General features: G+C 42.5%; 48 protein-coding genes and 1 pseudogene. 21 read left to right on the forward strand and 28 right to left on the reverse strand.

The window, feature by feature from the left end; translation table 11 throughout:
• Nucleotides 1–94: 94 nt before the first annotated feature.
• From V7K56_RS27390 to V7K56_RS27445, 12 genes are all read left to right on the forward strand, one after another.
• Nucleotides 95–316: a DUF302 domain-containing protein gene (locus tag V7K56_RS27390; RefSeq protein ID WP_334915588.1), complete on the forward strand. Its 222-nt coding sequence runs from the start codon at nt 95–97 to the stop codon at nt 314–316.
• A gap of 195 nt (nt 317–511) precedes the next feature.
• Nucleotides 512–1,162: an MOSC domain-containing protein gene (locus tag V7K56_RS27395; RefSeq protein WP_334915590.1), complete on the forward strand. Its 651-nt coding sequence runs from the start codon at nt 512–514 to the stop codon at nt 1,160–1,162.
• Nucleotides 1,163–1,210: 48 nt separating this feature from the next.
• Nucleotides 1,211–2,410, forward strand: coding sequence for a permease (locus V7K56_RS27400; RefSeq protein WP_334915593.1), 1,200 nt, complete (start codon nt 1,211–1,213; stop codon nt 2,408–2,410).
• A 243-nt stretch (nt 2,411–2,653) separates the two neighbouring features.
• Nucleotides 2,654–3,523, forward strand: coding sequence for an alpha/beta fold hydrolase (locus V7K56_RS27405; protein WP_334915595.1), 870 nt, complete (start codon nt 2,654–2,656; stop codon nt 3,521–3,523).
• Between the two features lie 116 nt (nt 3,524–3,639).
• A complete protein-coding gene (locus V7K56_RS27410) occupies nt 3,640–4,527 on the forward strand; it encodes an alpha/beta fold hydrolase (RefSeq protein WP_334915597.1) in 888 nt (295 codons plus the stop codon).
• A 136-nt stretch (nt 4,528–4,663) separates the two neighbouring features.
• Nucleotides 4,664–5,659 carry an alpha/beta hydrolase gene (locus V7K56_RS27415; RefSeq protein WP_334915599.1) on the forward strand — a complete coding sequence of 332 codons (996 nt, stop codon included), beginning with the start codon at nt 4,664–4,666 and terminating at the stop codon, nt 5,657–5,659.
• 226 nt (nt 5,660–5,885) lie between these two features.
• A complete protein-coding gene (locus tag V7K56_RS27420; RefSeq protein WP_334915602.1) occupies nt 5,886–6,914 on the forward strand; it encodes an alpha/beta fold hydrolase in 1,029 nt (342 codons plus the stop codon).
• A gap of 310 nt (nt 6,915–7,224) precedes the next feature.
• Nucleotides 7,225–7,620 (forward strand): DUF6130 family protein, encoded by a 396-nt coding sequence (locus tag V7K56_RS27425; protein ID WP_334915604.1) that lies wholly within the window; start codon nt 7,225–7,227, stop codon nt 7,618–7,620.
• On the forward strand, nt 7,617–7,751 hold the full coding sequence (locus V7K56_RS27430; RefSeq protein ID WP_334915607.1) for a hypothetical protein: 135 nt from the start codon (nt 7,617–7,619) through the stop codon (nt 7,749–7,751). The genes V7K56_RS27425 and V7K56_RS27430 overlap by 4 nt, the downstream gene beginning before the upstream one ends.
• Nucleotides 7,752–7,779: 28 nt before the next feature.
• On the forward strand, nt 7,780–8,145 hold the full coding sequence (locus V7K56_RS27435; protein ID WP_334915609.1) for a hypothetical protein: 366 nt from the start codon (nt 7,780–7,782) through the stop codon (nt 8,143–8,145).
• A gap of 257 nt (nt 8,146–8,402) precedes the next feature.
• Nucleotides 8,403–9,797 carry a mercuric reductase gene (locus V7K56_RS27440; protein ID WP_334915611.1) on the forward strand — a complete coding sequence of 465 codons (1,395 nt, stop codon included), beginning with the start codon at nt 8,403–8,405 and terminating at the stop codon, nt 9,795–9,797.
• Between the two features lie 656 nt (nt 9,798–10,453).
• Nucleotides 10,454–12,052, forward strand: a complete 1,599-nt coding sequence (locus V7K56_RS27445) for an Hsp70 family protein (RefSeq protein WP_334915613.1) — start codon at nt 10,454–10,456, stop codon at nt 12,050–12,052.
• Nucleotides 12,053–12,200: 148 nt separating this feature from the next.
• Here V7K56_RS27445 and V7K56_RS27450 read toward each other — a convergent pair whose 3' ends face one another.
• From V7K56_RS27450 to V7K56_RS27465, 4 genes are all read right to left on the reverse strand, one after another.
• Entirely contained in the window at nt 12,201–12,350 is a 150-nt protein-coding gene (locus V7K56_RS27450; RefSeq protein WP_334915615.1) for a type II toxin-antitoxin system VapC family toxin, read from the reverse strand.
• 82 nt (nt 12,351–12,432) lie between these two features.
• Entirely contained in the window at nt 12,433–12,711 is a 279-nt protein-coding gene (locus V7K56_RS27455) for a type II toxin-antitoxin system Phd/YefM family antitoxin (RefSeq protein ID WP_334915700.1), read from the reverse strand.
• A 440-nt stretch (nt 12,712–13,151) separates the two neighbouring features.
• Nucleotides 13,152–14,264, reverse strand: coding sequence for a DUF1822 family protein (locus tag V7K56_RS27460; protein WP_334915617.1), 1,113 nt, complete (start codon nt 14,262–14,264; stop codon nt 13,152–13,154).
• Between the two features lie 57 nt (nt 14,265–14,321).
• Nucleotides 14,322–15,605, reverse strand: a complete 1,284-nt coding sequence (locus tag V7K56_RS27465) for a hypothetical protein (protein WP_334915619.1) — start codon at nt 15,603–15,605, stop codon at nt 14,322–14,324.
• 759 nt (nt 15,606–16,364) lie between these two features.
• Here V7K56_RS27465 and V7K56_RS27470 point away from each other — a divergent pair.
• Complete coding sequence (locus V7K56_RS27470) at nt 16,365–16,664, forward strand: hypothetical protein (RefSeq protein ID WP_334915621.1); 300 nt, start codon at nt 16,365–16,367, stop codon at nt 16,662–16,664.
• Nucleotides 16,665–16,988: 324 nt separating this feature from the next.
• Nucleotides 16,989–18,119, forward strand: a complete 1,131-nt coding sequence (locus V7K56_RS27475; protein ID WP_334915623.1) for a pentapeptide repeat-containing protein — start codon at nt 16,989–16,991, stop codon at nt 18,117–18,119.
• A gap of 1 nt (nt 18,120) precedes the next feature.
• On the opposite strand, the gene V7K56_RS27480 is transcribed toward V7K56_RS27475, so the two are convergent.
• From V7K56_RS27480 to V7K56_RS27500, 5 genes are all read right to left on the reverse strand, one after another.
• On the reverse strand, nt 18,121–22,854 hold the full coding sequence (locus tag V7K56_RS27480) for an nSTAND1 domain-containing NTPase (RefSeq protein ID WP_334915625.1): 4,734 nt from the start codon (nt 22,852–22,854) through the stop codon (nt 18,121–18,123).
• Between the two features lie 533 nt (nt 22,855–23,387).
• Nucleotides 23,388–23,951 carry a Uma2 family endonuclease gene (locus V7K56_RS27485; protein ID WP_334915628.1) on the reverse strand — a complete coding sequence of 188 codons (564 nt, stop codon included), beginning with the start codon at nt 23,949–23,951 and terminating at the stop codon, nt 23,388–23,390.
• Nucleotides 23,952–24,172: 221 nt separating this feature from the next.
• On the reverse strand, nt 24,173–24,697 hold the full coding sequence (locus V7K56_RS27490; RefSeq protein WP_334915630.1) for a L,D-transpeptidase: 525 nt from the start codon (nt 24,695–24,697) through the stop codon (nt 24,173–24,175).
• A 492-nt stretch (nt 24,698–25,189) separates the two neighbouring features.
• On the reverse strand, nt 25,190–25,705 hold the full coding sequence (locus tag V7K56_RS27495; RefSeq protein WP_334915632.1) for a L,D-transpeptidase: 516 nt from the start codon (nt 25,703–25,705) through the stop codon (nt 25,190–25,192).
• Between the two features lie 112 nt (nt 25,706–25,817).
• Entirely contained in the window at nt 25,818–26,450 is a 633-nt protein-coding gene (locus V7K56_RS27500) for a bifunctional 4-hydroxy-2-oxoglutarate aldolase/2-dehydro-3-deoxy-phosphogluconate aldolase (RefSeq protein WP_334915634.1), read from the reverse strand.
• A gap of 1,069 nt (nt 26,451–27,519) precedes the next feature.
• Here V7K56_RS27500 and V7K56_RS27505 point away from each other — a divergent pair.
• Nucleotides 27,520–27,792: a GlsB/YeaQ/YmgE family stress response membrane protein gene (locus V7K56_RS27505; protein ID WP_334915636.1), complete on the forward strand. Its 273-nt coding sequence runs from the start codon at nt 27,520–27,522 to the stop codon at nt 27,790–27,792.
• A gap of 292 nt (nt 27,793–28,084) precedes the next feature.
• Here V7K56_RS27505 and V7K56_RS27510 read toward each other — a convergent pair whose 3' ends face one another.
• Together V7K56_RS27510 and V7K56_RS27515 are read right to left on the reverse strand one after the other, a co-directional pair.
• On the reverse strand, nt 28,085–29,905 hold the full coding sequence (locus tag V7K56_RS27510; RefSeq protein WP_334915638.1) for an ABC transporter ATP-binding protein: 1,821 nt from the start codon (nt 29,903–29,905) through the stop codon (nt 28,085–28,087).
• 87 nt (nt 29,906–29,992) lie between these two features.
• Entirely contained in the window at nt 29,993–30,793 is an 801-nt protein-coding gene (locus tag V7K56_RS27515; RefSeq protein WP_334915640.1) for a DUF6816 family protein, read from the reverse strand.
• A gap of 119 nt (nt 30,794–30,912) precedes the next feature.
• Here V7K56_RS27515 and V7K56_RS27520 point away from each other — a divergent pair, with 119 nt between their 5' ends.
• Together V7K56_RS27520 and V7K56_RS27525 are read left to right on the forward strand one after the other, a co-directional pair.
• The gene (locus V7K56_RS27520) at nt 30,913–31,251 is read left to right on the forward strand and encodes a carbon dioxide-concentrating mechanism protein CcmK (protein WP_334915643.1); all 339 of its coding nucleotides are present in this window, start codon (nt 30,913–30,915) and stop codon (nt 31,249–31,251) included.
• Between the two features lie 96 nt (nt 31,252–31,347).
• Nucleotides 31,348–31,962: a PDZ domain-containing protein gene (locus V7K56_RS27525; RefSeq protein WP_334915645.1), complete on the forward strand. Its 615-nt coding sequence runs from the start codon at nt 31,348–31,350 to the stop codon at nt 31,960–31,962.
• A 64-nt stretch (nt 31,963–32,026) separates the two neighbouring features.
• On the opposite strand, the pseudogene V7K56_RS37270 reads toward V7K56_RS27525, so the two are convergent.
• From V7K56_RS37270 to ffh, 5 genes and pseudogenes are all read right to left on the reverse strand, one after another.
• Nucleotides 32,027–33,129 (reverse strand): annotated as a pseudogene (locus V7K56_RS37270) (ISAs1 family transposase).
• A 137-nt stretch (nt 33,130–33,266) separates the two neighbouring features.
• On the reverse strand, nt 33,267–34,220 hold the full coding sequence (locus V7K56_RS27540; protein WP_334915652.1) for a PhoH family protein: 954 nt from the start codon (nt 34,218–34,220) through the stop codon (nt 33,267–33,269).
• A gap of 402 nt (nt 34,221–34,622) precedes the next feature.
• The gene (locus V7K56_RS27545; protein ID WP_334915654.1) at nt 34,623–35,057 is read right to left on the reverse strand and encodes a KH domain-containing protein; all 435 of its coding nucleotides are present in this window, start codon (nt 35,055–35,057) and stop codon (nt 34,623–34,625) included.
• A complete protein-coding gene (gene rpsP, locus V7K56_RS27550; RefSeq protein ID WP_251955408.1) occupies nt 35,020–35,280 on the reverse strand; it encodes a 30S ribosomal protein S16 in 261 nt (86 codons plus the stop codon). The genes V7K56_RS27545 and rpsP overlap by 38 nt, the downstream gene beginning before the upstream one ends.
• Before the next feature lie 315 nt (nt 35,281–35,595).
• Entirely contained in the window at nt 35,596–37,059 is a 1,464-nt protein-coding gene (ffh, locus tag V7K56_RS27555) for a signal recognition particle protein (RefSeq protein WP_334915657.1), read from the reverse strand.
• Nucleotides 37,060–37,424: 365 nt separating this feature from the next.
• Here ffh and V7K56_RS27560 point away from each other — a divergent pair, with 365 nt between their 5' ends.
• The gene (locus V7K56_RS27560) at nt 37,425–38,087 is read left to right on the forward strand and encodes a DsbA family protein (protein ID WP_334915660.1); all 663 of its coding nucleotides are present in this window, start codon (nt 37,425–37,427) and stop codon (nt 38,085–38,087) included.
• Nucleotides 38,088–38,141: 54 nt separating this feature from the next.
• Here V7K56_RS27560 and V7K56_RS27565 read toward each other — a convergent pair whose 3' ends face one another.
• The 11 genes from V7K56_RS27565 to V7K56_RS27615 all read right to left on the reverse strand — a co-directional run bounded on the left by V7K56_RS27565 (nt 38,142) and on the right by V7K56_RS27615 (nt 52,474).
• Complete coding sequence (locus V7K56_RS27565) at nt 38,142–41,345, reverse strand: GAF domain-containing sensor histidine kinase (protein ID WP_334915662.1); 3,204 nt, start codon at nt 41,343–41,345, stop codon at nt 38,142–38,144.
• A 678-nt stretch (nt 41,346–42,023) separates the two neighbouring features.
• Nucleotides 42,024–42,260: a 50S ribosomal protein L28 gene (rpmB, locus tag V7K56_RS27570; protein WP_292870003.1), complete on the reverse strand. Its 237-nt coding sequence runs from the start codon at nt 42,258–42,260 to the stop codon at nt 42,024–42,026.
• Between the two features lie 185 nt (nt 42,261–42,445).
• A complete protein-coding gene (gene htpG / locus V7K56_RS27575) occupies nt 42,446–44,434 on the reverse strand; it encodes a molecular chaperone HtpG (protein ID WP_334915668.1) in 1,989 nt (662 codons plus the stop codon).
• A gap of 222 nt (nt 44,435–44,656) precedes the next feature.
• Entirely contained in the window at nt 44,657–45,298 is a 642-nt protein-coding gene (locus V7K56_RS27580) for a class I SAM-dependent methyltransferase (RefSeq protein ID WP_334915670.1), read from the reverse strand.
• Between the two features lie 255 nt (nt 45,299–45,553).
• The gene (gene metH / locus V7K56_RS27585; RefSeq protein WP_334915672.1) at nt 45,554–49,081 is read right to left on the reverse strand and encodes a methionine synthase; all 3,528 of its coding nucleotides are present in this window, start codon (nt 49,079–49,081) and stop codon (nt 45,554–45,556) included.
• A gap of 242 nt (nt 49,082–49,323) precedes the next feature.
• Nucleotides 49,324–49,482: a hypothetical protein gene (locus tag V7K56_RS27590; RefSeq protein WP_334915674.1), complete on the reverse strand. Its 159-nt coding sequence runs from the start codon at nt 49,480–49,482 to the stop codon at nt 49,324–49,326.
• 33 nt (nt 49,483–49,515) lie between these two features.
• Complete coding sequence (locus tag V7K56_RS27595) at nt 49,516–50,247, reverse strand: SDR family oxidoreductase (protein ID WP_334915676.1); 732 nt, start codon at nt 50,245–50,247, stop codon at nt 49,516–49,518.
• A gap of 50 nt (nt 50,248–50,297) precedes the next feature.
• Nucleotides 50,298–50,531 carry an alpha/beta fold hydrolase gene (locus V7K56_RS27600; RefSeq protein WP_334915678.1) on the reverse strand — a complete coding sequence of 78 codons (234 nt, stop codon included), beginning with the start codon at nt 50,529–50,531 and terminating at the stop codon, nt 50,298–50,300.
• 174 nt (nt 50,532–50,705) lie between these two features.
• On the reverse strand, nt 50,706–51,491 hold the full coding sequence (locus V7K56_RS27605) for a DUF3598 family protein (RefSeq protein ID WP_334915680.1): 786 nt from the start codon (nt 51,489–51,491) through the stop codon (nt 50,706–50,708).
• A gap of 508 nt (nt 51,492–51,999) precedes the next feature.
• Nucleotides 52,000–52,173: a hypothetical protein gene (locus V7K56_RS27610; protein WP_334915682.1), complete on the reverse strand. Its 174-nt coding sequence runs from the start codon at nt 52,171–52,173 to the stop codon at nt 52,000–52,002.
• Nucleotides 52,174–52,204: 31 nt separating this feature from the next.
• Nucleotides 52,205–52,474, reverse strand: a complete 270-nt coding sequence (locus V7K56_RS27615) for an SDR family NAD(P)-dependent oxidoreductase (RefSeq protein WP_334915684.1) — start codon at nt 52,472–52,474, stop codon at nt 52,205–52,207.
• 278 nt (nt 52,475–52,752) lie between these two features.
• On the opposite strand from V7K56_RS27615, the gene V7K56_RS27620 reads away from it, so the two are divergent.
• Both V7K56_RS27620 and V7K56_RS27625 read left to right on the forward strand, forming a co-directional pair.
• Nucleotides 52,753–53,631, forward strand: coding sequence for an N-acetylmuramoyl-L-alanine amidase (locus V7K56_RS27620; RefSeq protein WP_334915686.1), 879 nt, complete (start codon nt 52,753–52,755; stop codon nt 53,629–53,631).
• 141 nt (nt 53,632–53,772) lie between these two features.
• Nucleotides 53,773–55,029: an FAD-dependent hydroxylase gene (locus V7K56_RS27625; protein WP_334915688.1), complete on the forward strand. Its 1,257-nt coding sequence runs from the start codon at nt 53,773–53,775 to the stop codon at nt 55,027–55,029.
• A 35-nt stretch (nt 55,030–55,064) separates the two neighbouring features.
• Here the strand turns inward: V7K56_RS27625 and V7K56_RS27630 are convergent, their stop codons facing one another.
• Nucleotides 55,065–56,585, reverse strand: coding sequence for a site-2 protease family protein (locus V7K56_RS27630; protein WP_334915702.1), 1,521 nt, complete (start codon nt 56,583–56,585; stop codon nt 55,065–55,067).
• Nucleotides 56,586–56,778: 193 nt separating this feature from the next.
• Between V7K56_RS27630 and V7K56_RS27635 the strand changes: the two genes are divergently transcribed.
• Nucleotides 56,779–57,480, forward strand: coding sequence for an MBL fold metallo-hydrolase (locus tag V7K56_RS27635; protein WP_334915690.1), 702 nt, complete (start codon nt 56,779–56,781; stop codon nt 57,478–57,480).
• Nucleotides 57,481–57,671: the final 191 nt, after the last annotated feature.

Here is a 57,671-nt window from a genome sequence, read left to right on the forward strand (position 1 = left end):
AGGATTATGGAACTTCTACTTGATGGCTGCTTAAGAAAATCCCAATTACAAGACCAGCATTGCCTCACTTATCTTTTATTTCCCGACAACTCTATTGTTATTTGGCAACCCTGAAGCCGGAACACCGCTCAGGGTGGCAGAATCGATGATCGCTCTGGATTTACCCTTGAAAGTACTGGCATGGGAAGCGGCTGACGGCAAGGTGTGGCTCAGTTACAACGATCCTGATTACTTAAAACAGCGGTTCTCTCTCTTTGATGAGTTGGTCAAAAACATCGCGGTCATTAAACCTTTAATCAATCAAGCACTCCAATAAACAACTTATTCATTTTTTCGATGTTCCATGTTGGGGAACTCCAAAAAATAAATTATCCAATTTGTCTACTCAACTAGACTTCTTTCTTCCTTGTTCCCCTTGTCCCCAAGTCGTCCCTCTGCGATTGAATATTTTTTTACTTGGAAGTCCCTTGGCTGCCGTAATTGAATGCAATCCAAAACTTTGGAGCTAAAGATGAAACTTATCTCTGTCAACGTAGGACTTCCGCGTGAAGTGACCTGGAAAGGAAAAACAGTTAGCACTGGAATTTTTAAAGAGCCAGTCAGCGAACGGGTGAGAGTGCGATCGCTCAATTTAGACGGCGATCAACAAGCGGATCTCACCGTTCATGGCGGAGTTGACAAAGCCGTGTATGTCTATTCATTCGAGCATTACGATTACTGGCGTAGTGAATTGCCTGACACGGAGTTAACACCAGGCATCTTTGGTGAAAATTTCACAGTTACGGGATTTAAAGAAGAAGAATTGAACATTGGCGATCGCTTCAAAATCGGCAGTGTGGAACTAATGGTGACTCAACCGCGCTTACCCTGCTACAAACTAGGAATTCGCTTTGGGCGAGCGGATATGGTGAAACGATTTCTCGCCAGTCGTCGCAGCGGATTTTACTTTCGGGTTTTGCAAGAGGGCGAAGTTGGAGTCGGAGACACTTTAGAGTTAGTGAGCCGGGATGACAACAATGTTACTGTTGCTAATATCATTCAGCTTTATATGCGTGAGCAAAACAACCCAGAGTTACTGCACCGTGCCGCACAATTAGAAGCGTTACCCGCAAGTTGGCGAGACTATTTCCAGGAGCAGATCCGCCGTTCGGATGTGATATAGATCAACCTAAATGAACAATCGCATTTCACTATCATCAACCGACCAACTATGGACACTATTAATCTATTTACAGAGCCGATCGGTGCGATCGCTCATGCTCTCTGGATGGCGTTCAACATGTTTTGGAAGATTTTGTGGGCATTAATTCTGGGATTCACCCTATCTGCGATCATTCAGGCTGTGGTATCAAAGTCTGAAATGGTACGCCTCATGCCCGATGATACGACTGCCTCGATCGCAAGAGCCTGTGGTTTGGGTGCGGCCTCGTCATCTTGCTCCTATGCAGCGGTTGCGATCGCCCGATCTATTGTTCGTAAGGGTGGCAATTTTACTGCTGCGATGGTCTTTCAATTTGCCTCGACCAATCTAGTGATTGAGCTTGGTATCCTTCTCGCATTGCTGATGGGTTGGCAATTCACCCTGGCTGAGTTTATTGGTGGATGTTTGATGATTGCAATTCTTGTCTGGCTATTTCGCCTCTTTTTAAAGCCAAAGCTGGTACAGAAAGCAGTACGACGGGCAGAGCAAGGATTGCAAGGCAGGATGGAAGGTCATGCTGATATGGATATGTCAGTCACAGAGGGTTCACTTTGGCAGCGAATCTTCTCCCATCAGGGATTCACCGCTATCAGTCAATACTTCGTGATGGATTGGGCTTCGGTCTGGCAAGACATTCTGCTTGGATTGCTGATTGCTGGAGCATTAGATGTTTGGGTGCCAAAAGATTTTTGGAAAGCTTTTTTCTTGTCTGACCATCCAGTCTTAGCCGCAATTTGGGGAGCGATTGTTGGTCCAATTGTGGCGATCGTGTCATTTGTTTGTTCAGTCGGTAACGTGCCTTTAGCAGCAGTGCTGTGGAACGGTGGCATTAGCTTTGGTGGGGTAGTAGCATTTATCTTTGCTGACCTGATTGTGCTGCCGATTCTTAACATTTACCGTAAATACTACGGGATGAAAATGAGTGTGTTTTTGCTAGCAACTTTTTATGCTGCAATGGCAAGCGCCGCCATCATCATCGAATTGCTTTTTCAAACGTTACATTTGATCCCGTCGCAACGAAATGCACAAGTGTTAGAGACTAGCATTCACTTCAACTACACAACGGTACTGAACATTCTATTTCTGATCTGGACAGCAATTTTGTTGCGACGTTTTCTTCAGACTGGTGGACCTAATATGCTGCGAATGATGAATCATCCTGAACGTGCAATGGCGCACTCTCATCACCATCACCACGATCATATGTGAGGTTTTACACAAACGTCTTCACCTGTTTCTAATTCGGCTGGACGAGTAATCATTGATTTTCAATTTAGAAATATCGCTCAATGCCCGGTTTTATAAAGTGACAATTTGACCTGGTGTCATAACGTATAGCAGGAGGCAGGAGGTAAAACTATTGCTAACTTTAGCATTCACCCTTTCCAAATGTAATGTCCTAACCTGTGTGACTACGGCTGTACAACTTCATTCTGAACAAGGAGTAATCCCATGACTACATATCGCACCGTTTCTATTGATGGTTTAGACATCTTTTACCGTGAAGCGGGTTCCCGTGATAATCCAACGATTCTGCTATTGCACGGCTTCCCAACGTCGTCTCACATGTTCCGTAATCTCATACCAGCACTTGCTGATAAATTCCATCTTGTTGCGCCTGACTATCCAGGTTACGGCAACAGTTCGATGCCAACTGTAAATGATTTTGACTACACGTTTGATCGCTTAGCTGAGATTGTAGAGAAATTCATTGCCGCCATCGATCTCAAAAAGTACAGCCTTTATGTGATGGATTATGGTGCACCGATTGGCTATCGCATTGCAGCTAAATATCCAGAACGAGTGCAATCTCTGATTGTTCAAAATGGTAATGCTTACGAGGAAGGTCTGCGCGAATTCTGGGAACCAATTAAGGCATACTGGCAAGAGCGATCGCCTGAGAATGCCCAAAAGCTCAAACATCTTTTCACTCTAGAAGCAACGAAGTGGCAATATACTAACGGTGTTCATAATTTAGAATCAATTAGTCCCGATACCTGGACGGTGGATCAACATTTCCTGGATCGCCCCGGAAACGAAGAGATTCAACTGGCGCTGTTTTATAGCTATGGCACCAATCCACCGCTCTATCCCCAATGGCAAGAGTATTTCCGCAACTATCAACCTCCGACCCTGATTGTTTGGGGCAAGAACGACTACATCTTTCCTGCTGACGGTGCTTATCCTTACCAGCGTGACTTGAAAGACGTTGACTTCCATCTACTCGATACCGGACATTTTGCCCTGGAAGAGGATGGGGATGCGATCACAAACTATATCGAGCAATTTCTCACATCACGACTGCAATCCGTTCTCACTTGATCGGTGGAAATGATGGATTATCCCAGCATGGCTTATGCTCAGATATAAACCTTTGAATAAACAAGATCGACTATTTCTGATTCTGTTGAACGATTTGAATTCAAAAGAGTAAACGCATGACCACTTATCGCACAGTATCGATCAATGGTTTAGATATCTTTTATCGCGAAGCTGGTTCTCGCGATCGTCCGACGATTCTGCTATTGCACGGCTTTCCAACCTCGTCCCACATGTTCCGCAATCTAATCCCAGTGTTGGCGGATCAATTCCATCTGATTGCACCTGATTATCCTGGTTTTGGCTATAGTTCCATGCCAACGGTGGATGAGTTTGATTACACCTTTGATCGCCTTGCCGAAGTGATGGCAGGCTTTATCGATACGATCGGATTGAAACGCTATAGCCTTTATTTAATGGATTATGGCGCTCCGATTGGCTATCGATTGGCAACACAGCATCCAGAGCAGATTGAGACGCTAATTGTGCAAAATGGCAATGCCTACGAAGAGGGACTCGGTGATTTTTGGAAGCCCATGCGCGCTTTTTGGCAGAATAAGACACCGGAAAATGCCGATCGCATGCGACAGGCTCTGGCAAGCAAGGGCACGAAATGGCATTACGTCACTGGAGCCAGGAATTTAGAAAACCTCAGTCCCGATACCTGGACTCTAGATCAAGCACTCCTCGATCGCCCTGGCAATATAGATATTCAATTGGCATTAACATATGACTACCAGTCCAATGTGCGGTTATATCCACAATGGCAAGCTTACCTGCGCCAATATCAACCACCGACGCTAATTGTATGGGGCAAAAATGACCAGGGCTTTTTAGTCGAGGGAGCTTATGCCTACAAACGCGACTTAAAAAACTTTGAGTTTCATTTGTTTGATACGGGACACTTTGCTCTAGAAGAAGATGGAGAGGCGATCACAGACCATATTCGTCGCTTTCTGACCACTCACGTTGTAGAGAATACCAAGCTAACCACTAGTAATAAATAGTTTTGGCTAGGAAATGATGTCGATAAAGAGTAATTGTCATTTTACAATTACTACTGATCGAGTAGCAGTGTTAAATCAATTAACTTAACAGTTGCCATCTCAACAGATTGTTTACAATTCATTAAAGGAGAATGTCATGGTTTCTCAAGCAAACTCGCAAGCAGCAAAAATTCTGGAAGTTGCAGACGATCCACGTCTTTCCAAAGGAACGAAGGAATTTTTGAAAGAGCTAAATTCAGCGGGTGTGGCACTGGAGAAACTTACTCCAGTCGAAGCACGTCAAATTCTTGTGGATGCACAGGCTTCCGTTTCAGTTGACCTTTCAGGCATTGAAGAGTCTGAAAAGACAATTACTGCTGAGGATTATTCAATTACCCTTAATATTGTACGACCTGAAGGGGTCAAAAGCACATTGCCTGTTTTCATCTTTATTCATGGTGGTGGTTGGGTGCTAGGTGATTACCCAACACACAAGCGCATGGTTCGCGATCTGGTTGTGCTTTCAGGGTTTGCAGGTGTCTTTGTCAACTACACTCGCACGCCAGATGCTCAATACCCACAGGCAATCAATGAGATTTATGCTGCGACCAAATGGGTTGCGGAGCATGGTGAGGAGATTGAGGTGGATGGCAAGAATCTGGCAGTCGTTGGCAACAGTGTCGGCGGTAACATGACAGCAGTAACCGCTTTGAAGGCGAAAGAAAAAGGAGAACCACACATTAAGCTACAAATCATGATGTGGCCGATCGTCGATGCGGATTTTGAAACGAATTCTTATCATCAATTCGGCGACAAGCGATTCTTGACTACACCAACGATGAAGTGGATGTATGACATGTACATCGCTGACCCAGAAAAGCGCAAAGACATTTATGCTTCTCCCCTACAGGCGACGGTTGAGCAACTCAAAGGCTTGCCTCCAGCGTTAATTGCGGTTGCAGAGAGCGATATCTTGCATGACGAGGGTACAGCCTATGGACGCAAGCTCGATGAAGCTGGGGTCGAGGTGACAACTGTGCAGTACAACGGTATGATTCATGACTTCGGACTACTGAATGGTTTAGCTGAGTTGCCAGAAACCCGTTCTCTGTTTGTTCAAGCTGCTGCCCAATTGAAGAAATATCTGCAATAGGATGCGATCGATGTTTTTGGGGAAGGGAAAAGACGCTCTCCTAAGAAACAAGGCAGGAGGCAGGAGGAAAGAGGATTTGACTTGTTTCTTCCATCTATAACGGAAGCGAGTGCGTCCGTAAACAGCTTTTATCGCTTTGCTGCTTACCGAGTTAGCGTAGGGGAAAAGGGTAAAGCGACTGTGCTTTGTGCAATCGCCTGATTAATCAATCCAAAGAGTCAACCCTATGCTCAAAGCAATTAAACACAACCGCCGCCGCTTTCTGGGAACGGCGGCAGCAAGTATTTTCACAGAAATGGCACTTATGGGTACCGCACAAGCAAGCTTCGACAAGCCTAAACGATCTGAATTTAGGTTTACTCCCATCAAGCAGATCAAAGCGGGTGTCCTCGACATTGGTTACTACGAAGCAGGACCGAGCGATGGATCTCCGGTGTTGCTGCTGCATGGGTTCCCGTATTCCATCGATAGCTACATTGACGTTGCACCAATGCTTGCTGCACGCGGATGTCGGGTGATTGTTCCCTACCTGCGGGGACATGGATCAACCCGTTTTCTCGACAGCGCCACACCACGCTCCGGGCAGCAAGCTGCAATCGGTGTCGATGCGATCGCCTTGATGGATGCATTGCAGCTAAACCGTGCTGTGCTTGCTGGCTATGACTGGGGTGGACGAGCCGCTTGCGTTGTTGCGGCTCTCTGGCCTGAACGATGCACAGGTCTGGTGTCTGTCAATAGCTACCTGATCCAGGATATTGCCAAGGCAGGGGCGCCACTTTCACCTGCGATCGAATCCGGGATCTGGTACCAATACTATTTCCAGACTGAGCGCGGACGCGCCGGACTGACGGCTAACAGACGTGAAATTGCAAGGATTCTCTGGACTCGCAATTCGCCGAATTGGCACTTTGACGAGGCAACGCTCGATCAATACGCCAGCGCCTTTGACAACCCCGATTATGTGGAGGTCGTCATTCATTCCTACCGCCATCGCCTTGGACTTGCTGTCGGCTATCCCATGTATGAGGAGCTTGAGCAGCGACTCGCCGCGCAACCGACCATTACGGTGCCGACGATCACGCTGGACGGGGACGCAGATGGTGTCGTGCCAGCAACCGATGGGAAATCGACGGCAGCGAAGTTTAGCGGCGAACGTCAGCATCGGGTCATTCCAAAAGTCGGTCATAATCTGCCCCAGGAAAATCCGAAAGCATTCGCAACTGCGGTCTGGGAACTCGCATCAAAGAAACGTTAATGGCTTCTCTGGAGCGATGACTCTGCGCCGCTTCATCTTCAAATGGATCGTTATCTGCCCTTCAGGCAAGGCAGAAGACAGAGGGCAGAAGGCAGAAGGAAAAAAAAGTTTTAAGGTATGCCTTTTGCCTTGACTAAATTGGGTTTAAGACCCCCACAAAATCGTACCCCTTCGGGGAAGCAAGCTACGCGCAGCGTCTCGAAGAGAAGATTTGGTGGTCTACAATTACGCTTGGGTTAGAATCCCCCTGTAATTGAACCTCCTGCCTCCTGCCTTCTTCAAATAAACTACTCTCAGGTACTTACCTGCTATGAACACCCACACACCAAGCGCTAAAGACATTATCGGACCATCACCGTTGATTGTGATCGAAAACGAAGCACCACCCAAGCTGATTGTTGATCCACCGCTTCCCGAACCGTTAGCACAGGGACGCGTCTTCATCCAGTATCGGACGGAGAATTTGCGTGTGTTGCCAGTGTTTGGCAAAGGTGCCCTCGACGTATCGCCGCGCATTGGGCATATCCACATCACCGTTGACGACGCGCCGTGGCACTTTGTCGATTCCAGTGGCGAAACGATTATCCTGGTTGGACTGGAACCTGGTCTGCACAAGGTGCTGATCGAACTAGCTGATCCCATGCACAAAGTAATAACCAGTGAAACTGTGAAGTTCACGCTGCCCGATCCTAAGAAATCATCATGAAAAAACTAGACGGAAAAACCGCAATTGTGACGGAGGCATCTGGGGACAGCTATAAGGCAGCACTGATCAACTTTGGGTATATCGCTAATACAGTCCTTTTTACAGATGAAGTTGTAGCAGCAATGAACTAATGTCAAACTCATCGATTTTACAACACTCATGAAAACATCCGCGTTACTTCTTGCTCTGCCAATCAGTATCTTAGCTAATTTTTCCTTAAGAGCTTCTGCTGATTCTACTGCTGGTATCCTCCTAAGTACGAAATGCCGGGGCGGCTACAACGTAAATATTTGGCAGAATCATACTTCAGGTGAACTGCTTTATCGCGCCACTAGTCCCAACGGTAATTTAAGTTTGGGCAAAGGAACTAGCCAAGCGACAGAAGGTGTTCGAGTGTATAAGTTTCGGAATGGAATTTATGAATACTGGGTGTGGGATGGCACGTTAGATAATCCGCAGTCTGGAACTTTAGAGGTGTATAAAAACAACCGTATCTTCATGAAGCAAGCTTGTAAAAAAAGTTGAATCTTCTAGTGGGTGTTGTGTACTTTTTGTCAACCCAGCTAGGGCAAGGATCTTGAGTTACGCTCGCCAAATACGTTATCGCTAAAACCCTCTTACTCAGCCAGTTTTTTCTGAAATTCATAACACCTTCTAAAAATTAGACATCTCCAGAAATTAAATATGCGTTCGCCAAAACCCTTTGTAGGGGCGAACGGTTGTTCGCCGTTCCTTCATTTTCGGAGATGTCTATTGTATTCACCTGATCAAACTCAAAGGATATGGAAGTGAACGCTCAACACTATGACGACATTATTATCGGCGGCGGCAAAGCGGGTAAAACACTTGCACCGACGTTAGTCGCTGACGGACGTAAAACCGCTCTGGTTGAACGCAGTTTAAATATGATTGGTGGCGGGTGCATTAATATTGCTTGCATTCCTACTAAAACTATGGTGGCGAGTGCCAATGTGGCAAACACAGTGCGAAACAGTGCCGCTTATGGGGTTAAAGCTAATACACCCATCGTTGAGCTAGCAGAGGTAATCAAACGAAAACGAACGGTTGTACAATCTGCACGTGAAATGAACTTGCACAATTTAGAAACGGCTCTGGATAACAACTTGCTCATTGGCACAGCAAGGTTTGTTGCTCCCAAAACAATTGAAGTGACGACGGCTGAGGGGAACACTCGCGTACTTACCGCCGAACGATTGTTTGTTAATACAGGCACACGACCGTTAATTCCATCTGTACCCGGACTCACAGAAGCTGGATTTTTGACAAGTGAGTCGATTATGGAGCTAGAACACCTGCCTGAACACCTGATCGTTCTCGGTAGTGGCTATATTGGTTTGGAGTTTGCCCAGATGTTTCGGCGCTTTGGCTCTCGTGTTACTGTCATTGGGCAAAGTGAGCAAATCCTGTCACAGCAAGATCCAGATATAGCGATCGCAGTTCAAACATTGCTGGAACAAGATGGTATTGAATTCTTGCTGAAGGCGAAGGTATTGAAGGTTGATCGCACTGGTAATCAAACCATCCTGCAAATCCAAGTTGCTGATCGTGAAATCACCCTCCAGGGGTCACATTTGCTCGTCGCCGTTGGTCGTACGCCCAATACCGATAGCTTAAATTTAGCTGCGGCTGGTGTGGCAACTGATACACGCGGATTTATTCAAGTTGACGATCGCTTAGAGACGAACATTCCGGGGATTTGGGCGTTAGGCGACATCAACGGCGGCCCGCAGTACACTCATATATCGCTCGATGATTATCGCATTATCAAAACTAATTTAATTGATGGGGGCAACCGTAGTACACGGGATCGATTGGTTCCATCTTGTCTGTTCATCGATCCAGAACTAGCTCATGTGGGTTTGACTGAAACTGAAGCACAGCAACAAGGATATGCTATCCGCGTGGCGAAGGTGGATGCGTCAGCCGTTCCGAGAGCGAAAACACTCGGTCAAACCGAGGGACTTCTGAAGGCGATCGTGGATACAGATACAGGTCGTATTCTAGGGTGTTCCCTGTTGTGTCATGAAGCAGGTGAAGTGATTTCAACGGTGCAGATGGTGATGCAAGCTCAGATGCCCTACACCATTCTGCGCGATGGTATTTTGACTCATCCCACAATGACTGAGGGGTTAAATATATTGTTTTCCAAGTTGTAAAGAGACAGCAATTGCAGACCCAAGGACTTATCAAATAAACTACATTCAACCGCTTTTAAAAATCTATGCAAATCTAGATTAACTCAGCGGTGTAAGTTTTAAACGCTCTTTTCTAATGCAATGCTTCCTCATTGTTGGGGTTGGTCAGAAAATCCCAGTTAGAGGCAGCAAAATAATCATGTCTACGATTAATCTTACCGGAACGTTTGATCTGTTTATTTAGTTGTGACTACCAGTACCACACGTGCTTCTCACCATTCACTGACAAGTAGGCGGTTATGGCACTGGGTAATCTTTCAGATAGTTTCGTGCCACGACGGGCAATTACTAAGGCCGCAGCTTTAGAACTGGACAGGGCGTACATTCTCATGTACTTAACTAATCCAATCAAACTGGAATAAGCTGGATTGACTGTTATCAGTTCAATACCTCGATTGCATAGAATTGATTGAAGTAGCTCACAAAACCTAGCTATAACAGGTTTAAGACATGCTATCCGTTGGAACTAACACTTCAGTGCAACAGACTAAATCGATATCTGGGTTGGGATGCAAAGAAGCAAGCGTCTGGGCGCATTTGCATTCTTGGTGCCTTATAGAGAATAATCACAAATAAAGTAACTTTGGCGTCTTCGTGCAAGATAATAAATATAAAATATGGCGATCGCAATCGATTTTGGTACTAGCAACACAGTCATTGCTCGTTGGAACCCTGTAACCCAGCAGCCAGAAACCCTGACTCTACCAGGTTTATCAATTAAACAAAGTCTCAATCCGCCACTGATTCCTAGTTTGGTTTATGTTGAAGACGCAAGTCAAAATCAAGTCTTAGTCGGGCAACAAGTACGCGATCGCGGTTTTGACCTGAAAGGCGAAACGCGATTTTTCCGCAGCTTCAAACGCGGTATTGGTGCAGATATTCAAGGTTTTTTACCCGAACTAGATGGGCAAATTGTCACCTTTGAACAAGTAGGGCAATGGTTTCTTACTCAAGTCATTGAAGAACTAGCGCCCCTAGAAGGAGGGTTAGATTCTCTGGTGTTAACCGTACCTGTAGACAGTTTTGAAGCTTATCGTCACTGGTTGGGAAAAGTTTGTCAAGCCCTTCCTATCGAACAGGTGCGGATGCTGGATGAACCCACAGCCGCCGCCTTGGGTTATGGCTTGGCAAATCAAGAAATTCTCTTGGTTATTGACTTTGGGGGTGGAACTTTAGATTTGTCCCTTGTTCGGTTAGATCAAAGTGTGCAAACAACCACCAAGCCGCTGGGATTTCTCCTCAAGTGGGGTAATAAGTCTTTAGCTGAAGATTCAAAACAAAAAGTCAAAACTGCCCGTGTCCTGGCGAAAGCTGGGCAAAATTTGGGCGGTACTGATATTGATAACTGGTTAGTAGATTACTTTGCCAAAACTCAAGAGTTGGTGGTAAGTCCCTTGACAACAAGATTGGCAGAACGGGTAAAAATTCAGCTATCAACTCAAAATCAAGCTAGTGAAGTTTATTTTGATGATGAGACATTTGAAAGTTATGAGTTGGAACTAAACCGCGATACTTTTGAAAATATTCTCAAAGAACACGCGTTTTTTGAGTTACTAGATGAGTCGATGACAACACTGTTGCAGCAAGCAAGACGGCAAGGGATAGAACTTCCAGATATTAATGCAGTTTTGTTAGTTGGTGGGACAGTGCAACTGCCAGCAGTGCAGACATGGATTAAACAGTATTTTGAGCCAGAAAAAATCCGTTGCGAACGCCCCTTTGAAGCGATCGCTCAAGGTGCATTACAGTTAGCACAAGGGATACAAATCAAAGACTTTCTCTACCATAGTTATGGTATCCGCTACTGGGATCGCCGCAACCAGCGTCATAAATGGCATTCTTTAATTAAAGCTGGACAAGCATATCCAATGAGTCAACCAGTAGAATTAGTCTTAGGCGCTTCTGTAGAAAATCAGTCCAGTATTGAACTAATTATGGGAGAATTGGGAGCAGATACAGGTAGTACCGAAGTTTATTTTGATGGCGATCGCTTAATTACTCGCCGTATGGACAATAGTGAAACCAACGTCAAACCCCTCAACGATCGAGAAGGCGCAAAGACAATTGCCCAACTGACACCAGCCGGATATCCTGGAAGCGATCGCATCAAAATCCACTTTCAAGTTGATGAACAACGCTTTTTACGAATCACCGTTGAAGATTTGTTAACAAATGATACACTTTTGGAGAATCAACTTGTGGCACAGTTGAGTTAATTAACTAAAAAGATTTAAAAGTGGGGTACCGCAACCGTTGAAATCTCGGATGTTGCGCGGTTACTAAGGTCAATTGGAGAATTTGAGCAGTAGCAGCAATCATCATATCTGTTTGGGTATGTGTTTTCCCACTTAATCTTAGTTGACCTCACAATTCACCAGAGCGCTTGGCAATTTCAATGGTGATGGACAATACTTGACAGTTATTTTCCAAAAAGCTCTCAAACCATATTTGAATTCTAGGGTTGGGCTTATATGTCAGTCCGTAAAATATTTCTTCAACTGCGATCGCACTCACAACTATTGAGTAAGCTCTTTGTGCCCATTTAAGTACACCAGAGTTAGGTTGGAGTCATGCTAATTCGCTGATAATGTTAGTGTCACACAGAAAAGTCATCGATGGCATCAGCGAAGGTGTTAGGACGGTCTTGGCGGGAGAGTACTTCGAGGATATAGTCTTCCTCAGCAGCTATCTGGCGTAATTCTTTGAAGGCATCAGCTAAAGACATCTTTTCGTGCTGCTTGCGCCAAACTAAGAATTCCTCGAACATTTCAGCTTTCACAACAACCGCTACTAATTGATTCGGGTTGTAGATGCGTTGTGGTTCTTTGGTTACGGCATTAATCAGTTCGGAGAACCTCTGTTTGGCTTCGGCAATTCTCTAGTTCATTGGGCTACCTTTTTTAGTTGATGATTAATGTCTATAATTTTTATGAAAAAGCGATCGCTCCTTCTGATTCCAGCCTAATTATTTCTATTTGCCCATCTTTAACCATCCAAAAACTTGATTACAGTTAGTGCAATTTCAATTTCTGATAATACAGGTGTTGCTATTGGCTTATCTTTGAAATTTAAATCTCTACACGCTGATGATTTTGGAGAAAATCGATGTCAATTTATGTAGGTAACCTCTCTTACCAAGTTATATCAAGTCCGCTCAATTACCCATAATAAAACTACCTCACCCGCCCTATCGGGCACCCTCCCCTTGCCAAGGGGAGGGTTGGGGAGGGGTAACGCGAGAACTATAAGCAATTTACCGGACATCATATTACGGAAGATGTTAATAATAATTCCTGTTAAATTTATATCTCATTTTTACAAGATAAATTCCTCAGTAAATACAGCACCCTTATAACTCACTTCAACCTGGAATTGTTTATCCAGTGCTTCGCTAAATTCTAACTGAATAGCATTATCAGTTTGCCTCGCAGTGACTTCTTGACTTATAAAATCAGAGGTATTGGGATTAAGAGTAATTTTCAAGTTCAAGCCAGAAGGTAAATATTCTTCCTGAGGAGGAAGAATTTGTACAAGCACACCTTGTTCTCCATTTTCTTCTTTTTTAAGATTGACAATTAAAGCTAAGGCTTGATTTTGCAGCAATAGTCCAAAATTAAATAATTTAGTTTGTGAAATAGGAAAATTATTTAACTCCTTCCGGCTTCTAACATAACCCCACGTTAAATTATTTGGAATTCTACTCCCAATAAAATCTGTAGATTGCCAACCTTCTTCAAATACTCTATCCCACCATTTACCCAGATTGACTAATGCTTTACCTACTTGAGTTGTTACCTGAGTTAGATTTTCTCTAACTGTGTTATTACTTGTTACTACTACAGGTAATTTAATCGCAGATGGTTCTAGGAAACGAGTGTATAGTAAGAGATTATTTAACTCCGTGTCAAACAAAGACAGGGGTAATAGATAACTACCATCTAGCTGAAATTTAAAATTTGGTGTTTGAGAATATTTAAATAGTTCATCATAACGTAAAAAACCATGAATATTTAATTGTTCTTCTTCTTCTAACACCTCCAGCAAGATATAGAAATGAGCAGCCGTTTTGGCTGAGGTCACAAGTTTTGCTGGTACGATAACAAAATCATCAATCAGGTTATCTACGGTAATTAAGCAGAGGCGAAATTCATTTACACTCAGATAACAGACATCATCAATTGCATTAGCACTCTTGTCTGGTTTAATTTTGATATTTGGATTTCGTTCTTTCAGACACTTTTCAAAACCAAGTTGTGCTAGTGCATTTAAATATATTTTCCATGCGCCGAACTCACCGAACTGGCTAAAATGATTCTCACTGATTACTCGCGCTTCGTCAAAATCTTCTGGTTCTAGCCAAACAATTTTTGGTGACAAGTTTATTTTTATGTTTTGTGTACCAATTATGTAAATGTGCGAGTTAACCATATTTCCTCCGTGATTCCTTCTATGATAGAATAGCTATATATGTTGGTTCATAAATTATTATTTATTCAGGTAAATGCGGATTATTTGAGCAAATAAGCTGTTTTTTATCTGTTTTTTACTAGCAGCTAATTCGGCTTTTGCTTCTTTAAATGTTTTCTCATAGGCAAATTCTCTAATTTCAGCAGCAATATTTTTTAGATAATCAGTTTCATGATAAATTCTAGTTAACTGATATTTATTAACTGATTGTAGAAGTTTCTCTAAAAAAATCTCTTCGGTTCGATACTGCACAATTTCCAAAAAATTTTCTATTTGAAAAATTCGTCTAGCTTTACTCCATTCGATTTCCCAAAGTTTACCAATTTCACTCAAAGACTTATTTTCTTGGTAATAAAGTCGTAACCCTTCTGGGAATCGTTGAGCAAAGTTTTTGTAACCTTTACTTTTTTTCAAATCTTCAATTCGCTGGTGAATTACTTCTGCTATGATTTTGTATAACACTTTTTCAAACAAATTCTTCCAGATTTCTTGTAATTTTTCTAATTCTATATCTTCCGGTTCGCGGTCTGTATAATAAGGTAAATCTGGGTTAGGAAGATAATCATTTGTTGAATTATCATATACTTCTGTGGGTAGAGTTTTGGTAGTGCCTGTTTTTTTAAAAAGCCAGTCTTGTCGCAAGATTTCTGCGATACGTTTAAGATTATAAATTAATTGTTGTGGAGAAAAAGTAATATTTATTTGCTGCAACAAATTTAACATTTCTTGCAATTGGCTTGGTGTTGGTTCAGAACAGCGTCCTTTTTGGCGTGTTTTTAGTCTATCTCGTTGGTAAACTGTTTGAAAAGCTTTGACAATTTCATAGTCTTCTTCTGTTAAAAGAAGCCCAGACAGAGAACGAGGAACAGATTTACATAATAGCCCCCAATCACTGGGAGTGGCCAACCCAAACTCCCACAAAAATGACTTGATTTCTTGATTCTGGCGGGTGAGTCTGCTAGTCCAATTATCTAAGCTTTCGTTAGAACCTAAGTTGGGATTAAATCTTTGCAAAATGTCAACGCTAAAAAATTCTCCGCCTTTAAGAATGGGTCGAGTAGTACTATCATGATGGTTTAAGATATGTTGAGTTTTACCTTCACTATCTACAATCACCAGTGCTGTACCATCATCGTTTAAAACGAAGGGAAGTAAATCGGTGTACCTGAAAAGGTTTTCTGCACTGACGTTATAGATGTGAGGGATGGTTTTGCAGGTGATGAGAATTCTGTGTGAGACATAGCAGCGCAAACAAAGCCCTGCAAGAGCACGTTGGTAAATGTCGTCTGTTGAACGAAACATTTCCCACAGAACTGATTGAACTTGCTTATTTTCTTCTGTCGATAGTGTGGGTTTGTTGCTTAAGTGAGGGAATTGTATTTTAAAAAACTCCTTAGTCCTAACGATTTCTCTATGTTTTTTTAGCTGAACGTTTACCCCTATAGGAAGTATCTGCATTTGCCAATATTTTGACGGTGACACCATAGTAATTTTAGTTACCTCACGTCTCTTGAAAACATGACATTAACAGCGAAGCTCTAGCACCAGAGACGATTTTTGATTAATCTTCTGGGGCTACATCATATATATAGGTTTGCTTTTTTCAGCTTATACACTTTTGGGAGTTATGAACTATAGCAATCCTATATGATTTGTGAAAATTGAGAGCAAAGCGGTATGTAACTGTCGTGCGATTTGTAATCATTGAGGTTTGATGCAAAATGTGAGTCTATTGCGTCCCGTTATACTGTTTCACCTTAATCGCGTCTCTCCCGAATGTTATTTTTATCATGAATTTTGTGAAATGGTGTTACATTTGAAAAAAACACAATTTCTTGTAAACCTTGATATATAAGGATTAGAGAATGTGTTTATTGAAAGTAAACTTCTATTTGCCTCACACAAGTGTATAGGTCGATTGGACTTGAACTTATATAAAAGTAGAAGCAGGATAAACAAGTAAATACCTTCTGAGCAATATCAATATCATTTATTGCTTGTTTTCTCCTTGTTTCTATTACTTCTTTCTAACCAATTATCAATAAACAAAGGTTCAAAAGTATGAAACGTTTCGTTGCTAGCGCTTTATTGGCTCTACCATTTGCTGCTGCGTCCCTACCAACACAGGTATTCGCAGCGAATCTAATTGATAGAACTCCTGTACAAACGCAGGTATCTGGAAGAGAAGGAACTTTGAAAACTCCTGTAAGTGCGCCTTATTCAGTTGGAAGACGAATATGGATTCGTCCTGTTTACCGAACCTTGAGGAACGGTAGAAGAATCAGAATTCGAGCAGGGCGCTGGGTTCAGGTATACATACCCGATGGTCATAAGCACTCGACTAAAGATCAAGAGGCATAAGTCTAATAGATTAAGAGAGTCGAGTCGTAAGCAAGCGAAAGTTAACGCTAACAAATCTGAATCCTCGTGCAGTATATCTACGCGGAGTTCTCATTATACTAGAGTTTAGTTCATGACCAACTAAACTCTAGTTTTTAGCTTGATGATAGTTATATCTGGTATCCATGCATGAAGAAGAGAAATACCTTAGTACCTGTAGTTTTTGCTATTATTTTCCTGCTTTTAGCTCTTTTTTTACTTGATCATTTAAAAGGTGTATCACAAAAGGTTAGTACTCTACAGAAACAAAGTCAATTATTAGAAAACGAAATTAAAGCTCTAAAAGTGAATTTAAATTTAAATAATAAGATTAACTTAAAAGATAAGATTGAAATAGAAAAAGAGCGAATTGCACTAGATAAAGACTTACTTGGATTAGAAAAAGATATTAACGGGATTTTGATTCAAGCTCTTGTTGGCTTTGCTGCCCTACTCAGTATCTTTTTCACATGGCGAAGTCTTAAGGTTTCCGAAGAGGGACAAATTACAGAACGCTTCACCAAAGCCATTAACCAACTCGGAGATGATAAGCTTGAGGTTCGACTAGGGGGAATTTATGCACTGGAGCGAGTTGCAAAAGATTCAGAAAAAGACCACTGGACAATTATGGAGGTTCTTACTTCCTTTATTCTGGAAAAATCTTCTTTAAAGGAAATCAAGAATAATCCAAAAAAGCAACACAATAATCTAGCAGAATACTATATCAATCAACAGGGCGATTTCAGTAATCAAGAAAGAGAATTAGGAAAAGTTACTACGGATGTTCAAGCAGCTCTCACTGTTATTGGACGGCGGGATTCTAGCAAAGACCCAGATACTGGAGCAATTGATTTAATGTATGCCAACCTTGAACAAGCCGACCTTTTTAAAGCCAACTTTGAACAAGCCAAACTAATATCAGCTAACTTTGAACAAGCCAACCTCTCTGAAGCCAAACTTAGCAAAGCCGACCTCTGTTTCGCTAGATTCACTCATGCCAATCTCTATAAAGCCGACTTCACTGAAGCTATCCTCAATGGAGTCGCACTTAATGAAGCTAAACTTCAAGGAGCCATCCTCAGAAAAGCTAAACTTAATTATATTGAGGTAAACAGATCCAGTAGGGTTTTATACAAGGGAGCCGAATTCTTGAGAGATGATCTCAATGAAGCCAATTTTAAGGAACAAGAACCCACTGGAGACTATGATCGTATTTGCGCTATTCTCATTGAAGCCGACCTCCGTGGAGCCGACCTTAGTCAAGCTGACCTCAGTGGAGCCGACCTTAGTCAAGCTGACCTCAGTGGAGCCGACCTCAGAGAAGCTAAAAATTTAAAACCAGAGCAAGTGTATGCTGCCAAGAATTGGCGACAAGCCAAATATGACCCAGATTTTCAGGTTTTATTGCAAAAATATTGCAAACATCAGGAAGAGTAGTTCACTTTTGAGTGTCGATACCGTTACACAAAGTGCGATCGCTTTTACTTACATTCGGGTTATTCTTCAGATAATCACGCACCCAACCGCAACCCCGCTTCAACAATTCCTCAAACGTTTCAATTTGCCATAACTTAGCAGTGCCATCAACTCCTACGGTAACTAATCGTTGACCATCTGGAGTAAAAATAACGTTCCGAGAATTTGCTGGAAATTCTGCCAACTGCTGACCCTGGAAATTCCATAAACGAACTGTGCCATCATCTCCAGCAGTAGCCAGTTGTTGACCATTTGGGCTTAAACTGAGACTTGTAGCCCAACCTCGATGGGCAGGAAATTTGGATAACAGCTTACCTTGCAAATCCCACAAGCGGACAGTACCATCATTTCCTACGGTAGCCAAATGTTGGCTATTTGAGTAAAAAATGACACCCTTAGTTCCACCTGAATGTCCAAACAATCTTGTTTTTTCACTATTCTTATCACTTTGCAAGTCCCACACACTGACCCATCTGCTATTTTCTACGGCTGCTAACAGACGACTATTTGGGCTAAAGATAAGACGAAAAAAGTGAGAGTTTGGATTTGCTGAAATTGGAGACTGAACTAATTTTTGACCCCGTAAGTTCCACACACTGACTGACCCTTCATTTGTTATAGCTGCCAACAAGGAAGCATCTGGGCTAAAGCTAAGACTTTTAAAGTTAAAGTTTGTATCTGCTAAAACTGGGGATTGAAATAATTTCTGACCCTGCAAGTTCCACAAACGGATAATACGATCATCTCCTACTGTAGCCAGTCGCTGACTATCTGAGCTAAAACTGACTTCTCTAACTCGACCTTGATGAGCAGTAAATTTAAATAACTGCTTGCTTTGAAAATCCCACAAGCTAACAGTACCATCATCTCCTGTAGTAGCTATTTGCTTACCATCTTGGCTAAAACTAACTAAATGCCCTTTAATTGCTTTTAGTTCTTGACCCTGCAAATTCCACCAACCGATAGTACGATCATCTCCTACTGTAGCTAGTCGCTGACCATCTGAGCTAAAACTGACTTTTTTGACATGACCTTGATGCTGAACAAATTCTGACAGCTGCTTACCCTGCAAGTCCCATAGGTAAACAGTGTTGTCAATTCCTGCTGTCGCTAGTCTTTTACCATCTAAGCTAAAATTCATATTGCCGATTCGACCTTTATGGTGAGTAAATTCTGACAGATGCTTACCCTGCAAGTCCCATAAACCAGATGTGCCAGGTCCGACAATAGCTAATTTTTGACCATCTGGACTAAAACTAACAAACGAAACTCCGCGCTCATCTCTTTGCCATTGATTTAACTGCTTACCCTGTAAATTCCACAAACGAACTGTACCATCATCTCCAGCAGTAGCCAATTTTTGACCATCTGGGCTAAAGCTAACACTTCTGACTGGTCGGACATGACCAGTTAATTTTGCCAACTCCTGACCCTGTAAATTCCATAAGCGAATAGTGCCGTCATATCCTCCGGAAGCTAACAACTGTCCGTTTGGGCTGAAACGAACACTCCAAACCCAACCTCGATCGCTTTTTAATTTTGCCAGCTGCTGACCTTGCAAATTCCACAAGCGAGTGCCTTCTTCTCCTCCTGTAGCCAGCAACTGTCCGTTTGGACTAAAACTGATACTTCTAATCCAGCCTTGATTGCCTTTCCAAGTAGATAATTGCTGACCCTTTAAGTTCCACAGGGTGATAATACCATCTTCTCCAGCAGTGGCCAGTCTTTGACTGTCTCGGCTAATACTAATATCATTTCTCGGTATTTTTTTTTGCCAAGTCAACAACTGTTGACCCTGAAAGTTCCATAGCTTGATAGTATCATCGTCTCCAGCAGTCACTAAATGTTGATTATCTGAGATGAAACTGACCTGAAAGCCATTGACATTTTGATACCCGTTAAGACGGTTACGTTCTTGCACTTGGTAAACAACTTTTTGCAGAGTTCTTTTAACTTTATCCTTGAGATCAGTTGTGGGCGGAAATATTTGTAAAAGTGGTTGATTAAGTTTTTTTCCTGCGTGCAAGCTGCTAATTAACGCATCTAACTTTTGATTAGAGACTAATAGTGCTTCAGAAGATTCCGTCAAAGCGTGAATTTGATTAATTTCTGAGTTTCTCCATTGAAAACCAGAAAAGATGGCGAATCCGGCAAAAAATATAGTTGTTATTGACGCTGCTAAGAGTTGTTGCTTTCTGCGTTCATTGTCTTGCTTAATTAGACGTTCACGTAGTTCAATACTCTGCTTGATGTAGTCTTGCTCATCTTGATTTAGGTCATCTAGACGTTCTTCTAGCCTTTCTTTGGCCTCTACCAACGCCGCACCACGCAACAAAGCACCTTCGTCATTACTAATTTTCCATTGTTGCATTGCTCCTCGCAGGCGCTCTTGCCAAGTGCGAAACTCCCGGTTATCTTGAATCCATTGGCGGAAAGTTCCCCATTCTCTAATTAACGCTTCGTGAATTATCTCTATCGTCTCTTCCTTGTTTTCGCTAGTCTCATCACAACCAGTCACTAGCAAACGCGCATCAGCTAATTTTTGCACCAAATCCCAATTTGCTTCTCCTACCTCTTTTCGAGTCGCCACACGTCGGGTATCCTCCGTCCCTTCCCCAGGACGCACTAACTGAATAAATATTTTTTCCGCCCGTTTTCTATCAACCTCACTCAGCTTATCTAACACCGTATCGGCATAGTTAGCCAAAGCTTTTTCTAAACCACCAATTTCTTGATAAGCTTCGTGGGTGAGAAACCATTTTCTCGGTTTGAGCCAAAGCTGCATCAGGGTAAACTCAAGTAAAGGTAAACGTCCTGATTCATTACCCAAATCTCTGATTAAAGTATCTGTCAACCCCTCCTCAAATACCACCTTCATTTTTTGTGCTGGTTTTTCAACTGACCTACGCAACTCCTCCCGATTCATAGGGCCAAGATTATAAATTCCCTGCTGCAAAGCATCGCTAAAAGGACGGTAAGATAAAGCATAGCCATAAAAATCTGCCCGCAGCGTTAGAGCCAAGGTAAATCTAGGAGCGTGGTTGATAGCGTAGATTAATGCATCTAAAAAAGGCTGGCGTTCTTCTGGCGGTGCGAGGGTGTAGAGTTCTTCAAATTGGTCGGCGATGAGTACTAGGTGTCTTTTGGTGATAATATCATTTATAAACTGGGACAACTTTGTATCATCATGCCGCAAGTCCACTTCTAAAACCAATTGGTCTAATTCTAATCTGCGTTGTATATCTGTGGAATTTTCTCCTTGTATTGGTGCTGGGGAATGACAATGATGATTTAATGCGATCGCTAAATTCCCAAGAGGATTATTCCCCGGACGAAAAGAAATAATCTCTACATTCCCAACTTTTCGCAAACTCGGAACCAACCCCGCAAACACCACAGAGGACTTTCCACTCCCAGATGCACCAACCACAGGAATCAAAGATTTACTTCGAACTGCTGCTACCAACTCATCAACAAACTTCTCTCGACCAAAGAAAAAATCTGCCTCTTTTTCCCCAAACGCTGACAAACCCTGATAAGGACAGTCAGGTAACTTACCAGATAATCCACCCAATTCTTCCCAACTGGGAGGAAGTTCTAATGTATTCTTGCAAATAATCGGTAACCAACTCACCCCAGAAAGCGGCTTTTCTCCCTCAGACTTTCCTGTCAGTTCTTGTAATTTACCCCTTGCTTTCAAAACAGCGGTAAATAAAGAATCTCCACTAGCGTAAGAAGAAAGAAAAAAGTTGAGAAACTTGTGCGCGATTTTATCCGGTACTGGTTCCCGCCAAACTATGACGTAAGGTAAATTTAAATCTGCCAATCGTTGTGCTAAACCCAAACCATCACAGGAATTAAAAATTGCTAATTTTAAACCTTTACTAATTGCTAATTTTAAAGTCTGCGGAATTTCTTCTAAATCTAAACTTTCATTGGAATTCAGGTCAATTATACCTTTTTTACCATGCTCTTGAGATTCACTGTGTCCCGCAAAAAACAAAATATCACAAGGCTCGTCCCAAAGTTTTTGAAGTGACTCACGCTTTGGTTCTTTCAAAGAAATAATTTCTGCACCTCGTTTTTCTAGCTGCATAATTAATTTTTCATCAGTTTCTGTATCTAGGTCTTTACTATCTCCAAAAATACTGATAATTTTAATTCTTCGGAAAATTTCCGACTTTAATTTGTTTGTATATACAGCCGTTTTTTGCAGGTAATCTTTAAAAGAAAGCGCTACTTCCGAGGAAGAATGTTGGCCAAATAAATAACATTCCTGCCAAGGTATGCGATGTAAGATGTTCTTTGTATGTTCTGATGTAACTCCGTATGTATTGACAATTAAACGAATATCAATATTAGTATTTGAGGTAATTGCTAGTTCTAACTGTAACTTAATTGGTAGTAGCCATTGATTTAGTTTTTCACGTAAAGACTTAGCATATTCAGAACAGATATCTGTGGATACATTTGTAACTTGGTTATTTTTAAAACCTCTGCTGTCAGGTTGAACTAACAAGTTATAGATTTTTTTCCAACGTTCATAGCTATTTGGAATTTCTTGGGCTGGAGGTAATTGGGTTTCTAGTTGCGTAATCTTAGTTTGAGTAGAAAAAGCATCTATCTGAAGTTTGATTTTAGTAAATCCATGCTCAAAATCACCATCACCAAATTGCAAATTTACCCATACTTCCATAAACCACCACTTGAAATTAATTTACCAAGATGCCTTAGAGACCATTTATAAAAATCTTAAGTAGGGGAGGCAGGATGAGCAACGGCTTCCGGCGTTGGTGCAGCCTACTGCAGGCATCATAACTGCCATTGCATTAGGCACTTTGATATGTTTTTTGTGAAAAAGCATATTGAAATATGCGCCTAATACACTTTACAGTAACTTGATTTTTACTTGATAAATGACCTCTTAATCACTTATTAACAATCCCACAAAATTAAAGCTGTCGTTACCATAACTGAAGCTGTGGTCATGAATATTCCAAGTGTCATAAGTAATGCTTAAGTTGTTGTTACCATAGCTAAAGCTGTCGTTATGAATTTTCCCAGTTTCATAGTAAGGCTTAAGTTGTCGTTACCACAACTAAAGCTGTCATTATAATTGCTCAAGTTGTGATTATCAAGGTTCAATGCTAGACCAGAAAATATTTCCTCAACAGCGATGTCTACGACGTGCTACGCCTACGCACTCAAAATTATCTAGCCGAGTTATTCCTATTTGCCCATTTTTAACCATCCAAAAACTTGATTGACGGTTAGTGCAAGTTCAATTTCCGGTAATATAGGCAAAAAATCTTCTCCCTGGAGTAGCACTGGCTGCTGCTCTGGTAGAAATACCAAAATACTCAGATCGTCAGGGTCAAGAAACCATCCCAGGCGACTGCCATACTTCAGACAGTGAAGAATGTTCCCAATTACTTTGTTGGGTTTTTGTTCTAGCGAGAGAATCTCAATTGTCCAGTCTGGTGGAAGTTCAAAATTATCAGGTACTTGATCATCAACGGTGAACGGTATGCGTCTCCACAGAAATACAGCTACATCAGGTACAATTGAGCGTTCTCCAAAGCTACATCGTAATTCGGGAAACCCATAGGCAATCTTCTGATTCTCTGTGACTTCATTGATAACAGCACATAGTTTACTTTGTAAGCGGCTGTGTCTCCCTTTTGGCATTGGCTTTTGAATAATCTCTCCGTTAATATATTCACTTGCAGGCTTTGTTTCTGGGAGCTTCAGAAACTCTTCCAGTGTTAGAGGTTGAGTAATTATGACGCTCATAGCTCCTAAATTCCTCAAAAACGTGTTTTTAGTCTAGCAATATTAGGACTTCGCACAGGTAACGGAAAACGAACCACAGAGAACGCAGAGATCACGGAGACATGAGAGTTTGAGAGGGTTTTTGCGTAAGTCCTAAATATGTGTAGACAGGTGCTTAACTTTGCGAACGCACCCGTCTATACATCAAAGGAAAAATTGCAGATATTGATTACGAATTACGATTATTTCCGCACCACTACTAAAGTTCCTGTTGAAGCCCAGTTGTAAAGATTACGAGCTTGCTTAACAGGTAAATTTACGCAACCGTGACTGACTGGAGTCCCAAAACGGTTATGCCAATAAGCCCCGTGAATGGCATACCCTCTATAGAAATACATTGTGTAAGGAACGTCAGGAATGTTGTAGCCTCTGCCTCGCATCCGGTGAGTGCGATACTTAGAATTAATCCGAAATCTACCTATGGGTGTAGGAGTTGATCGCTTACCTCCAGAAATGAGGTATGAATAAACAAGTTTATGACCTTCCCATGCACGTAAACGTTGTTCTGACAAATCAATTTCAATCCAGCGAGGTTGGCTAATATTATTAGTGCTGTTTTGATCAACTGAGGTGGCTGTTGCTGTAGTCGAGTTGGGTATAACTGTAAGCGGTGATGACCAAGAGAATAAAGTCACCACCATCAGCGCCACACCTGTACAAAAAGTTCCTGAAGAACGAATTCCACCACGGCGAATCCAAGTTTGCATTATGCTTCATCTTCTAAACTACGCAAAATCATCAAGTGAAGTAATTTTCTGGAAAACTACAAATTTCCAGAGTGACTACTTGCTTTCTGTGGAGGATTTACGCAATTCATCCGCTAATGCTTCTCAACACAAGTCCTAAGTTAATCTGCATCCAATTTACACATTTGTCATTTGTCCTTTGTTAAAAACTAATGACCAATGACCAATGACTAATTACAAAGGACAATCTTGACAAAAATCTGTCATTGAAATGCTTAAAAACAAACTTTCCCCAAGTTCATATTTGCATTTGTAATTTCATAAAGGAATTGTCAGGATTTCCGCTTATTTATTGGGCATAATAGTTAAATGCCCTCTTTTTTATTTTATTTCAAGTTCAGTAATTCCGACTCCGAAGATTCCCAGCATAAAATATTGCTGGGAATCACTTAATTGTCTTGATTTGTTGTTATTTATAATTTTAACTAAATTGCCTTTTGGCTGCTTCACCTATTATTTATGAATGACTATTGGTGTCCCTACCGATGCCCACTCAAATAGCCATTTTGCATGTTTAGGTGCGATATTCACACAGCCGTGACTCACTGGAGTACCAAATTTTTTATGCCAGTAAGCTCCGTGAATAGCGTAATTACCTTGGTAAAACATCGCATAAGGAACGTTGGGAACATTGTAGTTTTCTCCTTGCATTCGGGTAGTTTTAAACTTGGATTGAATTTTAAAAGTACCAATAAGAGTAGGAGTGGCTTTTTTGCCAGAGGAAATAGCACTTCCATAAACTACTTTGTCACCTTGCCAAGCTATTAATCGTTGCTTTGTAAGGTTAATTTGAATCCAGCGTTGATCTGATTGTTGTAATGTCTGGATTGTTTGTGCAATTACTTGATTTTTAGAATTCGCCCAAACTTCACTGGTTCCAGTAGTAGTAAAAACACTTAAGGACAGTACTGTACCAGTGAGGATTATTTGTAAGCGACGCACCCACTCAGGAGAAATTTGTCTTTTCATTTTAGATACACTCACACTCAAATTATCGGGTCTAGAGAAACCCATCGGTTTTCACCTTTATTTCCCTATCTATTACTTTAATAGACGTGAATTTTGATGATTTGATTCTAAGTTAACCTAACTGTCGCATTAAATTTTTTGCCTGAGTTGCGATCGCTGACCAATTTCCGTCTATGACAAGCTTTTTAGGAAATAATTCACCGCTCAAACCGACAGCGATCGCTCCAGCTTGCAAAAATTCTTTGGCATTTTTGAGAGTCACGCCGCCAGTAGGAATTAAGGGAATCTCACCCAACGGGCCTTGCAAACTTTTGATATAATCAGCCCCTCCCACTGCTTGCACGGGAAACACTTTTACACAACTAGCACCCTGACTCCAAGCGGTAACAATTTCTGTAGGAGTCAGCGCTCCTGGTATGATCGGCACATTTTTTTCTTGGGCTGCTTGAATCATTGCCGGATCGACATGGGGTGTGAAAAGAAATTGCGCCCCAGATGCGATCGCATCTTGTAACTGCTGCACATTAAATAGCGTACCAGTGCCAACGATACAGGCTGGTAATTCCAAACGTAATTGACTGATTAATTCCCCAGCGCGATCGCTATTCCAGGTAATCTCAATTAGCTGCATTCCCCCAGATGCTACAGCCATTGCCATTTGTTGTCCCATTTCGATTTGAGGAGCACGGATAACTGCGATCGCTCGGTGTTTTTCCAACTGTGATAACCAAATTTCATTAGGCATTTTGACTAGAGATTGGGGACTCGGAGTAGGGATTGGGACTAGAGAATAGTTTCAATCTGGTAAATACCTAATTTTTAATACTAATGCCCAATGCCCGTTTTACCCTCTTTCCAATCCCCTTAAAACTTGCTTATTGCATCAAGCTATGAGATCTTATATAAATAACATAAAGTCTATCGAATTACCGTATTTTCCAATTCATGCTTCAGCATTTGGGTCTAAAGGAGTAATTAAAATGACAATTGCACGACAAAACACAGCAGCATCCTTACCAATCATTATTTACGATTCTAAAAGCGCCGATATATAGCAGTCGCCAAAGCCGTTAGGACAGTTCGTGGGAAACGCGCCTTCAACAGGGTACTATGTGATTTTATTGCTGTCCTAAGCTCCCTGTCCGTTGCTATAACTAACTTATGGAAGCTTGTGCAATTATGTGCAAATGGCTTTTGGTGGTGCACTAAGCCATATACAACGATTCTGGGCGTTATACTGCTAACCTTAGTAAGTCTGATTTTTCTCAGTATGCATTGGTATTACCGCAAACTATTCTCATTTCTCAGCCATCAAGTCATTGGTAGCGATTGTGGGATAAGCAATTAAAAATTAAAAACTAGACATGAACTTGCAAAAGGATAGGCGATCGTTTCAATCGCCTCATCTTGCTTCCTTTACATTACTTTAGAGACAGTCTCTAAAAACTCAGCTTAATTCTTCTAGTAGAGGAGAGAGCTAATTAAAAATGCATATACTGCAATTACCAAGCAATAGTTTGTGTAAGCCCCTAGTTAAAGACCTACTAGGAGCTTTTTTTTAATTGACTATCTACCTCAAATGGGTAATATAGCAGTGATCAGACAGTTTAGGACATTGATAAATCCTTAGAGAGCGGCTTATCCATAGCCTACTTGTCCTAAGCAGGATGGTAGCCGCAATATATTAAAAAATCTAGTAGCAATTAAACTATTCCTAATGGATATTCATAATTAATTCTGATGGTAGATTCAGTTAAAAATGAAGCTCGTTAATATTTACATGTAAGTCAAAAACGTTTACCAACTTAACAACAATGAATATTCTTGCTTGGATTGTTTTAGGTCTAATTGCTGGTGCGATCGCAAAAGCTATCTACCCTGGTCATCAAGGTGGCGGAATTTTAGGAACCATATTATTAGGAATCGTCGGTGCTTTTGTTGGCGGCAGTTTGGGTGTATTCTTCAGTACGGGAACCTTAACCCTAACCGCTACTAGTTTTAGTATTCCGGGTATTGCAGTAGCCGTACTTGGTGCAATTGTTGCAGTTTTCTTGTGGAATTTATTAACCAACCGCAGTGCTGTATAAAAAATTGCAGTCAATCAATGACTAAGATTTAGCAGATTCATTTAACTATTTTTAACTGTGAATTAAATTAAAAAAATAGCGCCGCCATAATTAAACTATAGGTAGGCGTTATTTTTTTGATTGTTTTGCAATCAAAATTTCCAGTCTTGTACAAAATATTGTTGGGGACAATTGAAAAAAATCGACCTCTGTCAATAAGGTCGATTGAATCCAATACGCTTGGGTTAACCCTTAGCTCTTTGTCAAAGTCAATCTAAAATTTAAAATCCACAATCCAAGATGTGTATGTCTCCTAACTCAAGAGTTCTCCTGTTTCTTGCAGGGAGTGCAAGCGGCGGTAAATACCTTCGTGACGCAAGAGTTCACTGTGGCTACCCACTTCTACAATCTTTCCTTGCTCTAGAACGACAATTTTATCAGCTTCCCGCACTGTGCTTAAACGGTGGGCAATAACAATGGTGGTACAAGTGCCCTGAATCGATCGCATTGCTAGCTGAATTGAACGCTCAGATTCATAATCCAAGCTAGAGGTGGCTTCGTCAAAAATCAGTACATCTGGTTCTACTAACAACGCTCTAGCAATTCCCAAGCGTTGTCTTTGTCCTCCAGATAGCCTGACACCTCGTTCCCCCACAATGGTGTAATAACCTTTGGATAAATGCTGCACTACTTCATCGACTCTGGCAATCCTACAGGCTTCTTGAACCTTCTCTAAACTAGCATCTGGTCTGCCATAAGTCAGATTATCTAATATAGTACCGTTGAAAACGTCTACTTCTTGGTGAACGATCGCTAGCCTTCGTCTATACTTACCTACATTCAAAGTGCGAATATCTTGACCATCAATTAGAATTTGACCTGCTTGTGGTTCAAAATATCGCAACAGCAATTTCACTAAAGTAGACTTACCAGAACCAGAACGCCCCACTAATGCCACTGTTTGATATGGCTCAATCAACAAGTTAATATCTTGCAAAACTTGACGGTTGGCATCATATCCAAAACTGACGTGTGACAACTCAACTTTTCCAGTAAATTTTAATGGTGATTCTGTCTGGTTACTCTCTTCTAAAAGACTAGCTGAATCAGATCCAGTTGGCTCTTGGAGAAATTCGTGAAACCGCAGCATCGGAGAATAACGACGAGCAAAAACTTCTGCCAAGTTACTAATAGGTTCTAATTCGGCATAAGCCATGCTAGAAAGAGTTAAGGTCATGACAAAGTGACCGAGAGAAATTCTCCCATCTACTGTTGCTGCTAAAGTCAAACCTAGAATTACAAACACACAAAACTGAATTACAGTTCTTTGCCAAGTACCTAGTATTGTATAACCTTTGTGGATGCGATAATCAATCACCAATAGTTCACGATCCAAACGTTGCCTTTGCCGTTTCAGTTCCCTCGATTCTGTAGCAAATGCTTTCACAGTTTTGATATTGGTGATTAATTCGGAAGTGCGGCTTTCGGTGTTCTCTCCATATTTATCTAGAGAACTTTCGTACCCAATTAGCTGTTGTAAATTCTTCAAGCTGAAGCTGAGAATAATTACAAAGGAAATTAGATATAAAATTGCAATCCGCCACTCAATGAACAAGATAAACACAAAAATTCCCAGTACACGAACCAGTTTAGGAATCAACCGTCCGGCAACTTCAGGGTAACTAAAAGTGTGGTTAGAAATACCTCTAGATACTCTTCCGGCAATACGTCCAGGATTATTTTCATCATAAAATTCTAGTGGGAGAGTAAGAACTTTGGCGATCGCTGTTTCGTTTTGATCTCGACGCGATCTTAAAGCTATATCCCAATGAAACCAATTGGTTAACCAGGGTTGTGTTGGCGCTCTCACTACGGTGACAACGAAAATTAAACCCAGTAATACACCTAAAGATAGAGTTTTAGTAACTGAGTAATTGGTGATGTCTGAAAAAATTGCGATCGCACTTTGAAGTGGTTTATCCAAAGGTTGAGCAGACAAAACGTTTAAAATCTGCCCAATTGCATAAGGAACAACCAAATCAATAATTTCGTAAACGCTGGATGCTGTAATACCGAAAACACTCGGTTTCCAGTAAGAGCTGAAGTAATTGACAATATCTCGAAATTTGGCCATGATGCACACCGTCCAAGAGCGCGATCGTAAACTTGGAATTTTTATATTACAAACGTATTACAAAGTAGTCAAGAGCTAGATGACAAATCACTCTTTGGGAGTAGTTAGTAGTTCTTGAGGGAAAAATTCGAGGCGATAGCGGTAAAGAGCAACTGGTCGAGAATCAGCTTTAAAGTAATCTGGATCTTGGGGTGAAAGATAGACAGCAGTAACTTGATCTGCTTCAATCGCCGGATTAGATGTTGGAAGTTTATGATAAGCCGTAGTAGATTCTACAGAGTTGAAATAGGGGCGTGAACCGCCTTTAAATAGTTGTTGAAACACTTCTGTGGTGATGAACTTGCCATTAGGGGTAGTTTCTATAGCGCGTGCAGTCACAATGGAAACTAATTGGCGACTGCTACGCAAGAACGTAATTTGACGATTAGGCGAATCTGGATCTACTTTGACTAATAACACTGCTTCATCCCCTAAATAAGCTCTTGCCAAATTCAAACTATTAAATGCTCTATCTGCTACTAAAATTGGGGATTTGTAACGTATCTGAGGAAATATTTTTAACCCAGCAATAGATGGTTGCTCTTTCACAAATCTTACTACAAAACTCACAGGCTGATTTAATTGTCGACGATTACCTTCAAACCCTGGAGTGACAATCTTTGGTGCTAAAGGCGCAGCTAAATCTACTAAGGTACTTGTAACTTTCCAAGTACCAGCCATCCATTCCGGGTAAACTAAATCACCCGAAGCCGATTGCACTGAAGTTAGTTTTTCCCATTGGGGAAAATTTGCTAACCTTTGAGACAACTCTCCTGCAAAAGCTTCACCACCCCACAATAGGAAAAAAAACAGCAAGCAAAAACTCCAAATTCTCTTGATTACAAGCATTAGCAGTTTTGTATTTAACGTTTATTATTTATCGATTAAAAATTAAGTAATTTTGTGTAAAGAATTAAAATTTTATAGTAGAGTATTTAACCCAACAATTCTAAATTTATCGTGACAGCATGACATTAGCACTAGGCATGATTGAAGTTTATGGCGTTCCCACAGCAGTGGAAGTGGGAGATGCTATGTGTAAAGCTGCCCGTGTAACCCTTGTTGGTTATGAAAATACTGATTTGGGACGAATTACCGTGTTAATTCGGGGGGTTGTGGGCGAGGTGAATGTGGCGATGAAAGCAGGACTAAAAGCGGTACTGCGAGTTGATGGTGGCGAGGTACTTTCTTCTCATATTATTCCCCGCCCCCACGAAAATTTAGAATATATTTTACCGATTCATCGGAGCGTTAATGTCGAGCAGTTCAGTGCAGATATCCGATTTCCTCCACCCTTATCAGTTTAGCTATATTAAATTTCTGCTGGTAAAGGTTCCCATATAAATGGAAATTGGGAATTACGGTTTGCCAATGGACCTATTCAACATGAGGCATTTCTATCGATGAGAGACTCTTCAGGAATTATGATAGTTCGCTTCCCTAATGAGCAAGGTGATACTCAAACTATTAGGCAAAATATGAAACTTTGTTCGTCTGCCGACGGTTTAATTCTCTTGGGAGAAAACCCTATTGATGTTCATACGAAGGAGTCAAGCCCTACCTATTCTCCTGATAATTTTAAGATTGCAATAGGAGTAAATGGACAAATATTTCGCAACTATTCAGGAGACACTAGCAACAATACTTTAGTCGAATCTCCTGTTGAAAGAGAGTTTCTTGGATATTCTACTATTGGAATTGAGAAGATGATTGAACTCAACTCAGAAATTCGAGAAAAAGTTAATAATGAAGGAAAATTACCCTTTAATATCAGTCAAGATACAGGTATTCTGATCCAAGAAGTAGAAAATAATTCAAATGCCCAAAAGGCTGGTCTCCAACCAGGAGATATTATTCTGAGTGTCGATGGAAAACAAGTTAGTCGTACTACAGAGGTACAAGAAATTATTAAGTCTTCACTTTTTCACTCTACTTTAAACTTTGAAATTGACCGAAATGGTCAGGATACCTCTTTTAGAGCAACAGTAGGATGTTGTGTTCCACCAGAGAAACCTTGAAGAAAAATTCTCCAAGTCAGGAACTAGAATTCAGAACAGACAATTAGATGTATCTTAAACAGGGCTATTTCATTCTAAAAAGTTGCTTGAGTGTGTCTAGTCGAAAAGAACATAAACGTTGAGCTTGTGCCATATTTTTAAACATATTATCTCGGTATAAATTGAGTGAAAAATTACGAGCGAGGGCAAAAATCTGAGGCAAGGGGATAGTGCGAATTCTAGATGCATCTTCACCTTGAGTAACATCCCGAACGTAATGCACTTTATTCTCAACACCCCAATATCCTCTGATTCGTTCAGCTATTTTTTGAGCCGTTTCATTTAGAGATGAAATGTAATAACGAGTCTCAGTAGTTACTTCAATCACATTGTGGGTGAAAACCTGACGTTCTGACTTAACTTGGATCAAAGTGACAAGTCCGGGCCAAGAACGAATATTATCAAGTGTTTGACAAATACTGACATAACGCTTTTCGATTCGACCGTGTCCCTTATTTATCTGTTCGCAAGTTAGCTCTGGTATAAAATTTGTTTGAACATCTTTGAATAGACCTCGCTGATTGCCTTTTAAAGCAGCAATATAATCATTCCCACTCTCTATAATCAACTCGCAAGTTTTTTTTGGGTATTAATTGCATCAAAGGCGAAAACAACTCCCTTTAAAGCTAGTTTTTCAATAAACTCAGGTATTGCTTTAATTTCATTGGTTTTAACATTAACCTCACATGGCTCTAGAATAAATCCTCGCTCGACAATATAAGTACTAACCAGCATAATTGCTGGATGAGAGTCGGAGTTAGAATTATCATTTTCAATTTGGTACGAGCCTTTGAGGACTTTGCCATCCAATCCAATAGTCTCTTTGCAAATTGGTTTGATGTCAAAGAATTTTGCTAGACATACGGAATATTGTGCGTAATCTATGTATAATAAAGCCCGACGCACGGTGCTGTAAGAAGGTAGTCTGTTTTTTGGGGGTTTTAAAAGGTCAATTAACTGTTCGTGGTAGCTTGAAATCCAATCTCCAATTGCTAAAAATCCTCTATTCCCTGCTGCGATCGCAAGGGTAAACAAAGCTAGGCATAGTGCAAGAGTATGGCGTTGTCCAGCACAGCGACGCGGGTCTTTTAGTCCAGTAAAGGCTTCTATAATTGCGATTTGACACACGGTAGTAGATACGTTGCCCAGAATTTGTGCGCTGACTATACCATATACTGTCAATATTTAGAATGAAATAGCCCTGATCTTAAACCCACTTATCTATAGTAATCATGACCAATACCCCATGCCCTATGCCCAATTCCCTACTTTTCGTATTGTTCATAAGCAGCAACAATACGCTGAACTAGAGGATGACGCACAACATCTCTTTGGGAAAATTCGCAAAAGGCAATACCTTCAACGTGTTTTAAAATTTGTAAAGCCACCCCTAAACCCGATTGTTGATGATGCGGTAAATCAGTTTGTGTCATGTCGCCTGTAATCACCATCCGTGAACGGAAGCCCAAACGAGTCAAAACCATTTTCATCTGAGCGGGTGTAGTATTTTGAGCTTCATCCACAATTACAAAGGCGTTATTGAGGGTGCGTCCCCGCATATAAGCAAGTGGGGCGACTTCAATCACACCGCGTTCCATTAAACTAGGTACTTTTTCTGGGTCGATAAATTCATAAATAGCATCGTAAAGTGGGCGAAGATAAGGATTAACTTTCTGCTGTAAATCTCCAGGCAAAAAACCGAGTTTTTCACCGGCTTCGACGGCAGGGCGAGTTAAAATCAGCTTTTCAAACTGGTTAGCAAGGAGTGCTTGCACGGCGACAACAACAGCGAGATAAGTCTTGCCCGTACCAGCAGGGCCAATCCCAAATGTGAGATCGCGTTTACGGAGTGCGTCGATATATTGGCGCTGGCGGAAGGTTTTGGCACGGACTTGTTCACCTCGGCGACTTTTGGCGAGGACATCTCGCTGTAAATCTTGCAGTTCCCCTTGACGATCGCTATCTATGGCTTGACGAGCTGTTAAAATATCGGCACTGGAAATAGTATTGCCTTTAATCCAGAGGTCTTCAAGCGATCGCACTAATTGAGAAGCCAGATCAATTTGCTTTTCGGTACCAGAAATCACTAATTCTTGTCCGCGTAGCACTAAAGCGGCTCCTGTTTGCCGAGATAGGATTTTAAGATTTTCTTCTCCATCTCCGCCAAGAGCGATCGCACTGGTAATATTCGGCAGCTGAATTGTTAAGGCACCTGCCATAGTATTTCTTAATTGGTGAGGATTTGTATTTGACAAAGGTTAATTTTTTCTCACTAACGGCGAAATTATGCTTTTATTACCTACATTTTGAAAAAATTTTGTAATAAATTAATCGGTTGTAGGGGCGTACAGCTTGTCCTCATCCCCAACCCCTTCCCCAACATGAAAGAAGGGAAACTGGAGAATTTACTTCCATTTCCCATGTTAAAAGAGGGACTGGGGGTGAGATTAAAACTCATGCACTCAGAAGATTTCATCTGAAGTTGACACCAATGCAAAACTGTACGCTCCTAGTGGTGAAGAGTTCAAAAAAAGATTTAAAAATTTTTTGCTACTTTCCATCTTTATAAAAATTCTGAGCGGAGTAACAACAACCGCTCAGATTTGCTCTCTAGTTTCAACCTAGCGGAGGCGTGGTTTAACAATGGGTTTAGGCCCATCATTTGCACGCGGTTCTCTCTTAATCGGCGGTGGCGATCGCTCTTCTGTGTCTTCATCAAAAGACATACCCTCGCGGCCCGGAGTGGTGCTGCCGTAGATATCCAGGTATGTTGATTGCCCAGCTGCGGCTGCGGCTGCGGCAATTACTGTACGAATCGCCTGAATATTGCGTCCCCCTCGACCAAATACTTTTCCTTTATCTGTGCTTTCAAAGGCGATGCGAATCCAAACCCGGTTGAGGGCATGAGAAATTTCACAATCGACGCTTAATGTCTCTGGAGATTCCAAAAACGGCTGCACCAAAAACCGAACCAGCTCAACATAGTTGGGGCTAGATGTTGGGAGTTTTGTTCCGAAATTATGATGCGGCTGTTGCACTGACCTGCTCAAAAACATTAGCTTTTACTAGAATGCGACGAACGGTGTCAGTGGGTTGAGCGCCTTGTTGTAGTCGCTTGACGATGGCGGGAACGTCTAGTCGCACTTCATCAGTTCTGGGATTATAAAATCCTAACTCTTCTAAGGGACGACCATCGCGGCGAGCGAGGTTGTTAATGGCGATAATGCGGTAACTTGCTTCCCGCTTTTTACCGAATCGTTTCAAGCGCAGTTTGATCATGATTGAAGAATCATTCTCCTAATTGGTAAGTAAGCCGAAATGCTAATTTTAGCACTCGTCTAGCATTTGCTGCTATTAGTCCTTTGTCATTAGTCATTTGTCATTAGCAAATTACCCATGCCCCATGCCCTTCAGGAGTGCTGAGTGCTGTTAGCGGTAGCGGGGCGTTTAGCCCGTGCTGAGGAGCCAGCGCCGTGGGCGGGTCTCCCGACTTGAGGCGACTGGCGTTGCTAAGTGGGGAATCTCACTTCTTTACTCGCTTGCCGAGGAACTCGAAACTCGGAACTGTTTTGCCCCATGCCCAATGCCCAATACCTAAAGATTGCCAAAGCCTTTTTTCTTTTTATCTTTGGGTTTTTTCTTTTTCGTGGCTGGGGCACCATCATAACCTCGCCATCCGGGGGCTGGGGGACGATTACCAGCCCCGGCAAAGGCGTTGCCCATGCCGCCACCGCCGAACATTCCCGGCATTCCAGGGAAGCTACCTTGACCCATTTGCTGCATGAGCGATCGCATTTTTTGGAAATCACCCACCAGTTTGCTGACATCTGACTCTTTATAGCCGGAGCCAGCAGCAATCCGCCGCCGCCGACTGGGAGAACTGGCTAATAAGTCGGGGTCGTGGCGTTCTTGGCGAGTCATGGAGTTAATCATCGCCTCACAGCGCTTCAGCTGAGTTTCTCCCTGTTTGAGTTGATCATCTGAGAGCTTGTTCATCCCTGGGATCAGCTTGATCAAGCCTCCCAGAGAACCCATGTTCTTTAGCATCCGCAATTGCTTGAGAAAGTCTGTAAAGTCAAACTTCGCTGACAGAATTTTCTCCTGCATTTTCTCAGCATCTGCTAAGTCAAACTCTTCCTGGGCTTTTTCTACCAGGGTTAGCACATCGCCCATACCGAGAATCCGCGATGCCATGCGATCAGGATAAAAGGGTTGCAGTGCCTCGACTTTCTCACCCACGCCCACAAATTTAATCGGCGCTCCCGAAATTTGCCGCACTGAAAGCGCAGCACCACCACGGCTATCACCATCTAATTTGGTGAGAATCGCTCCAGTAATGCCGATCTGTTCGTGGAAGGTGCGGGTAAGATTTGCGGCCTCTTGACCAGTCATCGCATCCACCACCAACAGAGTTTCATCGGGTTGGACGGTTGCTTTGATGCGGGCTAATTCCGCCATCATATCTTCGTCAATTTGCAGGCGTCCAGCAGTATCAATAATTACTGTGTTGACACCTTCTGCCCTAGCGCGTTCTACACCTTGCCTTGCAATTTCTACGGGATTGGCGTCGCTTCCTAGTTCAAATACTGGTACGTCAATTTGCTTACCCAATGTCACCAACTGATCGATCGCTGCTGGGCGATATACGTCTGTCGCCACCAACAAACAGCTACGCTCTAATTTCCTCAGATGTAAAGCTAACTTAGCAGCAGCTGTGGTTTTACCAGTACCTTGCAATCCAGCCATCAGCACAATGGTAGGCTGCTCTTGGGCTTCTGCTATGGGAACATTTTCTTCTCCCATCACCTGCACCAGTTCATCATGAACAATTTTGATGAACTGTTGATCAGGTCGCACGCCAGTAATCACCTCGGCTCCTTGTGCCTTGGCTTCGACTTCGCTAATAAAATCTTTGACTACCTGGAGATTGACATCTGCTTCCAACAGGGCGCGGCGCACTTCGCGCAATGCATCTTGAATGTTGGATTGAGAAATTTTGTCTTGTCCCCGCAGTTTTTTCCAGGCGGCTTCTAAACGGTCAGATAGAGCATCAAACATAATGTAATTACAGGTAGTTCGCCAATGGAGAATTTTAAACCGCCGATGAATGCGATTTGAAATTTCCGCTAAAGTTTAAACGTGCTATTTACCAGCTTAGTATTTTTCACCGCGACTGTAGCAACCAGATACTTATACCAATTCAAAATTCAAAATTCAAAATTTAAAATTAAGAAAGCCAGACATCACAAAGGTTTGAGAGTATGTATCTGTCGCATTCTTTTTTCAAATTGGTATTACCTTTATTGGGCATGGGAACTTTGATGCTTGAATACTTGCTACTGCTACCGTATCGCCGCGATCGCTAAATCGTAATATTATCTAGTTAGGTAGCTACGGTAGCCAAGATGTCGCAGCGAATCAAAGTGTACTCCTACTCGATATACCACTCGTCAAATTCATATATTGGTATCGCTCTTGCTGAAAAAGCATTGCAGGGTTTACCTGTTGATATTGAACGACGACCAATCTACATACCGAAAGAGCGAGGTATAAAAGTAGCTGACCTCCAAGGACGAGGTGAAACTGCCCTGTTATCGTCGTATCACAAAGAAGATTGTCTGCGGTGGGCAAAAAAGTATGGCATTGAAATTCGGCTCAAGGAACTTGAAGAATTTGGTAGGTGGGTCAAGCGCTGGGAGAAAATGAAGTTTGGTCGCGAAGAACTTCCCGCGAGGGCGTATTACGCTGCTTGTGGAACTGGGAAGGAGCATCTGCTTGATGCGGCTTTCTTTCGAGCGTCGTACATTGACCTTCTGGATGTTAACGATGAGTCTGTGATTAAGAAAGTTGCAAATGATGTTGGGTTGAATGGCGATCGCATTCTTGAGTTAATCTACGGGGAAGCAGCTAAACAAGCAGCATTGGCAGCTTTGGCACAATACGAGCAATTTGGTTGTCCTGGAGTACCAACTTGGGTAGTGGAAGGCGAAAGATTTTGGGGAAAGGATCGTGTTGATTGGGTTACTGAAAAGGTAAAACAATTATGCAATACTACTGTTACCAAAACAGTAGTAAGTGCTGAGTAAAAAAGTGATAATTTTTCAGGTTAACTGATAAAAATTATCACTTTGCCTCTTTGCTTATACCTGGTCTAATACCTTGACTTTAGCTACTGATTTTCTTGCTGCGACCTGATAAATCGGCAACTCAATCACAAATTCTGTACCTTTGCCAAGTTCAGATTGGCAGTATATCTTGCCGTTATGCTTTTCTGTGACTATCTGATAGCTGATAGATAATCCCAACCCTGTACCTTTACCGACAAGCTTGGTAGTAAAAAATGGATCGAACAGTCGAGAGAGGACTTTTTCATCTATCCCAAGTCCGTTGTCGGCGATGCGAATGACAATCCAATCTTTATTGAGCAGGGAGGTAGAAATTCGGATTTTGCTGGGGTTTTTTGCCAGTGTTTCAGAAGATTCTTGTGTGGTTCGTTCTTCTAGAGCATCAATGGCATTGGACAGCAAATTCATAAATACCTGATTTAACTGACCGGGATAGCATTCTATTAAAGGTAAAGTACCATAATCTTTGCTCACATAAATGGTGAGACTATCGGCTGAGGGCTTCAAACGGTTTTGCAAAATCATTAATGTACTGTCGATGCCTTCGTGAATATTTGCTGGTTTGAAGTCAGCTTCATCTAGGCGCGAGAAGTTCCGCAAAGATGTGACAATTTCACGAATGCGTTCTGTGCCGACCTGCATGGACTGGAATAATTGAGGTAAATCGTCAACCAAATACTCTATTTCGGCTTTATTAAAGAACTCTTGGATTTCTGGTGCGGCATCGGGATAATGATGCCAATAAAGCTCTACATAGCGAAGCAATTCTTGCGTGTATTGGTGAGCGTGTTCCAAGTTGCCGTGGATGAAATTAATCGGGTTATTAATTTCATGGGCAACTCCCGCCACCAGTTGCCCCAAACTGGCCATTTTTTCAGCGTGGATAATTTGCATTTGGGCAGTACGCAGTTCATTCAGTGCCTGGGCAAGTTGATTCGCTTCTTCACGAGTTTGACCTAGCAAACTGGATTGTTGAAACAAGTTGGCTTGACGTAACGCTACACTGAGTTGAGCTGCCACTTGGGTAACAAATTCCAATTCAGCTTCTTCCCAATCACGTGTATGGGTGCATTGATGAATACACAACAACCCCCACAGTTCATCACCTTCCATCAACGGCACAATAATTTGTGCTTTGACTTGGAATCGCTCAATCACATCCAGATGAGGCACTTTGGAGCCAACGCTGTTGACATCAGATATCACTTGCACGTGGCCTTGGCGATATTGCGGTGCGTATTGATCGCCGAAGCAATAGTCTTGCACTTTCACGGCGAGGGTAGAATCGAACTTGGGTAACACATCTTCAGCAATAAATTCACCGCTGCAAAAACCGACATTCGGGTCAAAACGGAAGATGCCAACTCGATCCGTATTTAGCGATCGCCGCACTTCCTGTACTGTAGTCTTAAAGATCGTCTCCAAATCTAACGATTCCCGAATTTTGACAACCAAATCAAATAAAATCCGCCGCTGTTCAGCCGATTGTTGCAGTTCATCAGCGCGAGTTTGAATTTGAGTCACCATTTGAGAACTTTGCAGTGCTACTCCCATTTGGCTAGCAACCTGTCCCAAAAATTCCACTTCCACACTATCCCACTGGCGTGGTGCAGAATGTTGATAGGCAGCCACCAATCCCCACAAATTCCGTCCTACAAAAATTGGGGTTAACGCATAAGCGCGAATCTTGAACTGCTCCAAAATCTCTAGGTGACAGCGCGAGTGTCCGGCTTGGTAGATATCCTCTACAGCAAAATTCTCGTTGTTGCGGTAGCGTCCGCCTTTGGTTTCTTGGAGGTGGGTATCTTCCCAAACGAGATTTTTGCCAAAAGGATTAATACTGTCCCACTGTGCCTCAACCATGCCGAAATTACTGACAAATTCACCACTCCAGTCTTCATTGAAGCGATAAACGCCAACCCGCTCAACTCGCAGCAGTTTACATACTTCTTGGCAAGTAGTTTTTAGAATTAAATCAATATTTAAAGAGGAGCGAATTTTACCGACTACTTCAGTTAATGCTCGTTGGCGAGCGATCGCATCTTTGAGGGCAACTGCCTGTTGTTTCGACTGAGCTAAATTCTCGGCTTGCTGAATCGCCACTCCCAATTGTGCCCCTACCTGTCCCAGGAATTCCACTTCATAATTTGCCCATTGGCGCGGCCCGGAGTGTTGATAGGCTGCTATCAGTCCCCACAGTTTTGGGCCGATGAAGATGGGTGCTAAGGTATATGCCCGAATCTTGAATTGCTCCAGAACATCGATGTGACAACGCGAGTGTCCGGCTTGATAGATGTCGTTGATAACAAAACTTTCGTTATTGCGGTAGCGTCCACCTTTGGTTTCTTGGAGGTGGGTATCTTGCCAAACGAGATTTTTGCCAAAAGAATGGATTCTATCCCACTGCGCTTCTACCATCCCGAATTGGCTGACAAATTCGCCGCTCCAGTCTTCATTAAAGCGGTAAATTGCTGCTCGCTCTAACTTCAGCAGTTTGCAAAGTTCTTGACAGGCAGTGTCTAGAATAATTTCGGTGTTCACAGACGAGCGAATATTTCCTACCACTTCCGTCAACGCACGTTGCCGTGCGATCGCATCTTGTAGTTCTGCTGTGCGTTGTTTAGTCTGTTCTAGGATTTCTGCTTGCTGCATTGCTAGACCGAGATGGCTGGCAGCTTGAGCGAAGAATTCAACTTCGTGAGAACACCATTGCCGAGGAGCGGAGTGTTGATAAGCTGCAAGCATTCCCCACAATTTTGCACCAATAAAAATCGGTGCGATCGCATACGCCCGAATCTGAAACTGTTCTAATACCTCAATATGACAGCGAGCGTGCCCTGCATCGTAAATATCAGCCACAGCAAACGGCTCATTTTTGCGATATCGCCCTCCCTGAGTTTCTCGCAAATGCGAATCTTCCCACACCAAGTCCTGTCCAAATGCGGTCAATGCATCCCAAGGATGTTCTGCAAAGCCCAAGCGATCAATAAAACTACCGCTCCAGTCAGTGTTAAAACGGTAGATTGCAACTCGCTCAATCTTCAATTGCCGACAAATATCTTGACAAGAAGTCGAACAGAGAGATTCTATGTTTACAGATGTGCGAATCTTAGCCAGAATCCTCGCCAATATTTTTTGATATTGAAGCGTTAGCTGTAGCTGTTTGTAACACTTTTGCAGGTCTAAGTGGTTCGACGCTTCATTACTGTTCGTTGTCATAATAAATAAAATAGACTACCTGCTTTCAGTATTCCCTTGTTTATTTGTAATCGCTCAACTAGTTTTGGCTGATGGAGAGTCTTGATTACTTCGAGCTTATAGTGCGATTTTTAGTTTTTGGATTTCCTCCTAGTATATTTAGGACTTACGCATTGACAGAAAAGCCAAAATAACAGGTATAGTTTTCAAGGCTTATAGCTAAATTTTTCAATGATATTTTAGTGATCGCACTCAATCAAAGGTGATTGACCAAAGCCTGAAACAATCTATTTACGTTGACACACAAGATAGTTATTTTGTACAGTGCGTAAGTCCTAATATTTACTATCAAGGCTTCTTTTGCCTCTTTCAATAGTTGTTTGAGGTCGGGCAGTTTTTCTATTTATTTAGTTAGTCTCTATCTCGATCTCTTGTTAAGAGTGTTGAGCAATTACAAAAAGTATGAATTAATTTTGGGTACAGATCGGTTTAACTTCAATTATGAAAAATCAAAAAAACTGTTAAGTATCTTTATTCATCGATACTGGGATTTATCCGTGGTATAACATCTATTGCTGCCAACAGAATTCAAAATATAGAAAGCCTGACTGCTACTCAAGATGTAATAAACATTAAGGGGGTACAGCTAGCTCTAGCTGTACCCCCTACGGAAGTTTCGGGTTATGAAATCCAGATTACTTAGTAATGATTCAGGTTAATACCAGCTTCTTTTGCCATTGCTTCTAACCCATTAATTTGTAAGGTTTTGATTGCTTTGGTAGACAGCTTTAATTTCACCCAACGATTTCCGCCTTCCCACCAAACACGTTTGTTTTGCAGATTAGCGTGCTGAAGGCGTTTAGTACGGCGGTGAGAGTGGGAAACAGAAAAAGCGTTATTTGCCTTTTTACCAGTTAGTTCACAGCGACGAGACATAGCAAGGTATCTCCAGATTGGTATTTTAATACAACCTTTCCATTTTAGGTCTTAGGCAACAGAAGTGGAGAAAGGAGTGGGGAGTGAGGGGGAGAAATCAATTCAAAATTCAAAATTCAAAATTAAAGAACCTCTGCCTCTTGTGCCCAATTCCCCATGCCCAATGCCCAATGCCCCACTCAACATTATTTACTTGCTTGTTCTGTCAGCTTGGTGAGTACCTCATTTGAACGCTCAACGAAGGATTTCATTCCTTCAGCGTCAAATCCTTTCTGAGACATCAGCGCTAAATCATAGACGTGTTGGCAAATCAAGTTGACTAACTGATCTGTAGGCGATTGACCGTCACCTTGAATGATACTACCTTGGTTCAGATTTGCCAGATTTTGAATCAGTGGGTGAGCAGTATTCACCAGCAAAATGTGATCTTCAGGAAACTCTGTTGTTTGCTGCTGCATCATGGCATTCATTTCCCGCAGGCGGCGGAGAATTTCTGGTAAAAGCACGATCGCCGGTGGTGTCCCTTGAGGATCGTCTGATTTTAAAGCTTCAGTACGGATGTTGAGTTTGGGTTTGTTGAGGGATTTCTCAAATAACTCTTTGATCGTCTCACTGCGAGTTTTGTTCGTCTTCGGATCGACAATTTCCGTAGCTTTGTCTTGTTCTAGCAAGGTATTATCTAAATCTGAGTCTACCCGCGTAAATTTGACATCCTGATATTCCCGCTCTAGGAAGTTGATAAAGTGGGTGTCGATGAATGAGTCCATAAACAGGACTTCTAAGCCTTGATTTTTGTGCAATTCTATGTATGTAGCTTGGGTTGCTTCATCGGTGCTGTAGAAAACCCGGTTTTCGTGACGTTCTTTGTTGCGTTCTAGATACTCTTTGAGCGTAGTATAGGGAGCGCTGGGTGCTGAATTCTCAGAACTGGGTGAAGGAGTGACATCTTGCCAAGCATCCCCCTCTGAAGACTGGACTTCGACCACTGGCGTTTCAGCCGCAACTTTTTCTGTCAGCTTGGCGGTAGTGCGGAAGACGATAATATCTTCGACTTGTTTTTTGAATTTCTCGTCGTTGAGAACGCCGAATTTTACAAAAGTGCCAAGGTCTTTCCAGGCGCTAATGTATTGTTCGCGGTTATCGCGGAAAAGTTCTTTGAGGCGATCGCCTACTTTTTTAGCAACGTAATCACCAATTCGCTTCACGGTGCGATCGCCTTGCAAGGCACTGCGTGAGACGTTTAAGGGAATATCGGTGCTATCAATCACACCCCGCATTGGCATCAGAAATTGCGGGATAATTTCTTCGCAGTTGTCGCTAACAAAAACTTGATTACAAAATAGCTTGATCTGTCCTTTGGTAACATCTACATCCGGTTTCATTTTTGGAAAATACAGAATCCCGTTGATGATAAAGGGATAATCAGTATTTAGATGTACCCATAACAAAGGTTCTTCTTGAAAAGGATACAGATAGCGGTAAAACTCTAAATAATCTTCTTTAGTCAGATTACTTGGAGACTCTCGCCACGGTGCTTTTTGCTTATTTAATACTTCGCCATCGAGTTTAATTGGGACTGGCAAAAAGTCACAGTAGGTCTTGACAAGATTTTTAATTCGTGCTGCTTCGAGAAATTCCTCTTCTTCTCCTTGCAGGCTGAGAGTTATAGTAGTACCGCGAGTTGTTCGGGGTGAGTCTTCTATGGTGAATGCTGGGGAACCATCGCAAGACCAGTGAACCGCCTGTGCCCCTTCTTGAAAAGATAGGGTATCAATTTCTACCTTTTGCGCCACCATAAAGGAAGAGTAGAAACCAAGACCAAAGTGACCGATGATCGGTTGATCTGATTTGCCTTCATACTTATGAATAAATTCTTCAGCACTAGAGAAGGCAACCTGATTGATATATTTCTTAACTTCATCTGCGGTCATCCCGATACCGTTATCGGAGATGGATAGAGTTTTCTTATCCTTGTCAATGGCAAGTTCAATTTCTGGTTCGCCGAGGTCTCCAGCATAATCTCCGGCGCGGGATACCATTTTTAGCTTTTGGATGGCGTCTACAGCGTTGGATACCAGTTCCCGCAAAAAGATTTGGTGATCTGAGTAAAGCGACTTCTTGATGATCGGGAAAATATTCTCAGTATGAATACTGATAGTGCCTTGTTCTAGCATAATTGGTAATTTTCGATGTTAGTATCTGAAACGATGATAGTAGGTAATACAACCTAGCCATCTGTTTTCCAGGATAAACCCGGAGAACATAGAAGGGTATGATACCAATTAGGATTTTAAAAGCATAACTTAAGCGATCGCACCTTTTTTGAGCATTGTTTGCCGCCATTTTCTGATTCGGATTTCCCTACTTCCGACTCCCCACTTTTCACAGATTGCTGTTTAAATATTACTAGAATTCTTCTCCAACACCAAAAAATAGTGGTACGGATAACTAGGATCGAGAAATTCTTGCTTAACAGTTAATCCAGCTTTGGCAACAGAGTTTAAAATCCGCTTTTTGGGATATCCTTTCAAACCCATTTCCCAGTAATGTTCGTCACAGACTGGCGTTGTACTCCAGAATTTTGGAACATTGAATAGTAAATACCTTGGTCTACCAGAGAAAGAGGTTTTTACCTGAAACGAGAGGTATTGAGTGCAATAGGGAATCGAAATCACCAAAAATTTCTTAGTTGCAATAGCAAGTTTTCTCAATGCTTCTTCTGACTCAGGGTAGGGGAAATGTTCCAGCACTTGAAACAGGACAATCGCATCAAATTTATCTTTTGGTAATGAAAAATCTGTAGTCAAATCCAAAATTATATCTGGCTTAAGGTTAAAGTCAACATCAGCAGTGGAGACGTTGTATCCATTATTCTTCAGAATGTCTGTTAACAGAGAATTAAAAATTCCAATTTCTAGAACGTTTTTTACCTGATTACCCAGTGAAAAAATTAGACGCAACTGGTGATGATAACTGATAAGGCGATTTTTGGATAAATATTCTGAATTTCTAATATCTAACGAGGTGATGAGTTGCATAAATAAGCCTACCTAAGCTAAGAGATTAACAAATTTGGTGCGTATACAACTACAGGATTCCCGGAAAAATCATCAAAGTAACAGTACTTTGTTTCATCTAGCTACGATGTACGCACAAGTCCTTCTGACTCCCTCTAACTCCCCCTTGCCAAGGGGGAGAACCGGATATTTCCCCCCTTGGCAAGGGGGGATTAAGGGGGGTAAATCCAGGGTTTGGGCTTCATCACCAAGTGTATTAAATTAAGGCGTAAGATTCTACGCGCTAAAGTATTTTGCTAATGGGTGATAGGTAATAATCGCAGTGGTAGACTGTTCTGGATAAAGTTGTTCGCTTTCATCCATATACAAGTTAATCCTGTCAGTCTGCAATAACTCCAGTTGTTTGTACTGATCTTGAATATTTGGACAAGCTGGATACCCAAAACTATACCGCGAGCCACGATAGCGTTGTGCTAATATATCCCGAATATTATCGGGTTCCTCAGCAGCAAAACCTAACTCTCGGCGAATTCTGGTGTGTGTCCATTCAGCTACAGCTTCCGCCATCTGTACTGCCATACCGTGGAAGTACAGATAATCGGTGTATTGATTGGCAGCAAACAGCTTTTGGGCGAACTCTGTGGCAATTTCACCTACAGTCACCGCCTGCATTGGGAAGACATCAATAATTCCCGACTCCTTCGGTGCAAAGAAATCTGCTATGCACAGCCTCCTTAAAGACTTCTGTCTGGGAAACTCGAAAGTTGCAACCTGTTGTGATTGGTTCTTTGAGTTATATATATGTAGAGAATTTCCCTCAGCTTGACAAGGGAAGTAACCATAAATCACCTGAGGATGCAACAAATTCTCCTCAATAATTCGCTGTTTCCAAGTTTCTAAAACTGGGTACACTTTTTCAGCTAAGAAAGCCTGATATTCTTCCTTAGATTGTTCCTTCGGTTTGCGGAATTGCCACTGTCCAGCAATCAAAGCTTGTAAATCCAAGTGCCAGAATATTTCTTCGATGGGAATATCACTAGGCTGCAATAACTTCGTTCCCCAGAAAGGTGGTGTGGGACGTTCAATATCTATCGCCACAGCATCAGAACGTCGCGTATCTACTTCTTTGGGTTCAGTAGATGTTTCTTGGGCAGTTGTAGTTACTGATTCTTTGTGACCATTCGTTGAAACTTCAGCCGTTTCGACTTCGTTCAAAAATCCCTGCAAATCTTGCCAGTTACCAGTTGCTTTCGCTGGCATTAATTTATCCATGAAGTGCAAGTCAGAAAAGGCATCTTTGCCATAAACAACTTTACCTTTGTAAGTTTTTTGGCAATCTTCATGTACAAATTTGGGAGTCAGCGCCGCACCACCTAAAATTACAGGAACACTAATTCCCTTTTCGTTGAATACCTCCAAGTTTTCTTTCATGAAGGCGGTGGATTTTACCAGCAAACCACTCATGGCAATACAATCAGCTTTGTGCTGTTCGTAAGCGTTGATAATGTTTTCCACCGGCTGCTTAATTCCCAGGTTAATCACCTTGTAGCCATTGTTGGATAAGATAATATCCACCAAGTTTTTACCAATGTCGTGGACATCGCCTTTGACTGTGGCAATAACAAAGGTTCCTTTGGCATTGTTGCCTGATTCTGATTTTTCCATGAAAGGTTCTAGAAACGCCACTGCCGCTTTCATGGTTTCTGCTGATTGCAAGACGAAGGGTAGTTGCATTTGTCCAGAACCGAATAATTCCCCGACAACTTTCATGCCATCTAGCAAGAAGGTGTTGATAATCTCTAAGGGGGGATATTCTTCTAAGGCTTTTTTCAGATGTTCTTCTAAGCTAATGCGTTCGCCGTCGATGATATGGCGTTTGAGACGTTCTGGGATGGGGAGACTTTCATCTAAAGAGCGATCACGTTTTGTTGTCACCCCGGCAAAGACTGTGGTAAGCTCTGCCAAAGGATCGTAAACGCAAACATCACCCTCAAACTTCCGTTCGTCATAAATCAACTGGCGGCAGATTTCTTGATGGCGTTCTTCAATCTTCGAGAGCGGTAAAATTTTGTTAGCGCTGACAATCGCTGCATCCATTCCCGCCGTCGTCGCTTCGTGCAAAAACACTGAGTTCAGCACCATCCGCGCTGCTGGATTTAAACCAAAGGAAATGTTGGAAACACCCAAAATTATATGGCATCCAGGCAATTCTTGACGAATGCGGCGGATGGATTCAATTGTAGCTTTACCGTTTTCTCGGTCTTCTTCAATCCCGGTGGAAATGGGTAACGCCAAAGTATCAAAAAATACTTCTGTGGGAGGTATGCCATATTCTACAGCTTGATGGTAAGCGCGTTGGGCGATCGCAAACTTTTTGTCTGCTGTCCGTGCCATCCCGTCTTCATCGATAGTACCAATGACTACACCAGCACCGTACTTTTTCGCTAACTCCAGCACCTTCAAAAAGCGCGGTTCGCCGTCTTCGTAGTTGGTGGAGTTTAGCAAACACTTACCACCGGCAATCTTTAAACCCGCCTCCATCTTTTCCCATTCGGTGGAGTCAAGCATTAAAGGCAATGTCACATTATTAACAATGCGCGAAACTAATTCGTGCATATCTCGCACGCCGTCGCGTCCTACATAATCGACGTTGACATCAAGGATGTGTGCGCCTTCTTTTACTTGCGCTCTCGCCATTGACACGAGTCCATCCCAATCTTCGGCATTTAGCAAATCGCGGCACTTCTTGGAACCACTGGCGTTGAGACGTTCGCCAACAATCAAGAAAGAATTATCTTGCTCGTAAGGCTGAGTAGTGTAAATTGATGCTGCTGCTGGTTCTAAACTTGGCTGTCTAACTTTTGGCTTCAGGTTTTTAGCAACTTCTGCCAATTGTTGAATGTGTTCTGGACGCGTCCCACAGCAACCCCCAATCACTTGGACACCCAAATCTTCAACAAAATGCATCAGCGCCATCCGTAATTCCAACGGTGTTAAGCGGTAGTGCGCTTGACCACCAACGTTCTCAGGTAAACCTGCGTTGGGAATACAGGAAACGATGAAAGGCGAATGTTCTGCCAGATACTTGATATGTGGTTTCATCAAGTCTGGGCCAGTGGCACAGTTCAAACCGAGAATATCAATTGGATAAGGTTGCAAAATTGTCAGCACAGCGCTGATTTCGGAACCCACCAACATTGTGCCCATGCTTTCCATTGTCACAGACACCATCAACGGTCGGCGATCGCCTTTTTTGGCAAACACTTCTTCAATGGCATTCAGCGCCGCTTTAATTTGCAGCACATCTTGGCAAGTTTCCACAATGAATAAATCGACACCACCATCCCACAGCGCCTCTGCTTGTTCAGCGAAAGACGCTTTCATGGTGTCAAAATCAATGTGTCCTAAAGTTGGCAGTTTAGTTGTTGGGCCGATGGAACCAGCCACAAACCGGGGTTTTTCTGGCGTCGAAAATTCCGTAGCCACACGCTTCGCTAATTCTGCGGCTGTCTTGCTGAGGTAATAAGCTTGGTCTGCCAAGTCATATTCTGCCAGCACCAAGGACGTACTGCCAAAGGTATCCGTTTCAATCACATCAGCACCAGCAGCAAGAAAGTCACGGTGAACCTTAGCGACAGCTTCGGGTTTACTGTGGACTAAGTATTCGTTACAACCTTCATACTGTGGGCCGCCGAAGTCTTCAGCAGTCAGGTTTTGCGTTTGTAAATTGGTTCCCATCGCCCCGTCGAAGACAAGAACTGGGCTATCTGGACTACGCAGGCGTTCAAGGAAAGGATGAGTCATATTTTCCTAGAATAATTTGGGTCAGTCATATCATATAGCTGCTTGCAGTTGAGTCCAATACAGACCTAACCCCCAACCCCTTCCTATAAGGGAAGGGGAGTAATATTCAAAGCCTCTCTCCTTGTAGAAGATAGGTTTGGAGAGAGGTTAAAACTGTACTGCACGCCAGTGAGAAACGCTATATTCGACCTACTTTATTATTTTCCCAAATTGTGATATTTTTGGCAGCTTTTATTCTGAAGTTAGGTAAAAGCGCTTTGGTGAGTGTAGGAGGTTTCAGGAAAGCCGTGCAGCAGGACAACAGGCTTACCTGACCCAGCCGCGATGTCATGCAGCCGAATGCCATTAACTTTGACTCTGTGATGACTCACCTGTAGCTTAACTGCTTCAATGCTTGCCATGATTCGCTCCTTAGATTCACTTCCTGTATTCTGTCAAATCAGACTGCGACCGATGCTCGCTCCACCATCGATAAATAAGGTTTGTCCTGTGATAAATGCTGCTTCCTCAGAACAGAAGAACGCGATCGCCGCTGCAACCTCGAAAGGCTGACCGAACCGTCCCATCGGTACCATGCTGGAATAGAGCTGTTCTTCTGGACTACCTGGCAAAACTTTCTCATGAAACATTTCCGTGGCAATCGTCCCCGGCGCGATCGCATTCACTGTGATGCCAGTGGTTGCTAGCTCCAATGCCCAACAGCGTGTCAAACTAATGACTCCAGCTTTCGCTGCTGAATAACTCGTGCGATTGGAGAACCCCAACGCCGCGAGGCTAGAAATGTTCACAATGCGTCCCCAGCCCGCTTGTTTCATCGTCGGCAGCAACGCTTGTGCGAATTGCACGGCTGAACGTAAATTGAGATCCAAGACAGTGCTTAAATCCTGCAAATTGATGTCTTCTAAGGGCTGCAACTGACTTAAGCCAACATTATTGATCAGTCCCGTAATGGAGTAGCGATCAACTAACTTTGCTAGCACAGACTGCGTTTGCTCAGGACTGGCAAGATCGACAGTGATAAATTCGCCAGGAAACGGAGACTTCGGTAAATTGCGAGCCATGCCAATGATCTGGTGTCCTTGCTGCGCTAAATAATCAGCCGTAGCGCGTCCAAGACCTTTGCTTGCACCTGTGATCAGGATTGTCCGAGGCGTTTTAGATTGCATAAGTCATTCGTATTCATTAGTTCGCTGTGTCAAGGTCGGCATTGTTGTTTCTAGCTGGTCGATCGGATCTCGTTTTCTGACTCGCCTTGACCGGGAGTATCTAGCGCAATTACCCGAAAATCAAGAGCTAGCAGCGGCATAACTCTGATAAAACTACGAGAAGAAAAGTAAGTTTTGTGCGTGAGTACCAGTGCCGGACCATTGCCAGCCGTCCGGTAATGCACTTGACCCCACGACCTATCCACAAAGCCTCTTTTAATTTTGATTGCCTGTTCTTGAATCATCTTTTATTAGATAAAACAAAATCAATATTATTGGTATTCCACCGCTCTTGGTTAGTAGCGATCGCCAAATTGGAAAGTTATATCCTGATTTTACGCTGATGAATTTTGGGTGCGTGAAAGACACGCAAAATCATTACTTTCAGAAAAACTATCCGAACTATTGTTTCCATCTGATTAGGATTCGTAGATTTGAAGCAAAAAGCGACTAAACTCGGAATTGTCAAAGTAGCGAATTCCACGGAACAGCTTGTTTGGAGTCGCCTGCCAATCGACAATCAGATCCATGACGCTCTTGCTTTCAATCCTCAAGGGACAACTAATCGAGCCACCTGGCAAGTGAAATATCTGATTATTGCCACCTAAATTTTCCAGGGGTTGCCATGCAATTTCCTCTGGAGAGGATGTGACTAAATCGGGGGTTATCTGTTTGACAGTCCCCTGCCAAACGCCGTCAGGTTGAATCACACCAGAAGCTGGAAGCGCTTCTAGAAAGCTGTCTAATTGCTCAGAGATCGCTGTCATGTGCTGCAACTCACCGCTTTTTTTGTAAACAGCTGTGAGGCTCGTCCTTTTGTTACCATGCGTGAACCCTGTTTCAAAGAAGGGAGTAAAGGGAGGATCATCTGTGATTTTTGCAATTCCCCAGGAAAAGCTGTTGTCTAGAAACAAAACGACAAAGTGATGCCCGTTAAAAGATAGACCTGCACTAGTATAAGAACCAGCATTTTGTAGTTCAGTCTTTCCATCAGAATAAGTGTAGTAATTTTGCTGAGTAATCTGGCTACCATCTTTACTGAGGTGGAAGGAGCGAATACACTTGAAGGAGTCAATTAAGTGTCCTTCTGGCGAATATTTAGTCCAGATACCATGCCAGTCGCCTACATGATAGCGGCAAAAATTATTCCAATTTTGGAGCTGATTCTCCCTTTGAGCAAAATTATCAATGGATTGAGATGTCATTGTGTAAGTCTCCTCGCTTGCAAGCTCTAGATGAATAAACGACAGTGTTCATTTGAACGCTGTTAGTCGCGCCCTGCCACAATAATCTTTTCGGCTAAACCGACTATGTACATTGAGCATGATTGACGTTTTTGTTCGCGCCTTGGCCATACCCGGCAATGGTGGGAGCAAAAGCCTGATGTCCTTTCGCTTCTAGATCAGGACTTACGCATAGGTAACGGAAAAACAAACCACAGAGTACACAGAGGACAACCGAGTAATGAGGGGTTGAGAGGTTTTTTGCGTAAGTCCTATAGATGTTGGATGACTGCTTTCTAAGCAGAACCATCGTGCCATGAACCAAAATAAAAGTTGACATAAAATGACTCCTTATAAATACGGTATGAAAATTAAGCTTGTATACATAGAGTTGTGCTTTGTGCAAAAGAAGTTAGAAGTATGATAAACCACAATGGTAAGCGAGCATCGAGTGACTGAAACACTTGCAGTAGGAGTATCCTAAAAACAGTCAGCAGGAAAATAACACTTGAAGCGATCGCAAAAAGATATCTGCCAAGGCAGATCGTGGTTTAGCTTGCTGTGACTCCACCATCGACAACCACAGGTTGTCCGGTGATGTCGAAGGAGATAATTCTGGAACCCTACCAACTAAACCAGCTACCGACGAAGTATTGACAATCACGCCTGAACCTTAAATGAGCATCTGTTGGATCTCATACTTCATGCACAGAAATAGTTCCCGCACATTGTATTGCCATCAAATCCTCCACGGATTGTTCGTGCAGTGGTTTGGTAGGACCCTCAGTCCCAGCATTGTTGAACGCACAATTGAGTTTGCTGTAGGTCGCGATCGTTTTCTGCACCAAAGCTTGAATGTCTGCTTCACTAGACACGTCTGATTGCACAAACAAGCACTCTGCTCCAGCATCGTGAATCAGCGCCGCAGTTTCTTTGCCTTCTGCTTCGCGTCTACCTGAGAACACCACTTTTGCTTTGGCAGCACTAAATGCGTAGACGCGAAGCGGCTTGTCGGAGACATCGCGGTTGCTCTGCCAATTCCTCTCAAGACAGAGGAAGCATCTAAAACAATTACTTAGGATTCCAATATATACTAATAGCGTATATTTGACTAGAATTAAGGTATTATAGCGATTATTATTTGGATATCATAAGTGGTAGGGGTTTACAGAAGTACGCCTCTACGACTGACACGCCAGTTTAGTTATAAATTAATATCTACGGTTTTACGGGTATTAGAAAAATGAAGTTTACAGACTGGGTGACTAGAGTGCTACTGATCTGGCTGATGTTCGCCACTCTAATTGTAGTACTGCTAATTGGACGAGCAACAAAATTACACAACAATCCGACAATATCCCGTACATCCAATTCACAGGTTACAGCTTTCAGTCAATATCCCCAAGCGCAATTCCAATCAGCAAAAGAGCCAGAGAATAAATTTCAAAATGTTATCAAGTCTCCAGTCAAGACTAACAAATCTGTAGCAAGGTATGTAACCACTCAAGCTTTTGCACAGTACAGACCTAATTATCAAGTTGCTTCGGTTGATCCAAGTAACTATGGAGAACGGTACGTTCAAGATGTTAACGGCGTAACTCTCCACAACCAACCGATTATCGTCCTCCATGAAACTGGTTATTCTGCTTCCAGCGCAGTTAATTTCTTTCAAGTAGCCCATACTGATGAAAGTGTGCAAGCAAGTTACCATGCTTTAGTCAAGTTAGACGGAACAGTGGTTTATCTAGTACCGCCAGAAAAGCGGGCTTTTGGTGCGGCTAACTCAGTATTTGAGAGTTCCGAGGGAGTGGAAACTGTGCAGACTAATCCGAATTTGCCAGCGTCTGTGAATAATTTTGCTTATCACGTCTCTTTAGAAACACCGCCAGATAGTTATGACGCTAGCAGCCAACAAACCCATAGCGGCTATACGGAAGCTCAATATCATTCTCTTGCTTGGTTAATTGCTCAAAGTCAAGTTCCAGATCATCGCATCACTACGCACCATTTAGTAGACCGTTCTGGTAAAAAAGTTGACCCGATAAATTTTGATGGTCAGAAATTTCTCAGCTTACTTAATACTTATCGTCAGGTTAGACCAATCTATCGAGTCAGTAAATAATTTGTAGAGACACGAAAATTCGCACAGACGCGAAAATTCGCGTCTCTACAAGGGTTGTGGATACAATTTTGAGTTGTTAACTTGCTCAAGAAAGCGCGATCGCGTCAAAATAAGAGTTAGACGCTGTAACCTAACTTAATAATGACCCCAACGCAGCTTGAGCAAATTTCCCCTCAACCAATACCGCCAAATGAGCGGGGATATGAATATGATTTGGTAATTGTCGGCGGTGGGATTATTGGGTTAACTCTAGCCTCTGCTTTAAAAGATTCTGGCTTGAGTATTTTGCTAATTGAGGCGAAAGTCGCATCAGTGGCGGTAGCGAAGGGACAAGCTTATGCAGTTCATCAGCTTTCATCGCTAATTTATCAAGGAATTGGCGTTTGGGACAAAATGTTGCCGCAAATCGCCAAGTATTGCCGAGTTTGCCTTTCAGATGCCGATTATCCCGATGTGGTGGAATTTACCACAGATGATATAAATACAGCAGAATTGGGTTATGTGGCGGAACACCAAGCGCTGTTGCAGCCGTTGCAAGATTTTGTCCAAGATTGCCCCAACGTGACTTATTTGTGTCCGGCGGAAGTGGTAAATACGCAATACCACCAGAATATAGTCGCCATTGATATTAAAATTACCGATCAACTAAAGACAGTCAAGAGCAAATTAGTTGTAGCAGCAGATGGATCGCGATCGCCAATTCGGCAAGCGGCTGGAATCAAAACTTCGGGCTGGAAATATTGGCAATCTTGCATTGTCGCCTTTGTCAAACCAGAAAAACCCCACAATAACACGGCTTACGAAAGATTTTGGTCTAGCGGCCCTTTTGCGATTTTACCTTTACCGGGGAACCGTTGCCGCATTGTCTGGACAGCTCCCCATGAAGAAGCAAAAGCTTTGTGTGCTTTAAATGACGAGCAATTTTTGGCAGAACTAAGCCGCCGCTATGGCGATCAGATGGGGAAACTGGAATTACTAGGCGATCGCTTTGTTTTTCAAGTGCAACTGATGCAAAGCAATCGCTACGTTCTTCCCCGACTGGCATTAATTGGTGACGCGGCACACAATTGCCATCCCGTCGGCGGACAAGGTTTAAATTTGGGTATTCGGGATGCCGCAGCTTTGGCACAAGTAATTCAAGCCGCGCATAAGGCGGGTAAAGATATTGGCGATATTCAGATTCTCAAAGGTTATGAACGCTGGCGCCAGCTAGAGAATCTGACAATTTTAGGTTTTACCGATTTGTTAGATCGGATGTTCTCTAATAATTTCTTCCTTGTGGTGGTGGTTCGTCGTCTGGGTTTATGGTTTTTGCAGCGAGTACCTATATTAAAAGTATTTATGCTGAAATTGATGATTGGCTTAAAGGGGCGGACTCCAGAATTAGCAAAACGATAAGGCTTGAGAAAGCGATCGCTAATATGTTTACTTGATTAAATTTGCAAAAAGTTAGCGATCGCCTGCGGTAATGGCAGAATAATTACAATCAACAAAGCCATTGCCAGTAACCCCCAAACGTCACGTTTGTTATCCAATTCAGTGACATCATTCAGTGCCGGTTCATCAATCAATGGCATAAATAATAAGATAATCGCCCACACCAAAAATTCTTCCCGAACTAAAGAAAGTAATAGTAACAACACGCGAGCAGTTTGACCAATTGCGATCGCAGTTCGTTGTCCAAACATTGCATGGACAATGTGACCTCCATCTAATTGTCCCACAGGCATTAAATTTAAAGCTGTAACAACTAGTCCTAAAAAACCTGCTACTGCAACTGGATGCAAATCGAGGGCTGATTTTGCTGTTAACTGACTTCCCAAAGCTAACTTCGAGAGTATAGCCAGTAAAATTGAATACTTGGGATTGAGCGCATCAGGATTTAAAAGTCGGGTTTTTTCAGTCAGGGAAACTATATCAGAATGAGCCAAACCCCATATTAGTAATGGCAAGGTGACAACAAAACCTGCAAAAGGCCCAGCGATACTAATATCAAATAAAGCTTTACGGTTGGGAATGGGACTACGCATCTGAATAAATGCGCCAAATGTTCCCAAGAAGAAAGGCACGGGAATAAAGTAAGGCAATGTCGAGCGAATCTTGTAGAATCTAGCTGTCAAATAATGCCCAAGTTCGTGAATGCCCAAAATAGTCATCAGTCCTAAAGCATAAGGCAATCCCTTGAATAAAACATCTGGATTAGATAGAAGCTTAAACAAAGATCCAATATTCCAGATAGGCGGCAGAGTAACACCAGCATTTTCCAATCCCACCAAGGTAGTAGTGATCAAAGTAGCTACTAGCAGCATCAGCGCTAATCCTGGTCGAGTTAATCGTTCCTGGTTGCGTCGTGGTGTATTTGTCTGTTTCGCAGCTTGAGTGTTGGGAACCAGGACAAAGAAAGGTTTGCCATTGAAGCCTTCTTGAAAAATCAGTAAGAAGCGATCGCCAAATTGTGCTTCAATATTAGTTTTAATCTGCTGGTAAGCGTTGCTAGGTTTAGTTCGCAACTGCCCCCGGCAAATCACAGATTGTGGTCGATACTCAATATTTTGAACGTAGTATACAGACCAAGGAAAACAATTTCGCAGTTGGGTTTCCTCCCTTGGTTCAATAGGACGCACTATTGGTTCTGGGGTAGGCTGGATAATCGGCTGTGATTCTGAGGCTTGGGTTTGGGCTTCGGTCTGTGTATCTCTTGGTACTTGACGCCCCCATTGAAACAACACCCAGTACAAGACTGTGCAGACAAATATCGACCAGAGGATCAGCTCTGGTGGTGGAGATTGTTTCGGTCCGTAAATTAGCGTCCACCCACTCAACAGAAATGCTGGTGTCATTAAAACCAGCCACAACAACCATACTGGTGTGCGGGTGATGCGAGCAACGCTGCGCTGCACCATTAGATAAGTAGCTAGCCCCAGCAGGAGGATAAACAGAAACCAAAATGCCATGTTATCTTCAGTAATTTTGACAAAACGCCCCACCAGTAGCTTCAGCACCATAGCATTAACTACAAGGCAGACCTCAAATCCCAATTTTTTTCACAACGGTTAACAGTGCTGCTTAACGCTCAAGTTTCAATTCTTGAGAATTTCCGCACTGTAATCAAATTGTCTACAACTCCTCAGTTTCGGTTCTTTGATTATGTGCCCTTTACCTCAACAGCCAAGTCATACAACTAAGCCGCCACGGGCTGTCTTCGCTGACGAAGTTCTCAGCGCAGGTTCTCTGCAATCGGACTTCGCACAAGAGAGCATTTTTGCCTTTCCACCCAATCGGGACACATTAGGGGGAACCTCTTATTTTATTGTAAGAAATGAAGGCAATATCCTCATAGATTGCCCTGCATTAGAAAAAACAAATCAAGATTTTTTGCGATCGCATCAAGGCGTGCGTTGGTTATTTATCACCCATCGCGGCGCTATTGGCAAGATTGCTGAATTTCAGCAAGCCTTTGGCTGCGAGGTGCTGATTCAAGAGCAAGAAGCATATTTATTACCAGGCTTAACCGTAACTACCTTTAGGCAAGAATTTACTCTTGATGCCGCGACACAAGTAATTTGGACACCAGGGCATTCTCCCGGCTCATCTTGTCTCTACTACAGTGAACTTGGGGGTATATTGTTTTCTGGTCGCCATTTACTCCCTAATCAGTATGGTCAAGTAGTACCATTACGGACAGCTAAAACCTTTCACTGGCCAAGGCAAATTCAGAGCCTTCGATTATTGTTAGAACGTTTTACACCAGAAACTCTCCAATATATCTGTCCTGGAGCTAATACAGGCTTTCTTAGAGGTAAGCGTTTTGTACACAGTAATAGCCTTTTCAGCCATTACTCTCTTTAAAATGCTCACACAATGCTCATTTCTACTATTTTCAGCATTTGAGCATAAATAATTGACCACCATATTCTCTGCTTTCGTCTAATCCAGTGACGATAGCCTGCCGCTTTATAGCTGCGGCACTTCGCCACCCAGTGACGCAAGCTATAGCAGTCGCCAAAGCCGTTAGGACAGTTCGTGGGAAACGCGCCTTC

Source organism: Nostoc sp., from assembly GCF_036917535.1.
GTDB lineage: Bacteria > Cyanobacteriota > Cyanobacteriia > Cyanobacteriales > Nostocaceae > Nostoc.

What these genes read in the sequence shown, in the direction of transcription:
- V7K56_RS27395 (WP_334915590.1), top strand. Translation starts at nt 512, where the DNA reads ATGAAACTTATCTCTGTCAACGTAGGACTTCCGCGTGAAGTGACCTGG.
- V7K56_RS27400 (WP_334915593.1), top strand. Translation starts at nt 1,211, where the DNA reads ATGGACACTATTAATCTATTTACAGAGCCGATCGGTGCGATCGCTCAT.
- V7K56_RS27405 (WP_334915595.1), top strand. Translation starts at nt 2,654, where the DNA reads ATGACTACATATCGCACCGTTTCTATTGATGGTTTAGACATCTTTTAC.
- V7K56_RS27410 (WP_334915597.1), top strand. Translation starts at nt 3,640, where the DNA reads ATGACCACTTATCGCACAGTATCGATCAATGGTTTAGATATCTTTTAT.
- V7K56_RS27415 (WP_334915599.1), top strand. Translation starts at nt 4,664, where the DNA reads ATGGTTTCTCAAGCAAACTCGCAAGCAGCAAAAATTCTGGAAGTTGCA.
- V7K56_RS27420 (WP_334915602.1), top strand. Translation starts at nt 5,886, where the DNA reads ATGCTCAAAGCAATTAAACACAACCGCCGCCGCTTTCTGGGAACGGCG.
- V7K56_RS27425 (WP_334915604.1), top strand. Translation starts at nt 7,225, where the DNA reads ATGAACACCCACACACCAAGCGCTAAAGACATTATCGGACCATCACCG.
- V7K56_RS27430 (WP_334915607.1), top strand. Translation starts at nt 7,617, where the DNA reads ATGAAAAAACTAGACGGAAAAACCGCAATTGTGACGGAGGCATCTGGG.
- V7K56_RS27435 (WP_334915609.1), top strand. Translation starts at nt 7,780, where the DNA reads ATGAAAACATCCGCGTTACTTCTTGCTCTGCCAATCAGTATCTTAGCT.
- V7K56_RS27440 (WP_334915611.1), top strand. Translation starts at nt 8,403, where the DNA reads ATGGAAGTGAACGCTCAACACTATGACGACATTATTATCGGCGGCGGC.
- V7K56_RS27445 (WP_334915613.1), top strand. Translation starts at nt 10,454, where the DNA reads ATGGCGATCGCAATCGATTTTGGTACTAGCAACACAGTCATTGCTCGT.
- V7K56_RS27460 (WP_334915617.1), bottom strand. Translation starts at nt 14,264, where the DNA reads ATGGTTAACTCGCACATTTACATAATTGGTACACAAAACATAAAAATA.
- V7K56_RS27465 (WP_334915619.1), bottom strand. Translation starts at nt 15,605, where the DNA reads ATGTTTCGTTCAACAGACGACATTTACCAACGTGCTCTTGCAGGGCTT.
- V7K56_RS27470 (WP_334915621.1), top strand. Translation starts at nt 16,365, where the DNA reads ATGAAACGTTTCGTTGCTAGCGCTTTATTGGCTCTACCATTTGCTGCT.
- V7K56_RS27480 (WP_334915625.1), bottom strand. Translation starts at nt 22,854, where the DNA reads ATGGAAGTATGGGTAAATTTGCAATTTGGTGATGGTGATTTTGAGCAT.
- V7K56_RS27485 (WP_334915628.1), bottom strand. Translation starts at nt 23,951, where the DNA reads ATGAGCGTCATAATTACTCAACCTCTAACACTGGAAGAGTTTCTGAAG.
- V7K56_RS27490 (WP_334915630.1), bottom strand. Translation starts at nt 24,697, where the DNA reads ATGCAAACTTGGATTCGCCGTGGTGGAATTCGTTCTTCAGGAACTTTT.
- V7K56_RS27495 (WP_334915632.1), bottom strand. Translation starts at nt 25,705, where the DNA reads ATGAAAAGACAAATTTCTCCTGAGTGGGTGCGTCGCTTACAAATAATC.
- V7K56_RS27500 (WP_334915634.1), bottom strand. Translation starts at nt 26,450, where the DNA reads ATGCCTAATGAAATTTGGTTATCACAGTTGGAAAAACACCGAGCGATC.
- V7K56_RS27505 (WP_334915636.1), top strand. Translation starts at nt 27,520, where the DNA reads ATGAATATTCTTGCTTGGATTGTTTTAGGTCTAATTGCTGGTGCGATC.
- V7K56_RS27510 (WP_334915638.1), bottom strand. Translation starts at nt 29,905, where the DNA reads ATGGCCAAATTTCGAGATATTGTCAATTACTTCAGCTCTTACTGGAAA.
- V7K56_RS27515 (WP_334915640.1), bottom strand. Translation starts at nt 30,793, where the DNA reads ATGCTTGTAATCAAGAGAATTTGGAGTTTTTGCTTGCTGTTTTTTTTC.
- V7K56_RS27520 (WP_334915643.1), top strand. Translation starts at nt 30,913, where the DNA reads ATGACATTAGCACTAGGCATGATTGAAGTTTATGGCGTTCCCACAGCA.
- V7K56_RS27525 (WP_334915645.1), top strand. Translation starts at nt 31,348, where the DNA reads ATGAGAGACTCTTCAGGAATTATGATAGTTCGCTTCCCTAATGAGCAA.
- V7K56_RS27540 (WP_334915652.1), bottom strand. Translation starts at nt 34,220, where the DNA reads ATGGCAGGTGCCTTAACAATTCAGCTGCCGAATATTACCAGTGCGATC.
- V7K56_RS27545 (WP_334915654.1), bottom strand. Translation starts at nt 35,057, where the DNA reads ATGTTTTTGAGCAGGTCAGTGCAACAGCCGCATCATAATTTCGGAACA.
- rpsP (WP_251955408.1), bottom strand. Translation starts at nt 35,280, where the DNA reads ATGATCAAACTGCGCTTGAAACGATTCGGTAAAAAGCGGGAAGCAAGT.
- ffh (WP_334915657.1), bottom strand. Translation starts at nt 37,059, where the DNA reads ATGTTTGATGCTCTATCTGACCGTTTAGAAGCCGCCTGGAAAAAACTG.
- V7K56_RS27565 (WP_334915662.1), bottom strand. Translation starts at nt 41,345, where the DNA reads ATGACAACGAACAGTAATGAAGCGTCGAACCACTTAGACCTGCAAAAG.
- rpmB (WP_292870003.1), bottom strand. Translation starts at nt 42,260, where the DNA reads ATGTCTCGTCGCTGTGAACTAACTGGTAAAAAGGCAAATAACGCTTTT.
- htpG (WP_334915668.1), bottom strand. Translation starts at nt 44,434, where the DNA reads ATGCTAGAACAAGGCACTATCAGTATTCATACTGAGAATATTTTCCCG.
- V7K56_RS27580 (WP_334915670.1), bottom strand. Translation starts at nt 45,298, where the DNA reads ATGCAACTCATCACCTCGTTAGATATTAGAAATTCAGAATATTTATCC.
- metH (WP_334915672.1), bottom strand. Translation starts at nt 49,081, where the DNA reads ATGACTCATCCTTTCCTTGAACGCCTGCGTAGTCCAGATAGCCCAGTT.
- V7K56_RS27590 (WP_334915674.1), bottom strand. Translation starts at nt 49,482, where the DNA reads ATGGCAAGCATTGAAGCAGTTAAGCTACAGGTGAGTCATCACAGAGTC.
- V7K56_RS27595 (WP_334915676.1), bottom strand. Translation starts at nt 50,247, where the DNA reads ATGCAATCTAAAACGCCTCGGACAATCCTGATCACAGGTGCAAGCAAA.
- V7K56_RS27600 (WP_334915678.1), bottom strand. Translation starts at nt 50,531, where the DNA reads ATGATTCAAGAACAGGCAATCAAAATTAAAAGAGGCTTTGTGGATAGG.
- V7K56_RS27605 (WP_334915680.1), bottom strand. Translation starts at nt 51,491, where the DNA reads ATGACATCTCAATCCATTGATAATTTTGCTCAAAGGGAGAATCAGCTC.
- V7K56_RS27620 (WP_334915686.1), top strand. Translation starts at nt 52,753, where the DNA reads ATGAAGTTTACAGACTGGGTGACTAGAGTGCTACTGATCTGGCTGATG.
- V7K56_RS27625 (WP_334915688.1), top strand. Translation starts at nt 53,773, where the DNA reads ATGACCCCAACGCAGCTTGAGCAAATTTCCCCTCAACCAATACCGCCA.
- V7K56_RS27630 (WP_334915702.1), bottom strand. Translation starts at nt 56,585, where the DNA reads ATGGCATTTTGGTTTCTGTTTATCCTCCTGCTGGGGCTAGCTACTTAT.
- V7K56_RS27635 (WP_334915690.1), top strand. Translation starts at nt 56,779, where the DNA reads ATGTGCCCTTTACCTCAACAGCCAAGTCATACAACTAAGCCGCCACGG.